This is a genomic window from Yersinia massiliensis CCUG 53443, from assembly GCF_000312485.1.
Lineage (GTDB): Bacteria > Pseudomonadota > Gammaproteobacteria > Enterobacterales > Enterobacteriaceae > Yersinia > Yersinia massiliensis.
Map to the genome: position 1 here is coordinate 57672 of NZ_HE997645.1, position 57671 is coordinate 115342.

The window sequence follows — 57671 nt, forward strand, 5'->3', positions numbered from 1 at the left end:
CTAGCAATATCTGATAATCATCTGAATCGGCCAAAGGGAAGCTCTCAATATCTGAGTAAGAGCCGCTTAAAACGGATAATGCATGTTGATACTTACCCGTATTAACCGCTAGAGCAAGCTGCCCAATGCCAGATTTTTCATCGAAGCGGTAGCTTCTACGTAGCAGACACAAACTATCGCGAACATTAATACTATCTTTAGAGACATCCCCGATAGGGATGATTCCTGTTAACGTACACCCCGTTAAACGGGCTAATTCTTCAGCTCGAGACTCGCTGTAACCCCACTCGGCAAAACGGCAGATATCGCCCAGTACAGCCCCCGCCTCAACCGAAGCCAACTGATCACGATCCCCCAGAAAAATAACCTGTGCTTTTGCAGGCAGAGCGGCAATTAGCCGCGCCATCATGGGCAAATCCACCATTGATGCCTCATCAACCACCAGCACATCAAGGTTTAGCGGGTTACCACGGTGATAACGCAAACGCTGGCTGTTAGGCTGCGCGCCCAACAAGCGATGCAGCGTCGATGCTTGATCCGGAAATAGCTGACGTTCAGCCTCGGTTAATGAGAGTTGCCCAATGGCATGGCCCAATGACTCGGTTAATCGCGCAGCGGCTTTGCCAGTTGGTGCAGCAAGCTGAATGCGTAGACGTTGCCCTTCACTCAGTTGTATCAGCGCGGTCAACAATTTGGCTACCGTCGTTGTTTTCCCTGTACCTGGGCCGCCCGAAATGACGGAAATACGACGGGTAGCCGCAACAGCAGCTGCCACTTTCTGCCAGTCAACATCAGTATCAGCCAAACCAAACAGGCGATCTAACGTCGTTCTTAAGAGTGTTTCGTTTGTCTCTCTAGATTCATGAACCCGTGCCAGCGTACTGTCGCTAGCAATGAACCGAACAACATCCCCTTCGTATTGCCACATACGTTGCAGATACAAACGGCCATTTTGCAAAACTAAGGGGGTTGGCTGTGACCCATCACTGACGGCGAGTGAACTATTAAGCACTTGTGTCCAACGCACTTCATCAGGCGCACCGGCTGCTTGCCAAAGCTCTTGCGATAACGCAGACTGCCGACCACCCAATAATTGGTCGGGTTGTAAATAGCTTAAAGGCAAACAAACATGGCCAGCGCCTGCCTCAGCACTGAGAATGGCAGCAGCCAATTGCAGCATGGGATTATCCCCACCGGCAATCAGGCGTGAGAATTGGACATCCAACGGGCGCAGTAAGTGGTCACGGACAGCCTGATCCAGTAACGCCATCATATTGATATATCCTCATCGGCATTAGCTGAATCATGGTTGATATTGCGGCCACTGAATAAGCCGTCCATTCCCTCAATGAGTGCCCGTTCGGGGCGGCAGCTAAAAATACCGTTACCCGGATATTGCTTATCGACACCCCGCAAGAAGAGATAAATGACGCCACCAAAGTCGCGTTCATAGTCATAATCTGCCAGTCTGTGCCGTAAATAGCGGTGTAACGCCAACGTATAAAGCTGATATTGCAGATCATAGCGATGTTCGGCCATCGCCTGAGCCATCGCCTCTTGGGTATAGGCGCTACCGTCTTCACCTAACCAATTAGATTTGTAATCCAATAGATAATACTTACCCTGCCAGTAGAAGACCAAGTCAATAAACCCTTTAAGCATCCCTCTAACCTGCTGAAAATCCAGTACGGGGCACTGACGAGAAAGTGGGTCATAGCGTTTGATTAAAGTATCTAATTCACGAGCCTGTAACAGTGCGTCGATTGGCAAGTAAAATTGTAATTCTGCTTGCTTGTTCTCAGGTGCTAACCCCGCAAGTGTGACGCCAGTGGCATTAAGAGGGACTTGCACGATGTCGTTTAGCCATTGATAAAGCATGGATGACCATTGCTCACCAAAACCCTGTAGTTGTAATTGTTCAGCTAGCCAGACTGATTCAATGGGCTGACTAAAATCCATAGGCTCGAGTAAGTCATGCAGAAAAGTACCCGGCGCTGCGCCGCGCGGAAAAGCGTGGGGACTTAAATCTGCTGATGCTATTAATGCATGCTCACCAGCAGCATCAGTATCCAATCGAGGCAATAACTCTTGTAATGGTGCATTCAGGAGTGGTGATGCACCACCTTTACTTGAGCCATGCTGCTGTAGGCCGGAATAGCTGGTAACCCGCCAGTTATCCTGCACTTGCCGGGTAAATTGGCGTGCAGCGAGTGTGGGTAAAGCTTCCTGTTGTGGCTGCCAAGCAGTATCACTAACAGCTTGTGCGAGTGAAACTGAGATGTCCCCCCCAGCTAAAGCAGCTAACTCGTCTAATTTGTCGGCCAGATAGTGTGCATCCCCAGCCTGCCCTTGCTGAACTAAGTAACCTAACGCACTGTGGTGAATATCACTTTCACCCTGTTTTTTCCGCCCACCTTTGATAAGCGGTGCAATCCCGACGCTGCAATGATAAACGGCACGAGTCAGTGCCACATAGAGCAACCTTAAATCCTCTGCCAATCGCTCTTCTTCAGCCAGAGCCTGACTTTCTTCGTCAGCATTCAGATCAAGCAGTGCTTCAAAACTATGGCGGTCGTGATACAACACATCCTGCTGCTGGCGAAAATTACCGACAAATGGTAGCCAAACGAGTGGGTACTCTAGCCCTTTCGATTTATGAATGGTAATGACCTGAACTAAATTGCGATCACTTTCCAAACGTAGCTGCTGGTTATCTGACTGGTGATTCGGTTGCGCTATTTGTTGTGCGAGCCAGCGGATTAGTGCGTGCTCACTATCAAGTTTTGACGCGGCCTCTTGCAACAATTCCCCTAGATGCAGTACATCCGTTAAACGACGCTCTCCACCGGGTGTCGCGAGCAAGTTTTCAGCTAAGTGCCGACGAGCCATCATCTCCCGCAGCATCGGTAAAACACCACGGCGCTGCCAATGTTGGCGATAATTATCGAACTCTTCAACCAATGCATCCCAATCGCGCTCATTGTGATTCAATGCATCCAGTATTTTTGCATCCAATCCCAGCAATCCTGTTGCCATAGCACTGCGCAATGTGCGCTCATGCTCCGGGTTCAGAACCGCCTGCAACAACCACAACAAATCTTTAGCTTCAGGGGTATCAAACACACTATCACGGTTGGATAAATAGACCGATGGGATAGCCAGCGCACTGAGCGCATCTCTAACTAATGCTGCCTCAGCACGACTGCGCACTAAAATGGTGATATCTGATGCCTGAACCGGTTTTGGGCCACCGGCTGTCACTAATAGTGCTAAGCCATTCTGCCCTGCGGTTAGCCAATCTCGAATTTGCACCGCACACTGTCGTGCCATCAATTGTTGGTATTCACTAACCCCTACGCCCTCTCCTGGTTGCAACCAAAAAGAGATGGCCGGTTGTTTTTTCCCTTTAATTTCAAAAGATAAACAGCTATTTCTTTCCGCCGCTGCCACCTGTATAAAAGGAATTTGTTCAAATAAGAAAGGCACGTCAACCAAACTAAACAGTCGATTAACTGATTGCACCATAGGGAACGAGGAGCGCCAGTTTGTCTCTAGCGTGTAGTGGGCACTTACTTCAGAACGAGCGCGAATATAGGTAAAGATATCTGCGCCACGGAACGCATAAATAGCCTGCTTAGGGTCACCAATCAGCAATAGCCCGCATTCTTTTCGCCCTCCATGCAGGGTATGAAAAATGCGATATTGTTGCGGGTCGGTATCTTGAAATTCATCAATCATTGCAACGGGATAACGGTTGCGAATAGATTGAGTCAACAACTCACTACCTGGTTGTTGTAATGCGGCATCGAGTTTGCTGAGCAGGTCATCAAACCCCAACTCCGCCCGTTGTCGCTTTTCTTGCTGGACAGAGGTGCGTATTTCACTGATAGCTCGGGCTAAAATCAGATCCCTAAGCGTCAGTGGTTGTTCGAAGATTCGATCTATGGCACTGAATACTGGGTGTTGCGGAACATCACCCTTTTTAGTTTTATCAAATAAGACCGACTGGCGAAATTTCTCCAGTTCTTTGGGTAACTGATAATCACCGGTTTCTTGCTCTGCCCATATACCGACTTTTTCAAGCCAATTGGGCAAATATCGTGTGCTATAGCTACGCTTATCGACCCCTGAACCGCTAATCAAAGCCTCTAGCTCAGAGGCTGCTGCTCGCCATTGCGCTTTGACCGCATCAATTTGCACGACGATTTGTTGGTGCCGACTTAGTATCGTTTCATCATCACTGGGGACTTGTCGAAACGTTGGCGTTTCCCCCTGTAAGTAAGCAGAAAGATCGTTAAGTAATGCCTCTGGCCCACTCCACTCTTGGCTGACCGCACGGGCGACCGCCAAGGGCAGCGGATAGCAGTGTCTGCGCCAAAAGTCGGCGCAAGCTTGTCTGCGTAATGGCAATTCATCCTGTATCAGTGTTTGCTCGAACAAGATGCCGGATTCAAAAGCGTTATTTGCCAGCATTCTTTGGCAAAAGCCGTGGATAGTATAAATGGCAGCTTCATCCATCTGGCGCTCGGCCGCCAATAGTTGCGCAGCGGCTTCACTCAAATCAATGATTTCAGATAATAAAGCGTTATGCATCGGGTTATCACTGACTCCCCGCACGCAAGCGATACGCAACTCATGAATATTGTCGCGAATTCGCCCCCTTAACTCTTCAGTTGCGGCTTCAGTAAAGGTCACCACAAGGATTTCCTCTACCATCAGGGAGCGGCTAAAAGCCGATTCCCCACCTAAGCCGAGTAACAACCTCAGATAAAGCACCCCGATAGTAAATGTCTTACCAGTACCGGCAGAAGCTTCAATGAGCCGCTCGCCATACAGAGGTAGCGTTAGCGGCTCCAACCGCTGGGGAGTCATAGATGTCATGGTGCCAAGACCTTTTGTGGCAAGGTCGCCTGTAAAGCTGAAGTCGTTGGGAACGTAGTCCACCCTTTCAGTACTGCATATCCGCCTGCTGTTTGCCCTTGTCCCTTCACCTGAGAAAGTAACGCCAGACCTTGCGGTTTGGTGACGGCTTGCTGGAAGAAATCAGCCAAAGCGGCATTGTCCAGCAATTTCACTTGAGCAATCATCTTTTCACGGCTATCAAAAGCAAAATTATTGCGATTGAAATCATTACTGTAACGACCAGCTTCTTCATCTAGCGTTTGCGGGCGTTGCTGCAACTGGTTGATTAGCCCTTGCTTATATTGTTCAAAATCAGCCGGTTTCATCTCACGCAGGCGCTTCTCTGCCTGTGGATAGAAGGCCTGATATCGCTGATAGAGGTAATCAGGTTGTTTACTGTTACTTTGCAATAAGAAACCTAACCCCCACTGACGGCCAACCGACATTGGGAAGGCAAAGACCGCATAACCCAGTTGTTCCTCCGTGCGCAGTTGATCGTAGAACCAGGGTTGAACAATTTGGCCCAGTAATGCGCTGCGCGCCATACCATCAATTTCCGAATAACCAGTAGGAACATACACCGCCGCCAGCGCAGCATCAGAGCTACTACCGACCCGTTCCATATTGGCTAATTGCGTTTTATCGACCACGACATCTTCGCCCGTCCACCAAGTTGTCCCCGTCAAACTCATTTGCTTTTTCAGCGACTCTGCCAATGAAGTCACTTGTGGCGCAGTCATATTCCCAACAGCCAATACTTCAATGGCTGATTTTTTGAGTAAGTTATTACGATAGGTCACGATGTCTTGAACACTAATGGTGCTGAGCAGTTCACGCCGCTCGCTACGTTCAGAATAAGGAACATGTGATAGTAATTTGGCTGGCTGAATAGCTAACTCATAGGCTTTGCCTTTTTCGGCAACCTCAAGCTGTTCACGGTACCAAGACTTAGCTTGTGCCAATTGGTCTTCTGTTGGCGTGAAACTGGAATAACCTTCAACCAAAGAAGTTAATAGCTGTGGCATCCTTTGCGTAAAGCCATTAGCGCTGACATACAACCCATTATTTGGCGATGTTGAGAAGCTGATCCCACCAATAGAAGCTTGGTAACTCAGTTCATCAAGTGAAAGCCCTGCCAGATAATCAGTCAGCGCGAATAGGACCTGATGACGAGCAGAGTCCAAGGCATGCTGATTGCGAAAAGCAACTGAGATATCGGCTTTGGGTTCGTCAGCAAAGTACTGGCTTGGCATGTAAAACACCCGTAAGCCTGGTTGTTCAGCGACTTTTTGCGGATGAGTAATATTTTTATCCGCTTTAATTAGCTCAAAGTTGTCCGGAATGTAGGGGTTGAGGGCGGGTAGACTCAGCGAGATATCCCCACCTAGCTGCTTCCACTCTTTTATCTCTTCTGAGCTGATTTTATTGACCTGATAAGGAGCGTCGACAAAATAGGCCACTTTGTTATGAGGTTCATCTGGACTAACGAACCAGATTCTCGCATTTTCTGGCGTCATTTCCGCCAAACGAGCGGCAATGGCTTTAGGATCATAATGATCAGCCAGATAAGGTGCATCAAGGACATGCGCGACAGGGACTCGCAGCATCATATCCACCAGCCACTCGATATAATCCATATCCCGTGTGATTGATGGATAGCGGAAATCAAGATTTAACACATGGGCGATTTCATCAAAATAGCTCTTTTTAATGCCGTCTTTGTGCAGCATATTGATGTAATCAAAGATGGCAGCCACGACAACATCACGTTTGGCTAAACCTTTATCGGTGAGTGATACCGAAATAGAAAACACGCCGCCATTACGGTCGACCATTGGGTCAGCGCCTGCACTGATGGCATCTGCCAGTCCCTGCTTTTGCAGCCAGTCAGATAATGTGTCTTTACTGCGATTTCCGATCAAATAACTAATGTAAGTATCTGTTTTACTACGGAACTCCGCACTATTGTTATCAATGCGAAATTCGACTTTAAGCTGTTTACGTGGTTGGGCCGGAACATAATGAATAATGATGCCGGTTTGGTCAGGCGTGACTGCAGGTACAGTAATCGGCGGCACTTTTGCATCCCGATTTGGGATGCGGCCAAAGGTATCAGCGGCTAGTTTTGCTAATTGTTCCAGGGACTGGTTGCTATACAGTACGCCCACCATCAAATTGGCTGAGTAGTAACGATGATAGAAGCTCAATAACTCGTCATGTAATTTACCATCAGGCTTATCTTTTAGTGTATCTAGGTTACCGCCCGAGAAACGCGCACTTGGATGCGCAGGATTCATCGTTTCAGCATTCACCTGCGCCATACGCATCCCATCACGGGAACGGGCCATCGTCAGTTCAGCATTAACAGCATTACGTTCACGATCTGCATTTATCGGATCGAGTAAGGGCGCTGCGATCGCATCTGCGAGTCGATCAACGGCAGGGGCCAATGCATCATTTTCAATTTCAAGATAATAGGCGGTTCGATAAGATGCGGTACTCGCATTGTGGCTACCACCATGTTTCTTCAGGAACTCAGCAAAACTGCCAGGTTCTGGGAAACGTTTAGAACCCATCAATAGCATGTGCTCCAAATAATGAGCCAGACCTAATTGGTTATTAGGGTCTTCCAATGATCCTACCGGCAACGCGAGCGCTGCCAAGGACTTAGGAGCTTGTGCATCAGAAACGAGTAATACGGTCATACCATTTGGCAACTTTATTGCCTGATATTCGCGTTGGTCATGTTCACTTTTGTGAATAGCTTCTGCCAGAGGCTGCCATGCAGGCTCTGCCGCCCAACTTAATGGTGCTAGCAAACTCAGTAAGAAAAATATGCCAATGATGCGGGCAAACTGTTTATGCATTCCGTTTCTCCCTTAACCCTTTTAATTGCCGCTAAAACACGTATCTAGCTTTCTGATATTCAACATGAACAATTATCTGGCTTAGTTTCGAGCCGTTCTCATGCCTTATTATGGCGGGCAATCGGTAATAAATAACGCTCCGCTTCATGTATTATCATGTCGAGGTGCTGGTTATCCATCGTGCGAATCACTCTTTGCACGTAATAATCGTCAGCTTCACCGCTAACTCGCTGATCACCTTGCCAAACCTGCAAAAGTTTCATCCGTGCTTTCGCCTGTGTTTCGTCGTCCCACAGAATTTGGCCAGACTCACGTTCAAAGCACTGACTTAACCATGCCCAACCACTTTTACTCAGCAGAAGTAAGGGTTCACACATCCCTTGCTGATACCCCATGATAAGTTGTTGTAGATACTGTCGAGCCTCATCAGAACTCAGAGCATCATAGCGCCACGCCGTTCCTTTACGTCCATACATTCGGCTATCACCCTCACCGCCTACGGCGCAATACACCAAATGTTCAATCCACAATAAAAGCCCATCAACTGCCGTCAATGCCGCCGGACGCCAACGGATTAAACCATCCTCTTGTACCTGATGAATCCAGCCTGTGAGGACGGTTTCACCAAATTCAATATTAAGCTCAATACTGTGATTATCTCGCCGTTCAGCGCGGATTTGTTCAGCCAGTGGCACCATTTCTTCTTGCTGACTTTCCCAATAAAGTTCACCGAAAGATCCATAGGGCAGACTGCCAGCCGCTCGAGCACGATTAAATACAGTATTGATATCACTATCATCAATAAGCGCATTCAATAATTGCGTATTAAGCTGATACCGGTTGAGGTTATCTAAGGTAAATGGCTCTTCATCGGGTAGCTCAGTTTCTTCAATCACAAAGTTCACCCCAAGGCGCAGCTGAAAAAAGGCCCTGACAGGATGACGATAGAAACGAATTAATCCCTCCAAGGTTATTTCGGGTAACGCTTCAGGAACTAAGGATTGATTAAACTCTGGGTGAGCCCGCCCTTTAGATTCAGCCGAAGGCAGCCATTCGGCAGCGTAACTTTGCTGTTCACTATTTTGGATAAAGTTTTCTGCCGCGAATGGCATACGCGCATGCAAACAGAGTAAATGCTGAATCACCCGTTTGGCACTGCCATCAGCACTAAGGTGTTCATCTCCAGGTAAATGATAACTCTGTGAAATGTATTCGATTAACTCACTGACTAACACCGAAGGATAACGCTGACTGTTATCTTGAATTGAGCGCCCGATATAGCTGATATAAAGCTGTTGCTGGGCAGAAAGTAGTGCTTCTAAGAACAGGTATCGGTCATCATCACGGCGGCTACGATCGCCACGGCGAACCTGTTTGGCCATCAAATCAAAACCCAGCGGCGGCAGTGTTCGCGGATAAATACCATCGTTCATACCCAATAAGCAAACCACCTTAAATGGAATGGAGCGCATGGGCATCAAGGTACAGAAGTTGATAGGCCCCGCTAGAAAACGCTGACTGATACGCTCATTATCTAAGCGTGAGGCCAGTTCATCCCGCAACAGATTAAGTGGTACCACGTCAGGATATCGAGCTGCAATGCCATAACTGATCACCTTCTGCCATTGCTGCTCTATCAGCACCAAAACGGCTTCGGTCTCATTATCAGCTTCAAAGAAGGTATCCAATAAGTTGCGACACAAGGGTAGCCAGTCGCTAAGTGAGCGAGGTTCACTTAACTGTTGTCGCCATTGGCTCAGTTGCATCAAAATATCAGCTAATTGCCCAGCGAGTTCCGCAGCCAAACCACTTGATTCATCATACGGCAGAACACCTTGCCAATCCCCCGCACTACTGTCCATGGCATAACCCAGCAACATGCGGGTGATACCGAAATGCCAAGTGTGTTGCCCCGTAGCAGGTAAAGAGAGTTCCCGCACATTCTCATCATCTAGCCCCCAACGAATGCCCGATTCCCCAACCCATTGCCGTAAGCGGCGCAGCCCATCTTCAGTTATGCCGAACTTATTGGCTAGTGCGGGGACTTCCAATAGGGCCAAGACTTGTTCAGAGGTAAACCGACTTTGGGGCAGATCAAGTAAGGTGATAAATGCTTGTAATGCCGGATGAGCCTGACTGGCCTTACGGTCAGAAATCGCAAAAGGTAGGTAGCGGTCCCCAATTGCATTACCAAACGTGGCCTGAATATAGGGGGCATAACTATCAATGTCTGCCACCATCACAATGATGTCACGTGGTGTCAGTTCAGGGTTTGTGGCTAACAAACTCAATAGGTTATCTTGTAAAACCTCAACTTCTCTTTGAGGGCTATGGCAAACATGCAGGCTCAATGAGCGATCCGCTAGATCTAAGCACCTTTTTTGGTCGCTACGCGCTAGCGTTTCCGGTGTTGTCCCAATAATGGAGTGGTCTTCTAACTCCAACATATCATGCTGAATACCATGCAAAAGATTGTCTGGATCGATATCGACAAAAGCATGGACCTCTTGGATATCATCCACTTGTGACAGTAGATACATATGATCCCGCCCTAACCGCCCCCATGAAGCCAGTAGCGGATTACTGAGATCCTGCTCACCATCTGCATTGAAAAGTTGTTCGGCCTGCTCAGGATGGCGAAACAGACTTATTTCTGTTGGTTTACCGTCTACGGGTTGGCCTTCCATCGATTCACGATAATGCCGACGTTTACGGCTTTGCAGTTTAGCCAAGAAGGCATAATCCTGAATATCCCCCCAGAAATAGCGGCAAGGATTTGTAAACATCAAATGGATATCAATGTGCTTACCTAGTGCTTGCAGTGCCTGTAAATAGACGGGAGGTAGTGCCGATATACCGCAAATAAATACCCGTTTTGGCAGGCCTGCGGGACAAACCTTTGAGTCGAGGAGTGTACGAATAAAACGCTGATAGAGATTAGCACGGTGCCATTCAGGTTGTTCCAGTTGGCGAGTATAACGAGTTAGCTCAACCCATAACTTGGCTTGCCACTGTTGGGCTTCATCCAAATTATCAATACGCTGATCTCTTTCCCAAGCCTCTAGCCATTCTGGGCGGTAGACTAAATACTGGTCGAAAAGGTCGGCAACACGCGCGGCAAGCTGGTGAATCTTACGTTTGTCGCCATCATCACTTAGATAGCGCTGCATTGACGAAAATTCGGGGTCATCCAGTAAATCCGGTAGCAGCCACATCAGTTTCCATGTCATGGCATCTTTGCTAAAAGCGCTCTCTTTCGGAATATCCGGTAAAACACGGGTAAACATGTCCCAGATAAAGGTGGCAGGCAGCGGAAACTCAATATTGGCTGCAATGCTAAATTGTTGTGCCAGTTGCATCTGCAACCATTGGGCCATCCCAGGGCTTTGAACTAGTACGACTTCTTGCTGGAAAGGATTATCCAACGGTTCTCGTTCTATCAGCGCTGTCGTTAGCGCTTTGAGTAAATCCAGTTGATTAGAATGATAAACCGTGAACATGATGGCTCCCTTAAGACACAATGGATAATACTTATAAATGATTAAACAAATTGATAATCATTTATGAATAAATCCTGAGGTTTAATACTCTAGCTTGATAACGAGTGAGTGCAATAGGTTATCGTTATTATCACGCTTAGCCCCCGCAATTATCGAGATTCAGCTATCACTCATTGAGCAAAACCAACGACTTAGCGCTACTCGCTGATGATATTGTCCCGCAAGAGTAAAATTGAGCTCAGTACACTCCCCATCAATTCTACCGATAGACTGCCGATATATCCCGTTTGATATCGTTCCAGTGATAAGTGACTCATCAAACATTCCGAGCTCAATAGGGTCTATATGCTGATGAAGTAAAGACCAAGCCTGACGCTGTTGCCATAAAGAAGAAAACCCCTGTAAGAGTGATTGATGGTATTGCAACAACCCGAGCAGCGACACAGAGAAAAATAGTGCGGCAATTAAGGCTTCTGGCAGGCTAAATCCTAGTTGCTTTTGGACAATGCCTGGCTTTTTTGCAAGTTGTTGTTGGTGGTGATATCTCAATGAATACAATATTGTGCATCCTTATCTGGGCAAAAATCCAACCAACCATGAGCATCTTTAACTAATTGATAGCCGAGGTTATTTTTGTTCTTCAGTTTGACACGTTGGTACAAGATCAAAGGGGGAGTTGTACCAATGGACTGACTCTCACCTCTAAGAATATAAAATCCCGCCAGTGAGGCTGGTTTGATACAAGCCTTTAAGCCAATTAACTGTTTTTCCTGACAATGCCATGCTGCATTAGTGTGCCTTACCAAAGTGAATAACCAACGCTGACTGATCCCCCAATTCAATGACGATGTTGCCTGATTAAATGCCGACAGGTAACGCTTATCCACAGCGGTAATTTGCTGAATGTTGTCCAATTGGCGATGCAGAGCGGATAACAGCAATAAGCCAAGTGCAAAAAGTACGGCAATAGCCGTTAAAGTACTGGCTCCCCGCAGATCGCTCTGCTTCATAAATTATTGCCACGTATCGTATAAATAAGCTGATGACGGACGGCTGAATGAGCTGTTTTTTGCCCCGCTAATTGCACGGTATATATTTGAGCTGAAGCGTGTTCAGGTAATCTACGTACAGAAAAGTGCGTGATGGTGACCTCTTTTGGGTCAAATATATTTTCCCAACGGCTGCCAGCACAATTACGTTCGCCTCGCTGGGCCTCTAATCCCTTATTACGTAAGCGGTAACCAAAATATTCGGATTCAGTATGCTCCTCCCCCTCCCATCGGCCATTGCGGTTAAGGTCATACGCAACGATCAGACAAGAATCGGGCATTTCGCCTGAATAATTGTGTGTGGTAATCGCGTTCCCCTGACACTCACCATGGCAAAAACCAGCACGCCGTAAATCTTTCTCTAGCACCGCCATAGCCTGACTCAGTATCAACTCCAGATGATAACGCTGTTGTAGCAATGTGATGTGGTGACGCAATGTTGGAAACACTTGAGTCGCGGCAAGCATAATCATGCTGCCAATACTTAATGCCAACATCATTTCGGGCAGCGTAAAACCTGCCATGTATTTTGGCTCACTCTGCACCAAAGTGAGCTCTACAGATTTTCTGATTACTTTTGGCATGGGGAGATACCTGATATTGACTCACCTTCACTGCACAACCTCATTCTGCCTCTACTGGAAATAATCAATCGAATACGTCCTGCGGGGTTACTGAGCATGATATTTCCTGCTTGGGCTGTATTTCTTATCCCGTAGAAACCAATATTTTTATGCAGTGAAAAAGTGATAGCCACATCAGGATGTGGTGGGATAAATGTATCGCCAGCCAACGCTGAGCATGCTGTATTAGGTCGATGCCCCCATCCTAGGCACCCTTGCCCAGTGTGTTGTACCCACAATAATGCCGTGCCATTACTGCGATTGGTTTGCGCTTGTAAAAGCGTTAAGTAGGCCAGTAGCTGACGTGCGCTATCAGCGAGCCTTTCTCTCTGCCGGTAATGGTGCCAACTTTGTGCGCCCCATGTCGCCATCACGCCGACCAAGGCAATAACCACCAACAGCTCAATGAGGCTGATACCCTTTTGTCTTATTAAGTGAATATCCTTGGATAGTTCTACTTCTTTCAATGTCATAGAGGTTTTCATGCCGCGAGTTTACGTCACGAAAATGAGAGGTCTAGTGGCTTATTGTCGAGTCTGGAAACGTTACGCAAAATTCTTTTTGCGGCAGCATGAATGCAAAAGATAGTGCGGCGAAGCTCGCATTTTTATACCGAAGGGAGAGGTAACGGGGAGTTTCTGGTAAGTAAACCGGAGCCATTGCGGCTCCGGTTCAAGGATTAAATCGCTATTGGGGCTTTAATTCCCGGATGCGGATCGTATCCTTCAATTTCAAAATCATCGAAGTGGTAATCAAACAAAGAGTCAGGCTTACGTTTGATGATCAATTTCGGCAACGTCCGTGGCTCGCGGCTCAATTGCAGATGTGTTTGCTCGATGTGATTGCTGTACAAGTGAGTATCACCACCTGTCCAAACAAAATCACCGACATCTAAATCACATTGTTGCGCCATCATGTGTATCAGTAACGCATAACTGGCAATGTTGAATGGCAAGCCGAGGAACACGTCACAAGAACGTTGGTATAACTGGCAAGAAAGCTTACCGTTTGCCACGTAGAACTGGAAGAATGCATGACAAGGTGCCAATGCCATTTGATCGAGTTCACCCACATTCCAAGCAGACACGATGATGCGACGTGAATTAGGGTCCTGCTTAAGCTGTTTTACCACATTGCTAAGTTGGTCAATCTGACGACCATCAGCGGCCCCCCATGCACGCCATTGCTTACCATACACAGGGCCAAGGTCACCGTTCTCATCAGCCCACTCATCCCAAATCGAGACGTTATTTTCCTTCAGATAGGCAATATTGGTATCACCATTGAGGAACCATAACAGCTCATGAATGATCGAGCGCAAATGGCAGCGCTTGGTTGTGACTAGAGGGAAACCGTCTTGTAAATTGAAACGCATCTGATGCCCAAAAATCGACACGGTTCCCGTTCCGGTACGGTCATCTTTAGGGGTGCCTTCTTCCAGCACTTTTTTCATCAAATCCAGATACTGTTTCATGTTACCTCACGAAAGTTGTTGCGCAGGACGGCGATACGCCCAAATCATCATAATGATACCGGCCAGAATCATAGGTACAGACAGGATCTGCCCCATGCTGATCACGCCGTCGAACAAACCAAGCTGAGCATCTGGCTGGCGGAAGCATTCTACGATAATGCGGAACACACCATAGCCAATCAGGAACAGGCCAGAAACACTGCCCATCGGGCGTGGTTTGCGGATAAACAGATTCAGGATGATAAACAACACCACCCCTTCAAGGATCATTTCATATAGCTGTGAGGGATGGCGTGGCAATACACCGTACTGATTGAATATTGCCTGCCATTTCGCCGGATCTGCGGCAACAATCGCGATATCTTCACCACGAGAGGTCGGGAATAACATGGCCCACGGGGTATCGGTCGTGACACGCCCCCATAATTCACCATTGATAAAGTTACCAAGACGACCAGCACCTAAGCCGAAAGGAATCAGAGGCGCCATAAAGTCGGCAACTTGGAAGAAATGGCGCTTGGTGCGGCGGGCGAACCACAACATCACACAGATAACACCAATCAAGCCACCGTGGAATGACATTCCGCCATCCCAGACTTTAAACAGGTAAAGAGGGTTATCGAGAAACAGAGGCAAGTTATAGAACAGAACGTAGCCCACTCGACCACCGACAAACACACCGAGGAATCCAGCATAAAGGAGGTTTTCAACTTCTTCTTTTGTCCAACCACTGCCTGGCTTATTGGCCCGACGAACGGCCAACCACATGGCGAAGACAAAACCCACCAAGTACATCAGGCCATACCAATGAAGGGAAACCGGGCCAACGGAGAAAATGACCGGATCAAATTTCGGAAACGCCAGATAGCTATTGCTCATCTATCACCACGGAATGTCTATTGTTTTTAGGGAGACACGTATTGTTTTTGGGGAAACACGTGTTGTTACCCAGTGAGGACTGCAGGTTGCGCATAATAGCATAGCCCAAGCTGACTCAGGGGCGCACCTGAAGGAAAAGTTGTGTAAACAGCCATATCCTGAAAGGAAGCCACCGCTTAAGCCCCATGTAATGCCGATAGTTAAACGCAGCGATATAGCTAAACGCAGTGATAAAGTATTTTCTTCCACAAATTGAAGCTCATTGTTCCCAAGGTGCTTCAAGTGATGAGTTACTTACCGCCGCGAATCAACCCTCCCAATCCTCTGCGCTCCATAAACGCAGCAGTTAAGTGGCGCACATCCGTCGTCATCTGGGCTGCGAGTACCCGCTCAGCCAGCGCTTGCGCATCAACTAAATCGATATTGCGCAGCAGGTATTTTATGCGCGCTACACTACGGCCATTCATACTGAGATTGCGATAGCCTAGTCCCACCAATAATAACGCGCCCATAGGATCACCCGCCATTTCACCACATAAACTGACCTGTAAACCTGATTGTGTCGCTTGCGTCAAAATGTGGCTGAGCACTTGTAGCACCGAAGGGTGCAAACTGTCATAAAGCGAGGCAACACGGGTATTATTGCGATCTACCGCCAACAAATACTGTGTTAAATCATTAGTGCCAACCGAGATAAAATCGACCCGCGATTTTAGGTAAGGCAGCATAAAAATCATCGCGGGGACTTCAATCATCACACCCAATTTCGGCTGTGGTAATTCGTAGCCAAGCTCTTCTTGAACTTCACGCCCAGCACGGTCAATCAACCGTTTGGCTTCATCAACCTCTTCCAGACTGGTGATCATCGGTAATAAAATCCCCAGATTACCCGTACCAGCATTAGCACGAAGCATTGCTCTGACTTGGATCAGGAAGATCTCTGGCTGATCGAGCGTGATGCGAATACCGCGCCAGCCTAAACAAGGGTTCTCTTCACTGATGGGCATGTAAGGCAGTTGCTTATCAGCACCGATGTCCAAGGTGCGCAATGTGACTGATTTATTAGGATAAAGCTGCAACATACCTTGGTACTGCGCAACTTGTTCCTCTTCCGATGGGAAACCACTTTGCAACATGAACGGAATTTCTGTGCGATACAGGCCCACGCCATCAACCCGCCCACCGAGCAGTTTTTCATGTTCAGGGCTAAGACCTGCGTTCAGCATGACCTGGATCCGCTCGCCACTTTTCAGAGCAGCAGGCCGTTCGACATCATCCTCAGCCAGTTTGCTAAGTTCAATCTCTTCGGTTACTAACCGCTGGTACTCTTTGATCAGCACAGGTTCAGGGTCAACCAGCACTTCACCGCGGTAACCATCAACGATCAATAACCGCTGATTCAACAATGCGGGCTGGATATCGGCTCCCATTACGGTCGGAATACCCATCGCGCGCACGAGAATGGCAGCATGGGAGTTAGCGGCACCGTCACGGACGACAACACCGGCCAAGCGATCTTGCGGCACTTCCGCTAGCAATGTTGCGGTCAGTTCATCGGCCACCAAAACAAACCGCTCAGGCCATTGGCTGGCGCCGGAAGTGCTGTCATCGAGGTGGAATAGCAAGCGCAAACCTAATGCCCGTAAATCACTGGCTCGTTCGCGCATATAGGTATCTTGCAAGCTGGCAAATTGCGCTGCAAATTGTTCAACCACCTGTTTAACAGCCCATTCGGCCACGGAGCCCGCATCAATTTGTGCGAAAAGCTCACGCTTTAGGCGAGCGTCATTTAACAAGTGGGAATAGAGATCGAAAATTGCCGCGCTCTCTTTTTGTGAGCTGGCAGAAAAACGCTTACTGAAACGACGAAACTCAGCCGCAGCTTCTTCCAGCGCTTGAGTCAGACGTTCGCGTTCCTGAACGGTATCGAGGGTTGAGGCTTCATAAACCAGATCAAGTGAAGGCTGGGAGGTATCCTGCCACCCTTCAGCAACCGCCACACCCGGTGCGGCAGCCAGCGCACGAATTCGCGTTTGCCGATATTGGCCGAAAATGGCATTAAGCTGAGATTGAGAAAGAATACCGGCAAGCTGTGTTGCCAGCGTGACCATGAACGACTCTTCGCTCTCATCAAATTGGCGATGCTCACGCTGTTGAACCACCAGCACGCCCAGTAACTGGCGGCGATAGATAATAGGTACCCCAAGAAATGCGCGGAAGCGATCCTCTTTAACTTGCGGAACATATTTAAAGCTGGGGTGACTCTGAGCATCTGCCAAGTTAATCGGCTCGGCCAAACGCCCTACTAGCCCAACGATACCTTCGTCGAAAGCCAGTGTGATGATGCGACCACGGGGCTTTTTCAAGCCCCGAGTCGCCATCAGGTAGTAACAACGGCGGTCATTATCTGCCAGATAAATCGAGCAGACTTCCGTGTCCATCGCAAGACAAGTTTCATTGACCAACAGCTCTAACGCATCCGTTAGGCTGGTTGCCATCGCCACTTTCTCAACTATTTCTCGCAAACGCATCAGCATGATCGGCTTAACTTAACCTCTTTTACGGCGATAAGCAGGTGGCACCCGTGGCGGAGCAACCTCCTGCACAGGCATGACGGTTGGGGCAAACTCTTTCATGACGCGACGATAGACATCACGTTTAAAAGACACCACCTGACGCACCGGATACCAATAACTGACCCACCGCCAGCCATCAAACTCCGGGGTACTACTGCGTTGCATGTTGATATCGGCTTCATTACACATTAACTGTAGCAGAAACCACCGCTGCTTTTGGCCGATGCACACCGGCTTTGTATCCCAACGCACCAAACGTTTGGGTAATTTATAACGTAACCAGTTACGGGTTGAAGCCAGAATTCGAACATCCTTTTTGTTAAGGCCGACCTCTTCAAAAAGTTCGCGATACATCGCCTGCTCTGGTGTTTCTCCGGGGTTGATCCCCCCTTGCGGAAACTGCCAAGAGTGCTGACCGTATCGTCTGGCCCACAACACTTCGCCTTGCCGATTACAAATTACGATACCCACGTTAGGGCGGTAGCCATCATCATCGATCACCGGACTACCTCGATAAACTTAAAACGTAAAGATGCTCTGATTGTTTCACACTAGTAACAGCCGGTAAACCACTGCTTATCAGACAGTAAAACCTGATAACTCTGGGATAACTCACAGATATTAGCAAAGTTATAAACACCCTGAAGGGGCATTACCGTATTTTATTCACTTTTTCTGTGGATATAGGTGTGCAGAACTCTAGGGAAAAGCGGGTACAACTCATTTCCAGCTAATATTACGCTAATAACATCCAAACAAATAAATGATTAAATTCAACAAAATAACAGGTTTCCCACAGGTATTTAAGGTGCCGAAATGTGATCTGTATCCGTTTTGGATCAGGTGCTGGCTAAAGATCCACCAATGCAGTTTTTATCCACAGATAATGCGTCAAAGTTATGCAAAAAAGGATAAAACTCGCAAAAAAGGCGATCGTCAAGGCTGTAAATTGAACCAGTGATCGCGATTTAATGAGGTTATCCAATAAATCTGTGGATAAATAGGTGTAAGATCCTGTTCATTATTACGATTAGCAGGTGTACAAGATAGCCTGAATAAAAGTATTTCAGGCATAAGCGGAAAGAAAAACCCCGTTAAATCATGCTATTATTAACGCCTACCCTATAGGGCAACGATACAAATACTATCACTTTTAATTCAGTTTGTTTTTTAACCGATTTTAACAGGTTGCTACCCATGTCTGTTTATTCACTGCCACCCCCTCCACCTACAGATGAACATCAACTTTTCCAACGCGCTGAAACCTTGTCCGGTTTTACGCTTGGAGAGCTGGCAACACGTGCTCAATGGGATATCCCTGTAGACTTGAAACGTGTGAAAGGATGGGTTGGCATGTTGCTGGAGTACTATCTAGGGGCCAGTGCAGGCAGCAAACCTGAACAAGATTTTGCAGATATTGGGATTGAGCTAAAAACCATCCCCATTAGTGCTCAGGGTAAGCCCTTGGAAACCACTTTTGTGTGTGTCGCACCACTGACAGGTAATAGTGGCATCACTTGGGAAAATAGCCACGTGCGGCATAAATTGGCCCGCGTTCTCTGGGTGCCAGTCGAAGGAGAGCGGCAAATTCCGTTAGCACAACGCAGAGTCGGCGCGCCATTGTTGTGGAGCCCTAATGCCGAAGAGGAAGAATTACTGCGCCGCGACTGGGAAGAATTAATGGACCTTATCGTTTTAGGTAAAGTCGAAACGATCACCGCGCGCCATGGCGAAGTTTTGCAGTTACGTCCCAAGGCCGCCAATAGCCGTGCATTAACGGAAGCCATTGGTGAACAGGGGCAGCCCATCATGACATTACCCCGAGGCTTTTATCTGAAAAAGACCTTCACTGGCCCCATGCTGGCCCGCCATTTTTTGTTATAAAGCATCACCGTAATTGATATTACTTCCCGTCAATTCATTATGGTAATTACGTCGGATATATTCCGATTCATAAATAAAAGCGTATAATTGTGTTTTTGTGTTTCCGTAAGGTGTAAAGGCGCAATGTTTGAGTGGATTGCCGATCCAAATGCCTGGTTGGCGCTGGGCACGTTAACTATCCTTGAGATTGTTCTCGGGATAGACAATATTATTTTCCTTTCTTTGGTGGTCGCAAAATTACCTAAAGCGCAACAAAACAAAGCCCGTCGTATCGGTTTAGCTGGGGCAATGTTAATGCGCTTGGCATTACTGGCTTCGATTGCTTGGGTCATTCGCCTGACGGAGCCACTGTTTAGCATCGCTGGACATGGCGTTTCCATGCGGGACTTGATTCTGCTGTTGGGGGGGTTATTCCTGATCTGGAAGGCCAGCAAAGAAATCCATGAAACCATTGAAGGCAGTGATACTGAACATTCCAGTAACGTTAGCTCATTCTTTGGTGCCATTGTCCAAATCATGCTGCTGGATATCATCTTTAGCTTGGACTCCGTCATCACGGCTGTTGGGCTGTCTGACCATCTGTTTATTATGATGGCTGCGGTGGTGATTTCTGTGGGCGTGATGATGTTTGCCGCTAGGCCGATTGGTGAATTTGTTAATCGCCACCCGTCCGTCAAGATGTTGGCGCTGTCTTTCCTGATTTTAGTTGGCTTCACGCTGATGCTAGAAAGTTTCCAAATTCACATTCCAAAAGGCTACATTTACTTCGCCATGTTCTTCTCAATGGGCGTTGAAACCCTCAATCTCATGCGAGGGAAGAAAAGTAAGCCAGTGGATAAAAAAGCATAATCCTCTTCGGGTGCGTTTCTACGCGCCCGTTTCCCACTTTTTTCTACACTTTCGCCTGACATGCTTTCCCCTGCACTCACGCTTCGTTATAGTCGAATAAGGCGGGTTTGACTAATACCCCAAATTATTGGCGGACAGCAACGCCAAGGACATCGGGTATGGCCTGATAATTTCAGACATTAAGGAAGGTCGGCAATGCAATATCATCGTATCCCCCACACTTCACTCGAAGTCAGCCTACTGGGCTTGGGCACCATGACTTTTGGTGAACAAAACAGTGAAGCCGATGCCCATGCTCAACTGGATTATGCCGTTGCAGCCGGTATTAACTTAATCGACACCGCAGAAATGTATCCGGTTCCTCCGAAGCCAGAAACCCAAGGGTTAACTGAGCAATACATCGGTAACTGGATAAAGGCGCGCGGTAGTCGCGATAAAATCATTTTAGCCAGCAAAGTTTCTGGGCCATCGCGGGGAAGTGATCAACCGATCCGCCCGAATATGGCACTGGATCGCAAAAATATCCGCATTGCGTTGGAAGATAGCCTACGGCGGCTCAATACTGATTATCTCGATATTTATCAATTACATTGGCCGCAGCGGGAGACGAACTGTTTCGGCAAGCTAAATTATCGCTATAGCGAACATACCGCTGTAGTGACCTTGCTTGAGACGCTAGAAGCGCTGAATGAGCAAGTGCGAGCCGGTAAAATCCGCTATATCGGTGTCTCAAATGAAACACCATGGGGCGTCATGCGGTATTTGCAGTTGGCGGAAAAGCATGATTTACCCCGTATCGTTTCAATTCAAAACCCTTACAGCCTGCTTAATCGCAGCTTTGAGGTGGGATTAGCAGAAATCAGCCAGCATGAAGGGATTGAACTACTCGCTTATTCTAGCCTTGCTTTCGGCACCTTGAGCGGCAAATACCTGAATGGGGCCAAGCCCACAGGGGCGCGTAATACCCTATACAGCCGTTTCACTCGTTATACCGGTAAGCAAGCCCAGTTAGCCGTGGCTGAATATGTGGCAGTAGCAAAACATCATGGCCTCGATCCGGCACAGATGGCGCTGGCCTTCGTTCGCCAGCAACCTTTCGTCGCCAGTACGTTGTTGGGTGCCACGACGCTTGAACAGCTAAAGAGTAATATCGATAGCCAAGATGTCGTCTTAAGCCAAGAAGTATTGGATGCATTGGAAGAGATCCATACTCGTTTCACCTTCCCTGCCCCTTAATTTACCCGCGTTCTAATCGCAAAAAGGCCGCAGATTGCGGCCTTTAGTTTAACTAGCACATTACTCCACTGTTTTACGGCGCAGTTGCCGCCACTGCCAACCCCAAAGCAATGCGATGGCTAAGGCGAATATCACGCCAAAGCCTACGCCGACAACGACCACAGGGACACCCAGTTTCACCACGACGGAAAACAGCCCTAGCATCACTAGCATGGCGGTGTTCTCACCTAGGTTCTGCACAGCAATCGCATTACCGGCTCCAACACTCTGTTTGCCCCGCTCTTGTAGTAACGCATTAAGAGGTACGACAAAGAATCCGCCTAAAATCCCGATGATGATCAACAGTAAATAAGCCATTGGCATGCTGTGTTGCAAAGCAAAAATGGCCACAACCACACCGATCAACACGCCCGCAGGCAAGCAGCGTTTCACCGTTTTAAGCGTGACAAAACGCGCAGCAGCCCCCGCCCCCACCACAATCCCTATTGCTACCATCGCATTGAGCAGAGTGGGCGTGGTGTTATCGGTAATACCTAACGCAATAGGCACCCAGAGCACGAGCAGGAAACGTAATGTGACCCCCGCCCCCCAGAAGAGACTGGTTCCTGCCAGAGAGAAACGGGTTTCGCCATCGCGCCATAAAAGTCGGCACGCGCTAAAGAAGCTGCTGGTCATAGCGCGAGGTCGCCATGAGCTACCTGCACGGGCAGCCGCTAAGCGAGGGATAAAGAGATTGGCAACGACGGCAATGGCATACACCAGCGCACAAGCGCCTAAAGCTGCACCTAAATGCCAATCTGCCAGTATTCCACCCGCAACCGAACCGAGTAAGATGGCCGCAATCGTTGAAGCTTCCATCATGCCATTGGCTTTGACCAGTTGCTCACCCGAAGTGAGCTCGCCTAAGATGCCATACTTAGCCGGTGAATAAGCCGCAGCCCCCACGCCCACTAAGCTGTAGCCCAAAAATGGATTAAATCCGAAACAAATCACCAGCGCGCCCGCCAACTTCAAGCCGTTCGCGACCATCATCACCCGTCCTTTTGCGAAGCTATCGGCAAACTGCCCGACAAAAGGAGCCAGAATGATGTACGTCGCCACGAAAGCCATCTGCAAAATAGGCTGGCTCCAGTCGGGATATAACTGCTGTTTGATCAATGCCAAGGTAGCGAAAAGTAATGCATTATCGCCAAATGCGGAGAAAAACTGTGCGCCAAGAACGGCAATCATCCCTCTGGATAATAGAGGCTTATCATCTAGCACTTGCTGACTCATAGACTCATCTCCGGATCTTCTGCCATTTTGCTGAGTGTCACAAAGTCAGGTTTGCCGCTACCGAGCAACGGCAGTGCTTTCACCACTCGGATATCACGTGGAACAGCCAACTCCGGCACACCACTTTCTCGCGCCGTTTTAATCAATTGCTCACGCGTGATTTCGCTGTCGGTGGTAAACAAGACCAAGGCTTCTCCTTTGGCGCTGTCGGTTTTCGCAGCGGCGGCGTGTTGACCGTCTGGCGAGATTTTTATCGCTAGTTGTTCAACGCTCTCCAGTGAAACCATTTCCCCCGCCAATTTAGCAAAACGTTTCATTCGGCCGCGAATAGCGCAGAATCCTTGCTCATCGATGGCGACAATATCACCTGTGTCATACCAACCCATCTCGCGTTCGCCTTGCGCATTTTCAGCAGAGGGTTGTTCCAGCACGCCAGGGTTTTCTACTCGCAGGTAGCCACGCATAATGTTCGGCCCACGTAATTGCAAGCGGCCGCCTTGCTCTATGCCCGGTACCTTAATCAAGCGTGATTCCATTCCCGGTAGAATACGGCCTACCGTATTCACTTTTGCCGCCATCGGCACATTGATGGCCACAACCGGCGCACATTCAGTGACACCATAGCCTTCCAGAATACGGATACCGAACTTATCCTGCCAAATCTGTTTTGTGCTTTCGGCTAACTTTTCAGCCCCAGCCACCACATAGCGCAAGCGAGCAAAATCATAAGGATGGGCGAAGCGGGCATAATTCCCAAGGAAGGTAGAGGTGCCAAACAGTACGGTACAGTTACGGTCATAGACCAGTTCAGGGACGACGCGATAATGCAGTGGGCTTGGGTAAAGAAATACGCGGCTACCGGTCATCAACGGAGTGAACAAGCCAACCGTCAAACCAAACGCATGGAACAATGGCAGTGACGACATAAAGCGGTCGCGTGGCGTAAAGTCAGCAATGGTGCGGATTTGCTCAACGTTCGCCAATAAGCTGGCATGTGAATGAACCACCCCTTTAGGGTGACCTTCTGAACCGGAAGTAAACAAAATCAACGCCTTGTCGTCTGCTTGCTGTGGTAGCATCGCGCGGCGTGGGCAGCACAAGTGGAATAGAATCCAGAGTTTATCTGCGAGTGTCACCGTGTCTTTTAAGTCTTCCAGATAAACCCAATTTGCCTCTGTTACTTGCTCAGGCAGATGAGTGAGTTTGCCTTTTTCCAGAAACTGGCGCGATGTCACGATAGTTTTCAATGAGGCGGCGGTAATCGCACTCTTTAGCCCTTTGGCACCCGAGGTGTAATTCAGCAAGGCGGGTATACGGCCACTCAGTGATGCGCCGAAAATCGCCGCGGCCGTGATAGTCGCGTTTGGTAGCAGCATGCCCACGTGTTCACCCGATGCGGTAAAGCGTTGCAAGATACGGCTGACACCGAGCGTTTTTTTCAGCAGTGTATGGTAGCTATCTTCTTTGAAGGAAACATCTTCGATGCAGGGCTTAAAACGCCCATAACGGGTTTGTGCCGCTAATAGCGCTTCAAATAACGTTTCCCGTGGCACGATAGCCATACGCGCATTCATCATAATGGTATGTAACTGTTCACCTGCCAGTATTCGCCTTTCACGAGCACGCGCCGCTTGCGGCATCGGTAAGCGGGTAGCCGGTAAAACATAAATGCTTATTTTCGGGAACCAACGAACTTTAAATACGTCAGCCAATCGGCCAAAACGGCTAAATTCAGGGCCTTCCAATCGGATAGGAACCACCATTGCACCCGATTTTGCAGCAACAAAGGCGGCGCCATCGTAGATTTTCATCAACGAGCCGGTCACCGTGATACGCCCTTCGGGGAATATCACTACCGGACGTCCCTGTTCAACCATTCGAACCAAGTGTTTAATTGCCATGGGATTGGTGGGATCAAGTGCAACGAAATCCACATAGGGCTTCAGCCAACGCATAAACCAACTTTCCGTCACACTGGTATAAACCGCAAAAACGGGTTTTATCGGCAGAAATAGCGCGAGCAACATACCATCAAGAAAGGAGACATGATTTGGGGTAATCAGCAGTTTTGGGTGTGTGAATTGGTCGGTGATGCCTTCGACAGTCACGCGAAATAGTCGGCGCAGGAGTGCGCGCAGAAAACGAGAAACCATGTCTATCTCTCTATAACCTAATGAATATGATAAAGAGAGAATACTCTATTTGAGGCGAGTTGATCTTTAAGGACTCGCTGAAAAGAGAGGTAGGAATGAACAAATAAAAAAAAACCTACGCATCTGCGTAGGTCGGTGCAAATAAAAAACTGGCTTTTAACACACAGCGTATGTTGATTACTCACCAATTAATACCTCTGGGACAGTCAGGATATCCGTTTGTGAGACGCCACAGCCAGCGAGCAATCGAAACATTTGCGTGCAAAGTGTAACCAGTGGTGAACATTGTCAGCGTAGCGAAAAGGTTTGTAATTCATTGTCGTACAAGCCCTATTCACTCAATGTGACTTCGACCAGGCAACTCATCGCATTCGGCCCTTGAGTCAACCTCGAGGTCCCAATATCCAACGTCAACACATTAGGATTACCTGATTGTTCAACTTGGTGCTGTTTGCCACCAAAACCGAGATCAAACCAAGCACCGGTCGCCATCAATACGACGCCTCGTGTCACTCCATCAGTAATACGCACGCCCGCGAGGCATCTGCCCCGTAAGTTACTGACCTGCACCTGACTGCCCTCGGTAATCTGGCGGCGAGCGGCATCTTGTGGATGCATATAGAGTGTTTCACGGCCAGCGGTTTTATTCCCCTGAGCCAAGGGGGCGGGATCAAGTTGACTGTGCAAACGATCGGCCGGTTGAATTGAGATCAAATGCAGTGGCCACTGCTCGGCCTCGGGAGCACCTAGCCATTCGACTGGCGGCTTCCACTCAGCATGTGGCGCAAAATCGGCATATTGATAACCGGCGATTTTCTCACTGAATAATTCAATCTTGCCACTGGGGGTTTGCAATGGGTGCAACTGCGGATCTTCGCGGAAGCTATCAAAGAACACGAATTCTTTTTCCGGCGCTGGCAAGTCAACATGACCCCGTTGCCAAAATGTCTCAAAATCAGGCCATTCAACCCCATGAGGCTGTTGAGCTACGCCACATTCTTGGTAAATATGTCGAATCCACGCCATTTCATCGCGACCTTCGGTAAAGGCGTCACGATAACCTAGCCGTTCAGCCAGATCGGCGAATATATCAAAGTCGTTGCGGGCTTGATGTTGCGGTGCAATCGCCTGATGCATCGCCAAAACATAGCGATCTCTCGATGACCCACCAATATCATTACGTTCTAGCGAACTGGTGACCGGCAGCACGATATCGGCCATTTTAGCCGCTGGCGTCCACCAGATATCCTGCACAATGACCGTGTCAGGTTTTTGCCACCCTTCCACCAACCGATTGAGCTGTTGATGGTGATGGAATGGATTCCCACCCGCCCAATGCACTAAATGAATATCGGGGTAGGTGTGGGTTTCCCCCTGAAATTGATATGGCTGCCCCGGTTGCAGCAGCATGTCACAAATCCTTGCCACCGGAATGGCCAGCCCAGATGGATTTTTGCCTACCGGCATCATGGGTCCAGAGGTGTCTATACGCGGGTTACCGACCCCATTCATGGAGCCATGCCCAAAGGAGAATCCCCCACCCGGCAACCCGACTTGCCCTAACATCGCCGATAACGCAATTACCATCCAGTAAGGCTGTTCGCCACGATGGGCGCGCTGCACGGAATAGGAGCAGGTCATAAAACTGCGCACACCAATCAGTTGTTGTGCTAATTGAGCGATTCTCGCGGCAGGAATACCGGTTATCTCACTGGCCCACTCTGGCGTTTTAGCCACACCATCATTGATGCCACGGATATAATCCGCTAATTGCTCATAGCCGACACAATGGCTCGCCAGAAAAGATTCATCCTGCGCATCAACGCGTTGAATCTCATAAGCCAGTGCCAGCATCAACGCTACATCAGTATTTGGACGAATAGGTATCCATTCTGCATTCACAAAATCAGGACAATCATCCCGCATCGGACTGATGTTAATGACGGGTGTGCCCTTTTGCGCCAGTTTCTCTAACCACGGTTTCAGGGAATGTTCCGCTGAACCGCCGGAAGAAACTTGAGCGTTCTTCAGTGCCAAACCGCCAAAGGCAATAAACAATTCGCAGTGCTCAACGACACTCGGCCATGACGTTACTCTGCCGGTCAGTGGGGTAAAAGTGCCAATGACATAGGGCAAGAAGAACTGCGCGGATCCCCAACTGTAATTGCCCATTTGGTCAACACCACCACCGCCGCCGAAATAGAAACGCCGAACTAATGAGCGCGCATGATGTAAACGCCCAGCAGAAGACCAGCCGTAAGAACCGGTAAATAGCCCAGAAGGGCCATAGCGATCCCTGACTCGCCGATTTTCTTCTGCGACTAAATCCAGCGCAACATCCCAATCCACCTCGACAAAATCTTCTCGCCCACGCAGTGTACGGTCACTTTTTTCCCGTTGTTGCAGCCATGAGCGACGAATGGCTGGCTTACGAATACGTTTATCGGAATAAACCATCGGCGTGATGGATTCCAACAGTGGCGAAGGGTTTGAATCATCGGCAAAGGGTTCACAACGGATCAACTTGCCATCTTCAACGACAGCAGTATAAGCGCCCCAGTGGGCAAGCTGGGGGTAACGGGTGATGGTCATGGCTATCTCAGGCGATTAAATAGATCATAACCGTAGCATTCATCGAGCCATTAAACCAAAGCACAATTTTGACTAAAGATAATCCTTTGGTACTAAGACAAGTGCCACCGACCGGACACATCAAAAATGCGGAAAGCAACCACGAATATGCCTATTTTTCCTTTCTTGAGTTTTTTCTTACTAAGTTGCGATCATCCCCTCTTGCGGGCAAGACTGTTTTCCGCAAAACTGAGTAATGTAAGCGATTACCCTGAAAATCTCTGGAAGAAAAATGGCCACTATTAAGGATGTTGCCAAGCTGGCGGGTGTTTCCGTCGCGACGGTATCTCGTGTTATCAATAATTCCCCTAAGGCCAGCGAAGCATCACGTATGGCGGTATGTAGCGCCATGGAGCAGTTGCAGTATCACCCCAATGCCAATGCCCGTGCACTGGCCCAGAAATCCACAGAAACTGTCGGCATGATTGTTTCTGATGTGTCCGACCCCTTCTTTGGTTCGATGGTTAAAGCGGTAGAACAAGTGGCTTACGCCACCGGTAATTTTCTGCTCATTGGTAACGGTTACCATGATGAAGAGAAAGAACGCCAAGCCATCGAGCAGTTGATCCGCCACCGCTGTGCTGCGCTAGTGGTACATGCCAAAAAATTATCCGATGAAGAATTGACGTCCTTAATGGAGCAGATCCCCGGCATGGTGCTGATCAATCGTACCCTCCCTGGCTTTGAGAGCCGCTGTGTCGCATTAGATGACCGCTACGGCGCGTGGTTGGCAACCCGACATTTGATTCAGCAAGGGCATAAACGGATAGCCATAATTTGCTCCAATCACCAGATTTCCGATGCCATTGATCGCCTGCAAGGTTATTTGGATGCATTAAAAGAGTTTGATATCGCTGTGGATGACCGCTTAATTTCTTACGGTACGCCGGATGAGATAGGGGGGGAGCAAGCCATGACCGACCTGCTCGGTCGTGGTAAGCACTTCACCGCAGTCACCTGTTATAACGACTCAATGGCCGCTGGCGCGCTATCGGTACTGAGCGATAACAGTATTGAAGTGCCACAAGAGATCTCACTGATCGGTTTTGACGATGTTTTGATCTCGCGCTATTTACGCCCTCGATTGACGACCATTCGCTACCCGGTAGTGGCGATGGCGACACAAGCCGCCGAGTTAGCATTGGCGCTGGCCAACCATACTCCGTTGCCCGAGATCACCAATATGTTTAGCCCGACACTGGTGCGACGCCATTCTGTTGCCAGCCCGCAAGCAGCAACAGATGACTAAGTCGCGCTGATCTAGAGGCTCGAATCGCGCTGTTACATCATTTCTAAGGCAATCAGTTCTTCGATGGTTTGCCGGCGGCGGATCAAACGTGGCTGCCCTTGTTCAAATAGCACTTCGGGCAAGAGCGGTCGGCTGTTGTAGTTAGAGGACATCGACGCGCCATAAGCGCCAGTATCGTGGAACACCAGATAGTCACCGATTCGGGCTGCCGGTAACGCACGAGTTTCTAGCCCGCCTCCCGCTTCCTGAGTGAAAATATCACCTGACTCACAAAGCGGGCCACCGACCACTGTCTCAATCAACGCTTCTGATGCTAATGAACGCCCGTCTGCTGGCAACAATGAAATATGATGGTAGCTACCGTACATCGCTGGGCGCATCAAGTCGTTAAAACCCGCATCCACCAAGACGTAGTGCCGGCTGCCCATCTCTTTCACTGCCCGTACTTGCGCAATGAGCACGCCGGATTCTGCCACCAAAAACCGGCCCGGTTCAATTTCAAGGCTGACGGGATGGCCCAGATGCGCGGCGATACGCTCGCGGGCGTTGTTCCATAAGCCGTAATAATGCTCGGTATCAATCTCGTCACCACCGAACTCATAAGGGATCGACAAACCGCCCCCTGCCGAAATGGCGCTGATATCCTGCCCCAAGCTAATGACCTGCTCGACCATGGCGTCACAGACTTGCTCTAGATGTTGATAGTCAACACCAGAGCCAATATGCATATGAATACCCACTAAGGTTAAGCCGTATTGCGTCACTTTCTCGATAGCTTGTGGTAGGTCTTGATACCAGATGCCATGTTTACTGTTTTCGCCGCCGGTATTGGTTTTCTGGCTGTGACCATGACCAAAACCAGGATTGATACGCAACCAAACTGGGTGACCAGGTGCCTGTTGGCCCAATTGATCCAGCATGTCGATTGATCCTGCATTCACCGGGATGTTTAATTCCGTCACTCGCATTAATGTGGCCTGATCCAACAGATCGGCGGTAAACACGATTTCAGCGGGTTCCAGCCCCGGTTGGAACCCAGCCACTAACGCACGTTCAATCTCACCGAGCGAGACAGAGTCCACCTTGACACCCTGCTCACGCATCAAACGCAGAATATGAATATTCGAACAGGCTTTCTGGGCAAAACGAATTACATCAAAATTCCGTAATTGATTGATACGTTGAGCAATAATATCGCCATCATAGGCCCACACTGGGCAACCAAAACGCTCAGGTAAAGCGATCAGATTTTGGGCAGTAAGCGCCGAAGAAGAGTCGTTAAGTGCGCGTGGCATAGGGTTTTCCTAATAATTTGGTCAATCAATAAGTTGGGCGAAAAGAGCGATTTCGCTGATACCGTATTATTAACAATCACGTTCTTGTTAGGAAAATATCTATTTAGCCTGAGTCTATTCATTTATGATATGGATTAGCTTATTCAGTCGCCTAATCAGGAGCTATGCGATGCCTGCCATCTCTCTACGACAAATCGAAATTTTTCATGGTGTGATGACCACCGGTAACCTGACTGAAGCAGCGGCACTCCTCCAGACATCACAACCGACGGTTAGCCGTGAGTTGGCCCGCTTTGAGCAGTTGGTGCAATTAAAACTCTTTGACCGTGTGCGAGGCCGCCTTTACCCCACCGTGCAAGGCTTGCGGTTATTTGAAGAAGTGCAGCGCTCTTATTACGGCCTTGATCGCATCCGTCAAGCCGCAGAGGGGATTCGCCAATTCCAGCAAGCCCAACTGTCGATTGCCTGCTTGCCCGTATTTTCTCAATCACTCCTTCCTGCGGTGTGCAAACCCTTCATTGAAAGCTATCCGGAAGTGAGTCTGAGTGTGATCCCGCAGGAATCACCGTTATTGGAAGAGTGGCTTTCCGCTCAGCGCCATGACTTAGGGCTGACCGAGAATACCCAAACCCCCGCAGGGACATTACGCCATGCACTGATGACCGTGAACGAAGTCTGCGTCTTGCCCAGCGACCATCCATTGCGGGAAAAATCAGTGCTGACACCACAAGATTTCCAAGGCGAAAATTTTATCAGCCTCTCGGTGACGGACAGTTATCGTCAATTGTTGGATAATCTGTTTGCTGAGCAAGGGATTAACCGCAGGTTGGTACTTGAGACTCATAGTGCCGCATCTGTTTGCGCCATGGTACGAGAAGGGGTAGGAGTCTCAATCGTTAACCCATTGACGGCATTGGATTATATCAATAAAAGTACTGATAACGGCGTCTGTGTACGCCCATTTAGCGTCGAAATACCTTTTACCATCAGTTTGATACAACCGATACATCGACCCTCATCGACTTTGGTAGAGATATTTATCGAGCATCTGAAACAACAAGCAATCACCTTCCAACAACGATTGGCCGCGGTGATTGCTCATCAATAGTCAATTTACACTGACTTAACTAAGCTGCCGTCACCTTACCCGCTCGCGCGCGGGAAAAAGTAAACAGGCACAGCAATAATCCGACAGCCGCGAGTGCAGCCGCCGCCAGCGGAACGGCCGTCAGACCTAGGCCGCTGGCAATGACCACGCCCCCCACCCACGCGCCTAAAGCATTACCGACATTAAACGCAGCGATATTGAGCGTCGAGACTAAATTAGGCGCTTTTTTGCCATAAGTGACCACATTGATTTGCAAAGCGGGTACCGCCGAAAATGCCGCCGCCGACCAGAGGAACAACGTCACTTCTGCGGCGATGAGAGAATAACTCGTCCAACTGAATAGTGCTGAGAACACCGCTATCAGCAGGAAGGTCATGGTTAAACTGACGGATAAACGCCAATCTGCTAAGCGCCCCCCGACAATGTTCCCCAGCGTTAGTCCCAACCCCATCAACAATAATGTCCAACTCACGCCATGCTCGGAAACCTGCGTCACTTCGGTCAAGATAGGCGCAATATAGGTAAAGAGCGCAAACATGGCGGCAGCAAAAATAACCGTCATCAACAGTGAGAGCCAAATGCCACCGCCACGCAACGCCGCTATCTCCTTACGTAACTCAGTCGGAGCCTCTTCCTGAGTGGCGGGTAATTTACGATAAAGCGCGACCAGTGAGATTAAGCCGATGAACGAAACCACCCAGAAGGTTGAGCGCCAACCAAAGGCTTGCCCCAATGCCGTTCCCAACGGCACACCCAGCACATTGGCAAGGGTCAAACCGGTAAACATCAGTGCCACCGCAGAAGCCCGTCGATTGGGTGCCACCAGATTGGACGCCACCACAGCACCAATCCCAAAGAATGCCCCGTGGCACAAGGCGGTAATCACCCTCGCCAACATCAGGAAATCGTAACTGTATGCCAGTGCACACATCAGGTTACCGATAATAAAAATCACCATTAAGAGCAATAGTGTCTTTTTACGCGGCAACTTAGCCGTCAGAACCGCCATAATTGGCGCGCCAATCGCGACCCCTAGTGCATAACCACTGATTAACCAACCGGCGGTTGGAATCGAGATGTGTAAATCACCTGCCACCTGAGGCAATAGCCCCATAATGACAAACTCGGTCGTCCCAATCGCAAAAGCACTCAGTGCTAATGCCAATAGCGCAACAGGCATAATACAAGCTCCCAGTCAGACAATATCTTCCCACCATAGATAGCGGGCAGATCAAATTATTGCCGTCATTATTCATTGACCGGCATGAGGTAGTGAATCGTAGAAGTCGTGAGAAAAGCTGTTCAATTGCTGAATATCGCAGCAGTAATCCGATAAAAATGCATTATTATTTTTTTGGCTCGCTAAATAGCAATAGCATGAGTTGAGGAATAATAACCAGTAATGAACAGGGTGATAAATAGCATGATCATTAAACGTTAGCTATTCCTCTCGGTAACTCAATGAAATAATGATTTTTTCTGACTGATTATTGATGATAAAAATATGTTTTAGAATGTAACTGCACTTCACACTCAAGTTGGCAAAGGATGAGTGGCAAACCATTCCACTAAGAAATCCAACATTGTTCTTAATGTTGCTGGCATTTGCCGACGTGAAGTATAGATGCCGTAAATGCCCATTGCCTGAGGCTGATAATCAGGCAATAACTTTATGAGTTCTCCACGAGCAATATAAGGTGCAACAGAGTAGCTGGGTTGCAACGTGATACCTGCTCCCTCTAACGCACCGCTCAGTAGCACGACGGACTCATTGGCACTTAGATTCCCACCGACGGCAACCGAGGATTTAGCGCCCTGCTGGTCAAAATGCCACAAACTCTTGCCGAAATAGGAATAGGTCAGGCAGTTGTGTACCGCCAGATCATGAGGATCTCTTGGGATTCCCTTGGCGGCTAGATAAGCAGGTGAAGCGCAAACAACGGAATGACAAATCGCGAGTGGCCGAGCGATTAAATTTGGATCGAGCTCATTGGTAATGCGTAGCGCCAAATCAATACGTTCTTCGACTAAATTGACGGTGCGATTATTCATCTGCAAATCAACCGCGACCTGCGGATAGCGACGTAAATAATCGGTAACGGCAACAACCAACGCACTTTGTCCAAGCGATTGAGAGCAACTAATACGTAGTAAACCCCGTAAATCATCGTTTTCCAGCCCAACAGTGGCATTCATATCCTGCGCGAATTCCAACATCCGTCGGCAACGTTCCAGTGTTGCTTCCCCTGCATGAGTCAAACTCAACTTTCGCGTTGTTCGATGCAGCAAACGTACTCCCGCCCATTGCTCCATCTGTGCCAGATAACGGGTCACCATCGCCCGTGACATCTCCAATGCCTCGGCTGCGGCAATCATACTGCCCCGCTCTACAATCGCGACAAAGACTTCAGCGGCGGTGATTCTATCCATTATTAGCTCGATTTACGCAACAAACAATTGCTCATTATCGGGTTTTTCTCTCGATATATGCAATCTATTATCTCTCCCACACCCAGACACTCTCAGGACAAATCACATGTTTAAGAAATCGTTACTACAAATCAGCTTCGCCAGCATGGCTATTTTCGCAGCAGCATCAACCGTTCATGCGGCTACGCCATTGAAAATGGAAGTCTACAATCCCGGTGAAAAAAGTGTTTTCCCCGTGTCATCAGAGATAATCAGCGGTAAAACAGAAGTTGCCTTAATTGATGCTCAGTTTCAGCGTAACGACGCCGAAGCATTGGTGAAGAAAATCCAGCAAAGTGGTAAGAAACTAACCACCATTTATATCAGCCAAGCTGACCCTGACTTTTATTTTGGTTTAGACGTGATCACTAAAGCTTTCCCACAAGCCAAGGTGCTTGCAACACCACAAACCATCGAAGAAATTGAGGCGACTAAAGCAGGTAAATTGGCTTATTGGGGGCCGATTTTGAAAGAAAATGCACCGGCTAAAGTGATTGTCCCACAACCGCTGCAAGGTAAGAGTTTCACTATCGATGGAGAACGTATTGAGGTAGAAGGTTTGGACGGTCCGTCACCTGAAAAAACCTTTGTTTGGATCCCTTCATTAAAAGCGGTTGTTGGCGGGGTCATGGTCTCTGGCAATATCCATTTATGGGTTGCAGACACTCAAACACCTGAGTCACGCCAACATTGGCTGACAACATTGGAAAAAATCAAAGCCTTAAAACCGGTCACGGTCGTTCCGGGTCATTATCTGGATAACGCACCGCAAACATTGGCCTCAGTGACCTTCACTCAAAACTATTTGACCACGTTAAATGCTGAGCTCCCTAAAGCGAAAGATTCCGTTGAACTGATTGCGGCAATGAAAAAGCATTATCCTGAACTGAAAGATGAATCTAGCCTGGAATTGAGTGCCAAAGTTTTGAAAAATGAGATGAAATGGCCACAGTAGTCGCCACTAGAATGAATTAGCACTAAGGTACTGAATTAACGCTAAGGTACTGAATTATCATATCAGTCGATATTATTGAGGACGCCATAATGGCCAACACAAAATTACATTACATCTTCGACCCACTATGCGGTTGGTGTTATGGCGCAGCGCCACTGGTACAGGCTGCGCAAGATATTCCTAACCTAGCGCTAGTACTCCACGCGGGAGGTATGATGTCTGGGCTAAACCGCCGCCAGATTGATAACCAATGGCGCGATTATGTGATGCCTCATGACCAACGGATTGCCGCGTTAACCGGTCAGACATTTGGTGATGCCTATTATAATGATTTACTGAATGATACATCAGCCGTCATGGACTCCACGCCGCCTATTACTGCGATTCTGGCTGCAGAGTCGTTAGGTGGACGCGGAGCCGATATGCTTCATCGTATTCAGCAAGGGCATTATGTGGAAGGCCGCCGTATCTCTGACACATCAGTGCTCGCTGAACTTGCAACTGATATTGGCCTGAACAGCGATGAATTTATTCACTCGTTCAATGCCACTCAGGAGATATCTATCCAGCACATTAACAAAAGCCGCATTTTCCTCGAGAAGATGCGAGGCCATGGCTTCCCGACATTTGTTTTGCAAGATAATCAAGGCAAGCTGACCGTTTTACCTGCCAGCGAGTATTACGGTGATCCATCCGCTTGGACCAAGATGCTGAAAAACAGCATTGCACACTAAAATTGGCCGCGACCTGCTCATCAATTTGTGAGTAGGTCGTTTCATGGCAGGCAAAATCGAGCGACTGATTGATTCAGTTGAAACGTTTGTTTTTGTAATGCTTCTGACGCGCGCGATGATTGCTCTACGAGTTCTGCGTTTAACCTCGTGACCTCATTAATCATCCCCACCTGCGTGGTGATGTTTTCGATACCCTCACTTTGATCGTGTGAAGCCGCCGATATTTCTGCCATCAGATCCGTGACTTTTTTAACTGCGTCGATAATTTCTCGTAAATTATCCCCAGAACGCGCAACGAGGCTAGTACCAGTAGAAATATAGCGAGAAGAGTTATGAATGAGTTGCTTAATATTCAGTGCAGAATGACCACTCTTATTCGCTAGCATGCCAACTTCTCGCGCGACAACAGAAAAGCCTCTCCCATGCTCACCGGCATGCGCCGCTTCAATGGCCGCATTTAATGCCAGAATATTGGTTTGAAAAGCCACGGATTCAATTAACGAGATTATTTCCGTTATTTCCTTTGAACCGGTGGAAATATCAGCCATGGAATTCACCACATTCGACATCATCTCTCCCCCCTGACTGGCGATAGCTTTCGTCTTATTTGCGAGGTCATTTGCTTGGTCTGCACTCATCGAGTTTTGTTTTACGCGGGCATTGAGTTGCTGCATGCTTTGCGTCGTAGCCGCAAGCGAATGTGTCTGCGATTGTGTTTGTTCTGAAATACGGTGGCTATCAGCGGCAATTTGATTAATTCCAGCAAGGATAACTTCTGCGCCGCCACGAACCTGACTAACAAGCGCAACAAGTCCTTGCTGCATTTGGCATATGCTAGCGGCTATCTGGCTAACTTCTCGACTGGTCAATGTGCTTTGCTTAATAGGGTGTGATAAGTCGCCGGCAGCAATAATATTGATATGCGAAATAAGGTTATTTAGAGGGCGGATAATCCAGCGGGTAACACCGAGCCAAACAGAAAAAGCAAGAATAAGTAATATGGCCAGAGCCATGATAATAGCCTGTTTGGCCGATAACAACGAAGATAAAAGCTGAGAATCCATTACCGTCCGTTTATTCTCGCTTTCCTGTAAATAGTGATAATACTTCTCGGTGAAATCACTCTGGAATCCCTGAATAGGCACTTCAAAAAAAACGTCGATGTTATTGTTCTTTGATAAACCTTGCCCAATCTCGTTTAACCCTTGATACAACTGCTGATAACTCTCTTTCAACGCAATAAACTCAGGGCGTTCATCATGGGTTGAAAGTCGTAATAAATGTCGATAATTTTCTTCCGATTGCTGGAGGGATTGTAGTGCTTCACTCAAAAGGCTATGCCAACTCCCTTCTGATCCGGTTTCTTTATCAACCATATAGTAGATTCCTGCCCGATTGAGCTTATCACTGGCAATCAATAGCTCCATTCGCGCGCGATCCATTAATGTTTCTTGTTGGTGGTTATAATGAGTACGTTCCACATTAACGTTCGTGGTATCCAAAATATGAGATAAAAAACCGATAGAAAATAATTGTAATAAAGAAAAAAGAGTAATCACTAATATCAGGCCAGATAAAATGCCAAATCTACCGCTAGTCCTCAGCCCCAAATGCTTAACATTTGAAACCAATCCAATAACAAAAGACTTGATGCTATAGAACATTATTTCCACACTTGACAATGGTTGATTAGCAAGATATTACCCATGAAATATGACAAAAAAATTTCAATTAATCTCGCCACTATCATTTAGATAATCAATTACGCCAAATTTCAGTATATTAATAAAAACATAAAATCATGTTTCAACACGAGTCAATAAACGCAAGCTATTGACTGGGTGCCCTTGAGATTGCTCAATAAAAATAGTGTCCTTATTTAGCCGATAGATTGTAGGATGACTTATCGTGAATGGCGTGTTAAGAAAATCGCTCAAACTATGATCATTATCATCCACCATTGACACAGACAATATTCTCCCCGCCAAAACATTATTATCAATATCCATAACATCAAAAACAATATTACGCCTCGCTTTTACATAATGATTTTTATCATAAACTTCGACGGACGAATTAACCTCTCTATTCATAATACTGATTCGTGAATTGACATGATAACCACCTTCCATATTGTCAAGGTGACTATTCATTTCCCAATACCCTTCAATACTTCTCATAGGATGTAGGTAAGAGAAAATTCGCCCAGAGAGATACCCTAGGCTGGCCGCGAAGATAAACCAGAAAACCACTGGTATTATTATTTCTTTTCGCATATCAACTCTCCCTCATTATATTCACAAGCGATATACTCACCATCACTTCTCTTTTTTAAAAAAATGTAAGGTTTCTTATTGAATTTCAACAAGAAATCATTATCAATTTTCGTATCTAAGCCGACTAATATAGGCAAACTACTTATATCATTAATTTTTATTTGATGATGTATTGCAGTTAAACTGAATGAAGTAATAAAACAAACAACTAAAAATAGCACTACACTTGTTTTATAAAAATTATTAATACCTTTTGGCATTAAAATGATGAATTCAGATACAACATTTCTAGTTAATTCACCTTCACTCAATATCAAATTTTGTGACGAATCGGGTAAAGTGAAAATAGGCTGGGTACTAATACAGTACCCTTTTTTGGGGATTGTCATGACTAACTCATGACCTTTATCATCAAGTGCATGCCGTAAATTACTAATGGTCTTGTCAGTGTGTTGTCAGTCACATAACTATCACCCCATATTTCCCTCTCAAGGTCTTCTCGGGAAAGCGTTGAAGGGTAATGATGGCACAATAAACTCAATACCTCAGACTCTTTATTTCTCATTTTAACGACCACACCTCCTTTATTAAGGATTCTCTTGTCTGGTGTAAACTTAATGTTCCCAATGGTTATTTCACCCATTCATTTACCTTAATGTGATCACTGATGAAGGTAACAGAGATAACATTAATTCACCGTCATTCACAAACATTAGATAAGCTAAAAATAGAAGTTTTTAACGAAAAATGACAGTGCCAATGAGAGGAAAAAGAGATAAGGAGGAATGCTATTGTAATATTCACATTATTAATAAAAAAATACTTCACTAACTTTTAGAATCCACATCACAAAACACAAACATCTCAACATGTATTATAGAGTATCAAAAAAGTAAAATCACAAGTACATTCAGACAACCAGAAACAAATAAGTCATACCGGCCAACGAAATACAGGGGCCAAATGCGATATACTTAACCTTCTTTTGTAATATATTATATAGAACGATATAAACCAAAAGACCAAATAAGGCTGAAAGTAAAACCAATAAAGGAATGGCCGTTATGCCAAACCATGCGCCTAACGTGGCCATTAACTTAAAATCTCCTCGTCCCATCCCCTCAACACCCTTAAAGCACTTAAATAGCCAATAAGGGAACCACAGAAAAAGATAACCCGCTATTGCGCCTATCACAGCAGAAGATAAAACAGAGAAACCCTCATTAATATTGAATATCAAACCACACCATAATAATGGCAAGGTAATAGAGTCAGGTAAAATATAATACTCAATGTCAATAAACGATAAAACAATAAGTGCCCAAATTAAAAATAGGCTAGCGATAATGATGTGTGTATCTTCAATGTGATAGACAATTGCCAACGTTAAAACTGTTGACATTAACTCTACTATTAAATACCGATTATTTATTTTTTGTTGACAACATTGGCTCTGCCCTCGCAAGTACAACCAACTCAATATAGGGATATTATACTTAGCGGGTAAAGGACAATAACAAGCTGGACAGAATGATCTAGGGGAAAGGAGAGTGACTTTGCCTTTAAAAACTCCACCTTCCCCATACCTTGTTGTGTCTTTTGATAAGCTATCTGCCATCATGATTGGCAATCGATAGATGATAACATTCAAAAAACCGCCTATGCATGCCCCAACAAAAATGGAAAATAGCAAACACCCTGATTTATATAAATCCATTATAATTTTACAAATTCCTTTTAGATAAAACATTCTTATTTATTGTGATAATCAGAAAGAACCCATCATCACAAATGAAAATGTTAATTATTAAAATATGGTAGGGTGCTGTTTTATCCTTTTGAAAACAATAGCACCCGCACCGCTCATTTATCATTTACATGGCATAGATAATGGCGCTTACACATATATTCCATTAATAACCAAGAAACCTATCACTCATTTTATTTGAATCCATCATTTTCAACATACCCGAATCTAACCTAAGCCCATATCTGTTAATCGTTTTAATGATACCGTCAGGTATACCCGCACTTTTCAAATGCACTCTAAACTTATGTATGAGCTGATGATAGTTATTGTCCGATATGCTCTTATGGTTCTCATACCATACGACTTTTATGATATCTTGCTTTCGATTAACATCATTAAACAAGCACATAACCAATCTCTTTTGTTTTTCATTAATATCCACAGTTAATCTTTTCGTATGGAAGTGAATTTTGTTCATACAGCAATCTAGTGATATCTCTTTCTCATAATCAATCACCCCTTTCCCATTGATATCGATGAATTTACTACCAGAAACAACAGAGACTGTATCAACATACATAGATAAACCCTCAAACATATTCACTCAGTTAATAACGACCAATCACGCATCAAGCATGACAACGTAAGAAGTGATTATCATTACGTTAACTTAATAAAAAAAACAAATTAAATTATATATTTTGATTATATTTAATATCAAAATACCATCTATGAGAATTTGATATATATGCACAAATACTCATTTAAAAAACCAATATAACGATAAATTGTGAACTAGCCATTAATTTGTTGAATGAGTTATTTTAAATAATTATCCCACATCAATAAAAGTTCCCATGGTTAGTCAAATTTAAAATTCAGTTCATTCGCTCATTAAGGAATGATGTAATCACCGAAGTTAAAATACAATAATGATAGAGAATTTCAAGGAAAATATATTTTAATAATGCTAATAAAACTCTATGTTAAAAAATAACGACTATTATGTTTTTACAATCACTCATAAATAACATTAACGTTCATATGAATTATATAGTCCTATGAAAATTAAATCTGACTCAATGTGGCACAAATTTTTTCACTAAATCCACTACTGTTAGTTTAATTTTTATTCAAAAAAGCACGAATGTAAACTCTAGCCAAGTATAAACAAGCCATAAATAAGATGTAGCGATATATAAATTAATATTAACCTAGGACGAAATGATAAATGTTCCCATTGACTAAGTATTTGGATGAGTAGAAAGCCACTGAAAATGTCACAGAATGGTAAATCTTACACCTTTTAATTGAGATCTTTATGGTGCGCTGTCATCCATTGGGCTAACGAATCAAGCGTTGGCTGTAAAGTTTTACCCAGTGGCGTGATCTCATATTCAACCCGAGGCGGGACTTGTGCATAGACTTTTCGATTCACTAAGCCACGTTTCTCAAAAGCGCGTAATTGGCGGGTGAGTTCTTTTTGCGTAATCGGCGCAATTGCACGCTGTAGATCGCCAAAACGGATAGGTGCAGCAGTCACTATTAAGCGATAGAGAATAGGAATCGCCCACTTTCCGGCAATCAGTTCGACAAATTGCACCATCGGGCATTTATCTTCCGTGCTTTCATACTCGGATGCTGATTTATTTTTTGCCGCTAATAGCAGAGAGGTCGTCATTAGGTTCCTGTTACACGCTTAGTATCCAATTGGTACCTACTATACATTAGATACTTTTGCATTAAAAATGGCCTGACATCACCAAAAATGAAAAGGCGCAGAATGAATCGATTACGTCATAAATATGCATTAATTACAGGCGGCACCAGCGGCATTGGGTTAGAAACGGCTCGACAATTTCTAGCTGAAGGCGCGACAGTCGCCATTACCGGTAGAAATACGACTGCGTTGCAAGCCGCCTATTTGGAACTTGGAGAGCGTGTTCTGCTGATCAAGAGTGATGCCAGTAATATCTCGGATCAACATCAGTTAGCCGCACACCTAACAGAAGTCTGGCCTCAGTTGGATATCGTCTATATCAACGCTGGTGATGTTACTCACCATCCAATAGAAAAGTGGGATGAAACTAGTTTTGAACGAGTCCTTTCTACTAATCTGAAAGGCCCTTTTTTCTTGCTGCAATCATTATTACCCCTGCTGGCAAATCCTTCATCCATCATTCTTTGCGGTTCTGCCAGTGCCCATATTGGCTTACCTCAAAGTAGTGTTTATGCCGCCAGCAAAGCTGGGCTACTGTCTCTCGCTCGAACATTATCGGGTGAATGGGCAGAAAGAGGGATTCGAGTTAATGGTCTAAGCCCCGGCCCGACACAAACACCTGCGCTGCAAAAGCTGGGGTTATCGGGTGACGAACAAGACAAACTGACCGAGCAAATACGTCAACTCGTGCCAATCAAGCGCATGGGAACACCCACTGAACTTGCTCATGCGGCAGTTTTTCTTGCCTCAGATGAGTCTCGATTTGTCGTCGGAACAGAATTACGAGTCGATGGCGGTGTGACTAGCCTTTAAATCACAACACTGATGATGAAGATGGCGATATCGCTCATCTTACCCATCGGCTAACAGCCAGAACGGGTTGGCAACAGGAGCACCAACCCGTATCCGGTCACATCAACAAGTTTGCAAAAAACGATCAAGCTGTCTGCGCAACTGCTCGTTTTCCTTTTTTAGTTGCTCAACTCGCTCGAGCAACGTTAAGGTCATCGCGACGCCAGACCAGTCTAGATCCAACTCATGCTGTAGTCGTTGAGCACGTTTTAGATTGCTTAATGCTTTAGCATCAAATATCCAGACGCTGTCGGTAGACTCCAACGGGACAATAACGCCTAACTCGACAACCTCGACCAATTCATCCTGCATAATACCCGTTGACTGGCATAACTCAGTCACAGTGAAGGTGATTTCTATTTCAGCCATAATCGTTACTCCCACCCAGTCCGAGGATTAAACGCCGCTTGCTCTGACAGTTGTTGCCACAGCGCCCGTGCTTTCTCATCGGGTTTTGGTGGCATCACCACCTTGAGGATTGCATACAAATCGCCGGTTGATTTTTTGCTCGCCAAACCTTTACCTTTGATACGCAATCGCTGACCACTTTGACTCCCCGCAGGGATTGTTAAGGTGATTTTACCTGTCAAGGTTGGCATCTCAACGCTAGCCCCTAATGCCGCTTCCCACGGCGCTAATGGCACGACAATTTGTAAATCCTGGCCATCCACATCAAATACTGGATGAGGTGCGAGACGAATAATCAGGTATAAATCGCCATTGGCTCCACCAGCAAAGCCAGGTGCGCCCTGCCCTTTAAGGCGGATACGCTCACCATCACTCACACCGGCAGGAATCTTCACTTTCAGGGTTTTAGTGGTGTCAGCGCCAGGAAAACCCGAAGCATCGACGGTCGGTATTTTGTAGGAAATTGAGCGTGTCTGCTCTGCTAACGTTTCTTCTAAAAAGAGGGGTAATTCCATCTCAAGATCTTGCCCCCGTACCCCATGAGAGGTGCGATGAGAAGAGTGATGAGCTGAAGCCCCACGGTTGGCAAAAAATGACTCGAAGAAATCAGAGAAGTCACCGCCACCCGCACTGCTGTGCCACTGTTGTCCACCTGAATGATAACCTGCTTGTTGCTGAGCAAACCGAGGATCGTCGCGATGCAGTCGTAGCTCGTCATATTCTGCGCGCCGTTCGGCGTCTTTCAATACTTCATATGCCTCAGCGACTTCTTTAAACTGACTTTCGGCATCAGGTTCATCGCTGACGTCAGGATGGTATTTACGCGCCAGCTTACGATAAGCCGTTTTAATCTCTTTCAAGGAGGCCGTAGGCTCTAGGCCCATCACGGCATAATAATCTTTAAATTCCATGCGGTAATATCCTTAAATTCAATGTGCTATAAGTTATCCCCATTCGACTTATATAAAACCTGCTTGAGCATTTTTCAACCTCTGGCAACCTAAAATGAAACAAATCTAAACTATAGCGCCAATGGCCTATCCTTGGGCTTTATATTGCAATTCAGGCCATTGCCATCATCAATTTCATTAATCATATAACTGACCTGATGGCTTATTTGCGGTGGATATCGCCCTTTTATGATTGATTTGCTTTACCGAAGAACGAGCCACTAATCGCCCCTGCAATAAAATATTGCTAAAGGGGGCATCAGGACGTAACAAGCGCCGCTGTAATAACTGAATGGCCTCCGCCCCCAACTCATCTCGCGGCACATGTACTGCGGTTAACGGAACATCATGAATCTCGGCCAGATTAAAACCGTCCATGCTCATCACCGACATGCTATCTGGCACACTTATCTTTAATTTATTCAGCGCATTCACTGCCCCAACCGCCATATAGTCCCCCCCGGCTAAAATGGCCGTCGGCCACAGACTTTTATCTTCGCGGGTAGTCATAAAGTCCATGATTGCCTGCTCTGCTTCCTCCGCGCCAAAACCATGTGTCGTGATCAGATGTTGGTTATCATCAAAATTCATGTTGTGGCTGGCAAATGCTTCTTTAATACCGACTAATCGCAGTTCCATCGTATTGCGGCGCAAACATTGCAAGGTCAAAATTTTCCGATGCCCCTGCTGTATCAGATAGTTGGCAGAAAACTCACCGATCATCTGATGGTCAGGAGAGACGCCATCTAATGACATTTCTTTATCGCGACAATTCACCAGTACCGTCGGCTTATGTACGCCAGCCGCCAATGCGTGGATATGAGGATCATCAATACCAATGATGATGGCAGCTTCAGTTTGTGGATGAGTCATTTTCTCTAAAAACAGTGAAATATCACTCTGTGTTTCTGATAATCCACAATAACGAATCATGACTTCATATTGGGTCACCGCCTCGGTAATCCCTTGAATGACTTTGTAGTAAAAAATATCGGTACGTACATCAAATGCTCGATGAGGGGCGAACACCATAATATTATTCAGCATTAACCGCCCGCTGGATAAATTCTGCAAAATTCCCTGAGTTTGCGCATAAGCCATGACTCGCTGTTTTGCTTTGGCACTGGTATTTGCTTTCCCCGCTAAAACTCTAGAAACCGTGCTAATTGAAAGGCCCGTCTGATTGGCTATTTCTTGTATTTTTAGCTTTCCATTCATTTTGTGATCTCTCTCAAATTAGCAAATGAAAAAATTTTCATGGCTGCTCGATACCTTATTCAGTGCCCCACTTAATAGGAATGCCGAAATAATATTCAGCTTATGAAAATTCTTTCAAAAAAACGCATATTAAAGCCAATTTAAGCTAGTTACTTTGTTTTGGTAAACCAATTTTAAAAACTTATCAGTCCGGTTTTTTTGATGAAAAATAAAAATACGATAAAAATCAAATGAGTATATTTTATTGGCCGATTTAGTGTGAACAAAATCACATTAAAACTCAGCGAAATCTTAATAACCGAAAAATGGATCATACCAAAATAATTTGTTAGCTCGGTGATTGACGACCAGCTAACACCAGGAGGCTTGGATGAGTGTTGAGATTAATCAATCCGCTAACGTTAGCGGGCGGCGGAAAATAAAGTCATTGCGATGGTGGATGCTGGCACTATTTCTACTTGGGGTCACCGTTAACTATATTACGCGTAACTCACTGGGTATTCTCGCTCCCGAGTTAAAAACCAGTTTGAATATGACCACTGAGCAATATTCTTGGATAGTGGCATCTTTCCAATTGGCTTATACCGTTTTCCAGCCGCTTTGTGGTTGGTTAATTGACGTCATCGGTTTAAAAATGGGATTCCTGATCTGCGCCAGTGTTTGGGCGGTGGTTTGTATGATGCATGCAGGGGCAGGAACTTGGTTCCAATTGGCTGTGTTGCGTTTCTTTATGGGCAGTGCCGAAGCTGCCGCAACCCCCGCCAACGCCAAAGCAATTTCTGATTGGTTCCCGAAAAAAGAGCGCCCGATCGCTGCTGGTTGGGCAGGTGTCGGTTTCTCTATCGGTGCGATGTTAGCCCCGCCCATTATTGTATTGGCCCATGTGGCGTTTGGTTGGCAAGGCGCATTCTTGTTCTCCGGTGCCTTAGCCATGATTTGGGTACTGCTATGGTGGCGTTTTTACCATTCACCGGATACCCATCCCAATCTAAGTAAAGAAGAATTTGAACTGATTCATCAGGACAATGAACCTGTGCTGCCACGGCTGCCATTCTTTAAATCATTGGCCATCTTGAGTAAAAATAAGAAATTTTACGGGATCGCGATCCCTGCCTTTTTGGCTGAACCGGCTTGGGCGGTGTTTAGCTTCTGGGTCCCCCTTTATCTTGCAACCGAGCGTGGTATGGATCTGAAACAGATCGCCATGTTCGCTTGGCTCCCCTTCTTGGCCGCAGACATCGGAAGTGTCGCCAGTGGCTACTTAACGAAACTCTATCAAAAGTGGTTCGGTTGCAGCCGCGTAAACTCAGTCGTTGCCAGCTCGGTAACGGGCGCATTTATGATGATCTCACTGGCCTTCGTTGCCATCACTAAAGACCCCTATCTGGCCATTGCACTGATCTCCATTGGTGGCTTTGGGCATCAGGTTATTTCCTGCATGTTGAGCGCATTAGTGGTTGAATCTTTTGATAAAAACCAAGTCGCCACCGTTAATGGCCTGCGAGGTTCTTCTGCTTGGATTGCAAGTTTCCTGTTTACCCTACTCATTGGCGCAGTGTCCGACACCATCGGCTTTAATCCGTTGTTTATCGCCATGGGCTTCTTCGATTTGATTGGTGCCGTGTTCCTAATTGCGCTGTTTGCTGAACGCCGCAATAAAGCTCAACCCGCAATCTGATCCTATCTCCTAATGATGTCTGCAACAGTGCCTCTGCACTGTTACCAAAAAAAGATGAGCTGTGATGAAAACATTAAAAAACTGGCAGTTACTAAATGAATTCCCGGACCGCTTGGAGCTACGGGTTGATGACCGTCATATATTTTGCCTGTATGTGTTAGAGCAGAATCTTTGCCGCGTACTGATTAAACGCAATGGCGAATTGGCACTAAATCGGACATGGAGTATAGCCCCGCAGGGTGATGTTCCATTATCAGGGCGCGACCGATTGAGCCTCGAGGGTTTCTCTGTCCCCGGCTATCAATTGGAACGCCATGAACACTATTTGCGGGTGACCACTGAATGTCTAAGGGTCACGATTCACCAACCGTTGCATCTGGAATGGGAATATAAAAATCCGCAGAATGAATGGCAGCCACTGGCCGCCGACCGTCCCACCAGCGCTTATTTACTCAGCCCTCAGGGAGAAGCGATTGCTCACTATCAGCGCCGTTATCCCAATGAGCAATATTATGGGCTAGGTGAGAAAGCCGGTGATTTGAACCGCGCCGGTCGCCGCTTTGAGATGCGCAATTTAGATGCGATGGGGTATAACGCCGCCAGTACTGACCCACTCTACAAGCATATCCCCTTTACCATTACCCGCCGCGATGACGTCAGTTTTGGTCTGTTTTATGACAACCTCAGCAGTTGTTGGTTAGATTTAGGTAACGAAATCGACAATTACCATCTGGCTTATCGTCGCTATCAGGCTGAAGCTGGTGATCTTGATTACTACCTGTTCCTTGGCCCGAAAGTGCTCGATGTCACTAAAGCCTTTGTGCGGCTAACCGGTAAAACCCAGTTTGGGCCGAAATGGAGTCTCGGCTACAGCGGTTCCACCATGCACTACACTGATGCCCCTGATGCACAGGTGCAATTGCAGAAATTCATAGCGCTATGCCAGCAACACGATATTCCCTGCGATTCTTTCCAGCTGTCATCCGGCTACACCTCCATCAAAAACAAGCGTTATGTCTTTAACTGGAATTACGACAAAGTCCCGCAACCCAAAGTCATGAGTCAGGCGTTCCTGCAAGCGGGTATCAAGTTGGCCGCCAATATCAAGCCTTGTCTATTGCAAGATCACCCTAAATATCAGCAAGTGGCCGAGCGTGGGTTGTTTATCCGTGATGGTGAAACGGGGTTACCTGAACGTTCTTCATTCTGGGATGACGAAGGCTCTCACCTTGACTTTACCAACCCTGCAACCGTGGATTGGTGGAAGGAGAATGTCACCAAGCAGCTATTGGAAATGGGGATTGGCTCCACTTGGAATGACAATAACGAATACGAAGTGTGGGATGGCGAAGCTCAATGTCATGGGTTTGGCGAATCAATCGCTATCAAACATATCAGGCCGGTAATGCCTTTACTGATGATGCGTGCTTCCATGGAAGCTCAACAAGCATTCGCGCCGGATATACGCCCCTATTTGATATCACGTTCAGGCTGCGCCGGTATGCAGCGCTATGCCCAAACGTGGAGCGGTGACAACCGTACCAGTTGGCAGACACTGCGTTATAACATCCGTATGGGGCTAGGAATGAGTCTGTCCGGTTTGTATAACTTGGGTCATGACGTCGGGGGCTTTTCTGGCGATAAACCAGAAGCAGAATTATTTATTCGCTGGGTACAAAACGGCGTGATGCATCCACGTTTTACCATCCACTCATGGAATGACGACAACACGGTAAACGAGCCTTGGATGTACCCTTCAGCAACACCGATGATTCGCGATGCCATGGTGCTACGTTATCGATTATTACCGTATTTCTATACGTTGCAATGGCAAGCGACTCATGATGATGAACCGATGTTACGCCCAACATTCCTCGATCATGAGCACGATAGCGGCACGTTTAAGGAAAATGACGACTTTATGTTAGGTCGTGATTTGCTCGTTGCCAGTGTCGTAGAAGCTAATCAACGCCAGCGTTCGGTCTATCTGCCGGACAACAATGTGGGTTGGTATTGCTTCCATGCAGGGCAATGGTATAGCGGTGGGCAGACAGTCACACTAGATGCACCACTGGAGCGGTTACCATTATTAGTTCGAGCCGGTGCGGCGCTGCCATTATCACAGCGTATCGCCTTTGTGAACGCTCAACTGGACAATCAACGCGAGTTAGCACTCTATCCAACCAAAGGTGCGGGGCAATCCTGCGGCATGCTATTTGAAGATGACGGTGAGAGCCACCGCTGGCAACAAGGCCATGCATTATGGCTGAACTGGCAAGTGACCACGGATAATCACCGTATTGATATTACTTTTAGCCGCACGGGGAGTTATCAACCCACATGGCAAGAATTGACGGTTAATCTCCCCGCCGGTGAACAACGTAAATTGTTTATCAATGGGGTGGAAAACCATACTTTGACGTTAAACCAACTGAAATAATGCGGTGAAATAACAACAGTCCGCGGGTTCTGTCACAGAGCCCGCGTTTACATCTCCCTCAGTTTGTCTGACTAACGCAGCAATTTTAATGCACCAGTCAATGAGCGCACCCACTTCTCTGGACCCACCAATCCCAAACCATCCAAAGACTCATCGGCCAGCGAACGCTGAGCAAACGCGACTTCATAATCCTGAAAGCTGTGCATCGAACGAGCAAAAGTAGGAAACGGTACGATCGCCCGCTCGTGGGTCGCTGCCAGTGCTTTGAGCAGGACATCTCTCATCTGTGCTGCGTTCGCTTGCAATATTGGCACCGGCAATTTAGAACTCACATCAATCTCATTCCCCACGGCATCAGACAACGCCGTGCCCGCCAACTGGGGGAATTTAGCCGCTAACCCCATCCCTACCGCACTGGTGGTATTAGCGATTAAGCCAACAGGAAGGTCAGGATTAACGATAATTGCGACCCGTATTTTTTCTGCCACATCAGTCCCCTTTTGCGAATGAATCTGTGCCAAAGATCATATCTTTCCGGTGCGGGTAAGTGCTTTCTTTTATTGGCTTCATTCCGCTAATATTGGTAGACCATACCCATACTTAATAATATTCAGGTAGAAAATGTCATCTTCATCTATTACATCGGCAGATATAAAAATATTAAAGCAATTGCAACGTGCTGGCCGCATGACCAATCAAGAGTTAGCCGATAAAGTGGGCATGGCGACATCTCCTTGCTGGCGACGTATGAAGCAACTTGAAGAAAGCGGGGTGATTACCGGTTATCAGGCGAATATCGATCGGCGTAAAATTGGTTTGGGGATTTTGGCTTTTATCCGAGTGAAAATTGACAGCCACAGTGAAGAAGAAGCCAAACTCTTTGAAACCCAAGTTGGGGCGTTAAAACCCGTGATAGCCTGCTATGCCGTTGCCGGAGATGCCGATTTTTTACTGCAAGTCGTCGCACAAGATCTCGACAGTTTTTCCACCTTTGCCATGTCGGTGATCCGCCGGTTACCGGGTATTAAAGAGATGCAAACAACCTTTGTACTACGTGAAGTGAAACCCTTTGATCACTTGCCTCTGCCGTAAATATTGGCCAAGACTTTGATTATTGCTTATGCCGCCAGCACTCTATTTCGTCCCGAGGCTTTAGCACGGTAGAGAGCCTCATCCATACGTTTGAACAAACTGTCGGTGTCTTCGCCTATCTGATGTTGCGCGACACCGAGACTGACCGTGAGTTGCGGCAGGTTTGGCTGGCATATCATCTGAATTGTTTCTCTTATAGACTCAGCCACTTGTAATGCCCCTCCAAATTGGTTAACGGCAGAAGAATCGCAAATTCCTCACCTCCCCAACGGAATACACTATCGCTTTCGCGAATAATGGACTCGAGGGTTCTGACCAGCAAAATCAATACCTCATCCCCTTTGTGATGTCCAAGTTGATCATTAATGGACTTGAAATGGTCGACATCCAATAAAATCAAACTGAAATGGTGCCCGTAACGCTGGCTTTGGGCGTGAGCTTGCTCAACCAAGGGGAAAAACTGGCGACGATTACCGAGATCCGTCAAAGGATCCCGCAAAGCGGCATGTTCCAATGCTTGTTCTAGACGTTTTTGTTCGGTGATGTCATGAATGATGCATAGCATCAACCGTATGCCATCTAACTCGACTGGACCAGCATAAGTCTGGACGTGGCGAATATTACCATCAGCTAATTTATGAATGAAGTTGAGTGGCTTATGCCCACCAGGAAGTTTTGCGACTTCATTCATGACAGGTAAAACATCCCTTCCCATGGTGTTAATTTCCCAAGTGTGCTTCATGCACATTTCATCTCGTGAATAACCATAAAAACGGATTGCAGCCTGATTAGCATCCACGATTTGCCCTTCTTTCGAGGGGTCAATCAGTAGCATGGGGGCGGTATTGGTATTGAAAAATTGCTCATAAAAACCCATCTCATCGCGGCGATAAGATGTCGAGCAGGGTTGCCCTACATGAGGCTGAGTGAGGACTTTATCTGAAATATAAAGCCCTTCAAACACAATAACATCACCGTAAGGCTCTAGCTGAGTGAGGGACAGCCGACAGCTCAAAGGGAAAGCATTTCCCTCGCGCTCAATTGTCCAGATCTCGACAATCTGATCATCACCCACTAAAGCGGGCAGATAAGCATCCAACTGTTGCTGTGCATGGGCAGAAAATCGCCCATTACGCATCAGTGGTAATTGGCAGTCACCTGCTATTTTTCGGGCTTCCTTGTTAGCAAAAAGCAGTTCTTGATTTTTGGGGGTCACAACCCAAATCGGCGTACTCAAGATATTTAATGCATCTAAGTGAGCAGTCAACATAGGAATACCGATAGATAATTGGCATATGTACAGAATACAGTTAATTGCATCGAATTCACTACATTTTGATTTATAGCCAAATGAGTAGCCTGCGAAATTAACAGTCCTTCATCGAGCTTATAGAGGTTCCTTTCTCACAAAATCATCTGCGCCGCTCGGCATTTATAAATCTCAGCTAATTTCTTTTTGGTTTTCTTCTTTCATCATTCTCAGCTATCTAGATGAAATTGCGTGTATCGAGCCATACCGGAATAGGCAAAGTACTAAAAACACCTACCCCAAACGGGCAAACCACCACTTTCTTACCTAAACTTTGGATCAGCAATTAAAACCTAACTTTAGGCTTTTCAATAGAACTTACTGCTGAAAACTCATCTCATATTACCTTTAAACGACTGATTGACAATGTTTTTTCATCTCACGCAAGGGGTTAGATCATGTCATTTGTTACCACTACAGATAACGTTAGTATCTTCTATAAAGATTGGGGCCCGAAAGACGCGCAGCCGGTGTTCTTCCACCATGGTTGGCCGCTAAGCGCCGATGATTGGGATGCGCAAATGCTGTTTTTCCTATTAGAAGGTTTTCGCGTCATCGCCTCTGACCGCCGTGGTCATGGTCGCTCAAGCCAAGTCAGCGATGGACACGACATGGACCATTACGCTGCGGACGTCTCTGCTGTCGTCGAACATCTGGATCTCAAGAATGTGGTGCATATCGGACACTCTACCGGCGGGGGACAAGTTGCTCGGTATGTTGCGAAATATGGCCAGCCTCAGGGCCGTGTGGCGAAAGCGGTATTGATCAGTTCAGTACCTCCTTTGATGCTAAAAACGGCAAGTAACCCTAACGGTACGCCCATTGAGGTTTTTAACCAGTTTCGTCGAGGCATAGCCGTGAATCGGGCGCAATTCTATCTCGATATCCCCTCAGGTCCGTTCTACGGTTTTAACCGCTCAGGAGCAGAGACCTCGCAAGGGACGATTCAGAACTGGTGGCGTCAGAGCATGACGGGTAGTGCAAAAGCGCAGTATGACGGGATCAAGGCCTTATCTGAAACAGATCAAACAGAGGATTTAAAAGCATTCACCGTGCCAACGCTGATTCTACAAGGTGATGACGATCAGGTGGTTCCCTATAAGAACGCGGCCCTTTTGCAGGACAAGCTGATTAAAGAGAGTACCCTCAAGATTTATCCTGGCTATCCACACGGGATGCATACCACACACGCGGATGTGATAAACAAAGACATTTTGGCGTTTATTCGCCGCTAAATGCACTCATCGACCAACTAAAGGTCTGCACCTATTGACCTCCTTAAGACAACAGAAAAAACCACTTGGGTGGCATTTGTCACCCACCTTCACTTTCTAGGTCACACTTTTCTGCCAATTCAGCCAAACACCAACCGAACAAAAAGACTGATTTCAAAGACACAATTTGGCAGTCCATTCTCTACACCGTCTGACAAAATTGTCAGAGAACCGTCAGTCTGATGTCAGGTTGTCTTCGCTAGAATCACGTCTAAGACTAACCACCGCTGATTGAAGGAATGAAACAGTGAGAATGATAAAAGTACTTAGCGGATTTCTGGCGATGATTGTCATGGGTTTTATGGGACAGGCTGCTTTCGCATCAGATAATTCATCTGCGCAGTCTCGCACACTGATTATCTATTTTTCACAGCCAGAGGAAATGAAACCTGATGCCGTGGACGGTTTTTCTGGAGCCAGTGTATTACAAAAAAATACCCCAGAGACCGGCAGCACTCAGTTTGTTGCGCAGTTGATTCAGAAACAGACTAACGGCGATCTGTTTCGCATTGAAACCGCCACCCTCTACCCTCGCCAGCATGATGCACTGTTACGCGTTGCCGAAAAGGAGCAGCAAACTAACGCCAGACCCTCGCTAAAAACGCCGCTCCCCAACCTGAGCGATTACGACACCATTTACGTCGGTTATCCCATCTGGTGGTACACCATGCCAATGGTGATATATGGCCTTTTTGAGCAAAATGACTTTGCCGGTAAAACGGTCATTCCCTTTACCACCCATGGTGGCAGCCGGTTAGCCGACTCCCTGCAAGAAATTGCCCGCATGCAGCCACAGGCCAAATTAGTTACTCGGGCGCTCGCTATCTCGCGCAACGATATTTCAGATCCTGACGTCCCCACACAAGTTGAGCAATGGGTGAAACAAGTCCAGCCCCAACGTTAATCCATCGACATGAAGAAAATTTATATTTTCCAAGTCATGCAAGATGCGCTGATGACGTTACTTCTGCTGATACTGATGGGGTTTCACTTGCACGGTGAAATCGTGCATGAATGGGCAGGTATTCTCTTTACGCTGCTCATTATTTTGCATTTATACCTTAATAGGCATAGCTTGTGGTTACTATCGCCTAAGCTTCCTTTAACGATGAGGAGAGTTAGCAGAGTCATTAATGCAGTGACATTCGTTGTCATCCTAACGGCTATTATCTCTGGCATGATGCTGTCCCGACATATCCTTCTGGATCTGCCGTTCCATAACCCGGCGATCTGGGTTAGAAAAGTGCACATGACATCGGTCCACTGGGGAATGATCATTCTGGCGCTACATATTGGGTTGCACTGGAAAATGCTGGCAACGTTTTCCTGTCAGGTCTTGAAAATCACCAGCAACTCACACTTTGCAAATGTCATTATGCCGGTTTTTTTTTCGATAATTGCACTTCTGGGGTTGTACGGGTTGCTGAATCAGGACTATCTCAACTATTTGTTGATGAAGGTTGATTTCTCCTTTTTCGACTACGACGAGTCCGCCCTTCTTTTTTATTTACGCTACCTCTCCATTATTGTTTTATTTTCATTAATCACACGGTTTTTGCTTTGGTATTTTATTTTTAGAAAATACAAAGCCGTGCCACCGCAATAGAGGTTTACTTTCCCGTGCGCGTATTCATCGACCTGCGCCCAATTTCTTGACGCGCAATTGCTATAGAAAGGCTCGTTTATGGTATGAGCCGACCGTCAGCCCCTCAAAATTAATGAATATAACTAATAAGCCCTAGCTCATTACCCCATCTAATAGAATAAATCACTTTGCATTATAATTTTCTTGGTTAATAGCTTAAGGATAACGTCATGCAAACTGTAAAACTGAACAACGGGATGGAAATGCCCCTGCTGGGCTTTGGCGTATTTCAGATGACGGATACTGCCGAATGCGAGAAAGCCGTAATCGATGCGATTGAAACGGGGTATCGCCTGATTGATACCGCTGCGTCTTATCAGAATGAAACTCAGGTCGGGAATGCACTGAAACAGAGCGGTATCGCCCGCAACGAGCTCTTTGTTACGACCAAGCTGTGGCTCCAGGATACCCATTACGAAGGCGCTAAAGCCCAGTTCGAACGCTCTCTGAATCGGCTGCAACTTGATTACGTTGACCTGTACCTAATTCACCAGCCTTACGGTGATGTCCATGGAGCTTGGCGTGCCATGGAAGAATTACAACAGGCAGGCAAAATTCGCGCCATTGGGGTGAGCAACTTCCATCCTGACAGATTGGCCGATCTTATTGCCTTCAATAAAGTTGCCCCTGCGGTTAACCAGATTGAAGTTAACCCCTTCAACCAGCAACTGCATGCCGTTCCGTGGATGCAAAGCCACGGTATTCAGCCGGAAGCCTGGGCACCGTTTGCTGAAGGTAAAAATGGTCTGTTCCAGCATCCCATATTAACGGCGATGGGTCAGAAGTACGGCAAAAGCGTGGGTCAGGTTGTTCTACGGTGGATCTTCCAGCGTGGCATCGTTTCGCTGGCTAAATCAGTGCGAAAAGAACGTATGGAAGAGAACATCAACATTCTCGATTTTGAACTCAGTTCTGAAGATATGCTGCAGATTACCGCACTTGATACCGCAACCAGCGCATTCTTCTCTCACCGCGATCCCGCGATGGTTGAGTGGCTGACTGGCCGCAAACTTGACGTTTAACACCTTTGTACATCAGCGGTATCAGTTGGTATCGCTGATTTCTATTCCGAGAAACGCAGTGCATCGATCATCGGCGCTGAAGCGGGTGGATCCCAGCATCATAAAGCACAATAATCATCGTGATACTGTTCAATCAAAATCTGGAATAAACCCCTCTTTTCGCAAAGCATGAATGACACCACGTATCAGATCTGATTTCGAAAAACCGGCGGTATAAATTCTCGATCCCACTTCAACTGGTTGTAAAAGGCCACGATCAACTAACTTACCAATCTGATAGGTAATTTGAGCCGACTTCAATCCCGGCAAAACCCCTTTTAAATCGCTGGCTTTTACCGTCCCTTGGCTAATCGTCCGCTTAAGAATTTTATATTCCGTCTCATTGATTACCCCACGCCCTTTGGAATACTCGAGCGCGGGATAAAGAATTTTTGAGTTTAAAAAGTGATAATTCGAGAGCTTATCGACTTTCTTTAACTCCGCCGATATACCGGTAAGAACATATAGGCACCATTGCTCTAGCCCCTCAACAGCACCCGTATCCGCTTCGGCCAGCATCGAGTAATAGCGCTCACGATCATTACAAAAAACCGCTGTTGGGTTTAACACCCGCCCACTGGTTTTCACATTAAAACCGTACTTAATCAGCAAAGAATAAGTCAGTAGGCGAACCGTTCTACCATTGCCATTACCAAATGGATGAATCCAGCCAAAACGGTGATGTGCGAGAGCCACTTTCATCAGATCATATTTTGGCGCGTCTGCGCGATTCATAAACTCGACCAATTCCTGCATATAAGTCGGAACATGGATGAATTCAGGCGGCAAATGAGTTGATTGAGCAATGCTCACCCCGTGACTACGATAGGCACCCGGTGTTTTATCCCCTTCCCGCTCAAGCCCATTTACCGTCATGGCATGCAGTTCTCGGACAAAATACTCCGTGATATCTCCACCAGCATGCAGATGCTCGTCAATAAAGTTCATGGCATGTTCAATGTTACCAATCTCTTTCAATTGATCCGTGGAGTCCTCAGCCCCTTCAACTTTACTTTCAACGTAATCGGCTAACGTTGTATGGTTACCTTCGATTCTTGCTGATCCCAAGCTTTCTAGCATATGAAAAATACTTTTTAGCTGGGCAAATAACAGAGGATGCACGGCGGTTTCAATGCGCAGGTGTCTCAGTAACTCAAGCTCGGTCAACGCATCAACCAGTGGCGAGTCGAAGCTAGGGTTTAACAGTGCTAAATCATAGTGATTAAAGTTAGGCATATAATTAGATTATCTCAAATTTTAAATATAATTATCTTAAAAATAGATTAAAAAACACTTTATAGCCAATATGTTAACATATTATTATTTGTAGATTATCTCAAAATCAACTTTATGATTATCTCAAAAATCCGCAGCAATACATCTCATTAGATATCACTACTTACCAAACTAAGATCAGTACTCTCCCCCTATGACTACCACGCCACTGATACCACTCTCAGTGATAGCGTCAGAGGTCCCCACTATTATTAGCAGATTTCAATAGACGGACGCGTATATAGGAATGACTCAATTAGCTTGAGAAAGACGGAATTACTGGGTTTGATGTACTTCGGGAGATGCTACGAGACGTTAGATTGGAGCGGGTGAAGGGAATCGAACCCTCGTATAGAGCTTGGGAAGCTCTCGTTCTACCATTGAACTACACCCGCATCGATGTGCGGCTTGCATTATAACCGGTTCTTTGACGTGGGCAAGCGAAGATACTGTCTAAGCGCCGGTATTTTAAGCGATTAGATAAATAAATTGAGATGCTGCTGTTTTGAGACAACCATGACGTTCAGTAAAAAGGGCGCCGTAGCGCCCTAATACTCATTGTTGTACCACTAACCAATGTCGCTTACTTAACTGGGCGCATGGCTGGGAACAAGATAACGTCGCGGATGGTATGGCTGTTGGTGAACAGCATCACCATACGGTCGATACCAATCCCTAGGCCAGCAGTCGGTGGCAAGCCATGTTCCAATGCGGTGACGTAATCTTCATCGAAGAACATTGCTTCATCATCGCCTGCTTCTTTGGCGCTAACTTGATCAGCGAAACGCTGCGCTTGGTCTTCGGCATCATTGAGCTCAGAGAAGCCGTTACCAATCTCACGGCCACCGATGAAGAATTCGAAGCGGTCAGTGATAAATGGATTGTCATCATTACGACGTGCCAACGGGGAGACTTCTGCTGGGTATTCGGTGATGAAGGTTGGCTGAATCAAATGACTCTCTGCTGTCTCTTCGAAGATCTCGCATTGAACGCGGCCCAAGCCCCAGCTTTTCTC

46 protein-coding genes, 1 tRNA gene and 1 pseudogene (2 of these 48 cut by a window edge) are annotated in these 57671 nt (G+C 46.8%); 15 read left to right on the forward strand and 33 right to left on the reverse strand.

Annotation, left to right across the window (positions count from 1 at the left end; all coding sequences use genetic code 11):
* From recD to rppH, 12 genes are all read right to left on the reverse strand, one after another.
* Positions 1-1273 carry the 5' portion of an exodeoxyribonuclease V subunit alpha gene (gene recD / locus BN68_RS12870; RefSeq protein ID WP_019211564.1) on the reverse strand. 614 nt of this gene lie to the left of the window's left edge, so only the first 1273 of its 1887 coding nucleotides appear in the window; it begins with the start codon at positions 1271-1273; its stop codon lies off the left edge, out of view.
* Positions 1270-4881: an exodeoxyribonuclease V subunit beta gene (recB, locus tag BN68_RS12875; protein ID WP_019211565.1), complete on the reverse strand. Its 3612-nt coding sequence runs from the start codon at positions 4879-4881 to the stop codon at positions 1270-1272. Before recB ends, recD begins: the two co-directional genes overlap by 4 nt.
* Complete coding sequence (ptrA, locus tag BN68_RS12880) at positions 4878-7769, reverse strand: pitrilysin (protein ID WP_019211566.1); 2892 nt, start codon at positions 7767-7769, stop codon at positions 4878-4880. Before ptrA ends, recB begins: the two co-directional genes overlap by 4 nt.
* 98 nt (positions 7770-7867) lie before the next feature.
* Entirely contained in the window at positions 7868-11269 is a 3402-nt protein-coding gene (gene recC / locus BN68_RS12885) for an exodeoxyribonuclease V subunit gamma (protein WP_019211567.1), read from the reverse strand.
* A gap of 159 nt (positions 11270-11428) precedes the next feature.
* Positions 11429-11818: a prepilin-type N-terminal cleavage/methylation domain-containing protein gene (locus BN68_RS12890; protein WP_231294040.1), complete on the reverse strand. Its 390-nt coding sequence runs from the start codon at positions 11816-11818 to the stop codon at positions 11429-11431.
* Positions 11815-12279, reverse strand: coding sequence for a YgdB family protein (locus BN68_RS12895; RefSeq protein ID WP_019211569.1), 465 nt, complete (start codon positions 12277-12279; stop codon positions 11815-11817). Before BN68_RS12895 ends, BN68_RS12890 begins: the two co-directional genes overlap by 4 nt.
* Positions 12276-12902, reverse strand: coding sequence for a prepilin peptidase-dependent protein (locus BN68_RS12900; RefSeq protein WP_019211570.1), 627 nt, complete (start codon positions 12900-12902; stop codon positions 12276-12278). Before BN68_RS12900 ends, BN68_RS12895 begins: the two co-directional genes overlap by 4 nt.
* Positions 12890-13426: a prepilin peptidase-dependent protein gene (locus BN68_RS12905; RefSeq protein WP_019211571.1), complete on the reverse strand. Its 537-nt coding sequence runs from the start codon at positions 13424-13426 to the stop codon at positions 12890-12892. The genes BN68_RS12900 and BN68_RS12905 overlap by 13 nt, the downstream gene beginning before the upstream one ends.
* A 194-nt stretch (positions 13427-13620) precedes the next feature.
* Positions 13621-14415 carry a thymidylate synthase gene (gene thyA, locus BN68_RS23935; RefSeq protein ID WP_019211572.1) on the reverse strand — a complete coding sequence of 265 codons (795 nt, stop codon included), beginning with the start codon at positions 14413-14415 and terminating at the stop codon, positions 13621-13623.
* Positions 14416-14421: 6 nt separating this feature from the next.
* On the reverse strand, positions 14422-15294 hold the full coding sequence (gene lgt, locus BN68_RS23940; RefSeq protein ID WP_019211573.1) for a prolipoprotein diacylglyceryl transferase: 873 nt from the start codon (positions 15292-15294) through the stop codon (positions 14422-14424).
* Positions 15295-15584: 290 nt separating this feature from the next.
* On the reverse strand, positions 15585-17831 hold the full coding sequence (gene ptsP / locus BN68_RS12920; protein WP_019211574.1) for a phosphoenolpyruvate--protein phosphotransferase: 2247 nt from the start codon (positions 17829-17831) through the stop codon (positions 15585-15587).
* Between the two features lie 12 nt (positions 17832-17843).
* The gene (rppH, locus tag BN68_RS12925) at positions 17844-18371 is read right to left on the reverse strand and encodes an RNA pyrophosphohydrolase (protein WP_019211575.1); all 528 of its coding nucleotides are present in this window, start codon (positions 18369-18371) and stop codon (positions 17844-17846) included.
* Between the two features lie 696 nt (positions 18372-19067).
* Here rppH and mutH point away from each other — a divergent pair.
* The 3 genes from mutH to BN68_RS12940 all read left to right on the forward strand — a co-directional run bounded on the left by mutH (position 19068) and on the right by BN68_RS12940 (position 21839).
* A complete protein-coding gene (gene mutH / locus BN68_RS12930) occupies positions 19068-19754 on the forward strand; it encodes a DNA mismatch repair endonuclease MutH (protein WP_019211576.1) in 687 nt (228 codons plus the stop codon).
* Between the two features lie 123 nt (positions 19755-19877).
* The gene (locus BN68_RS12935) at positions 19878-20603 is read left to right on the forward strand and encodes a TerC family protein (RefSeq protein ID WP_019211577.1); all 726 of its coding nucleotides are present in this window, start codon (positions 19878-19880) and stop codon (positions 20601-20603) included.
* Between the two features lie 195 nt (positions 20604-20798).
* Entirely contained in the window at positions 20799-21839 is a 1041-nt protein-coding gene (locus BN68_RS12940; RefSeq protein WP_019211578.1) for an NADP(H)-dependent aldo-keto reductase, read from the forward strand.
* 60 nt (positions 21840-21899) lie between these two features.
* Here the strand turns inward: BN68_RS12940 and lplT are convergent, their stop codons facing one another.
* From lplT to BN68_RS12955, 3 genes are all read right to left on the reverse strand, one after another.
* A complete protein-coding gene (gene lplT / locus BN68_RS12945; protein ID WP_019211579.1) occupies positions 21900-23114 on the reverse strand; it encodes a lysophospholipid transporter LplT in 1215 nt (404 codons plus the stop codon).
* Positions 23111-25267, reverse strand: coding sequence for a bifunctional acyl-ACP--phospholipid O-acyltransferase/long-chain-fatty-acid--ACP ligase (aas, locus tag BN68_RS12950; RefSeq protein ID WP_019211580.1), 2157 nt, complete (start codon positions 25265-25267; stop codon positions 23111-23113). The genes lplT and aas overlap by 4 nt, the downstream gene beginning before the upstream one ends.
* Positions 25268-25597: 330 nt before the next feature.
* Positions 25598-27859, reverse strand: a complete 2262-nt coding sequence (locus BN68_RS12955) for a molybdopterin guanine dinucleotide-containing S/N-oxide reductase (protein WP_019211581.1) — start codon at positions 27857-27859, stop codon at positions 25598-25600.
* 271 nt (positions 27860-28130) lie between these two features.
* On the opposite strand from BN68_RS12955, the gene galR reads away from it, so the two are divergent.
* The gene (gene galR, locus BN68_RS12960; RefSeq protein ID WP_019211582.1) at positions 28131-29147 is read left to right on the forward strand and encodes an HTH-type transcriptional regulator GalR; all 1017 of its coding nucleotides are present in this window, start codon (positions 28131-28133) and stop codon (positions 29145-29147) included.
* Between the two features lie 32 nt (positions 29148-29179).
* Here galR and lysA read toward each other — a convergent pair whose 3' ends face one another.
* Positions 29180-30442 carry a diaminopimelate decarboxylase gene (lysA, locus tag BN68_RS12965; protein WP_019211583.1) on the reverse strand — a complete coding sequence of 421 codons (1263 nt, stop codon included), beginning with the start codon at positions 30440-30442 and terminating at the stop codon, positions 29180-29182.
* A gap of 169 nt (positions 30443-30611) precedes the next feature.
* Here lysA and BN68_RS12970 point away from each other — a divergent pair, with 169 nt between their 5' ends.
* On the forward strand, positions 30612-31550 hold the full coding sequence (locus tag BN68_RS12970; protein WP_019211584.1) for a LysR family transcriptional regulator: 939 nt from the start codon (positions 30612-30614) through the stop codon (positions 31548-31550).
* Positions 31551-31569: 19 nt separating this feature from the next.
* Here BN68_RS12970 and BN68_RS12975 read toward each other — a convergent pair whose 3' ends face one another.
* Positions 31570-32730, reverse strand: a complete 1161-nt coding sequence (locus BN68_RS12975; RefSeq protein ID WP_019211585.1) for an MFS transporter — start codon at positions 32728-32730, stop codon at positions 31570-31572.
* Between the two features lie 353 nt (positions 32731-33083).
* Positions 33084-33980, reverse strand: coding sequence for a LysR family transcriptional regulator (locus BN68_RS12980; protein ID WP_019211586.1), 897 nt, complete (start codon positions 33978-33980; stop codon positions 33084-33086).
* 106 nt (positions 33981-34086) lie between these two features.
* Here BN68_RS12980 and BN68_RS12985 point away from each other — a divergent pair, with 106 nt between their 5' ends.
* Both BN68_RS12985 and BN68_RS12990 read left to right on the forward strand, forming a co-directional pair.
* A complete protein-coding gene (locus BN68_RS12985) occupies positions 34087-34974 on the forward strand; it encodes an MBL fold metallo-hydrolase (RefSeq protein WP_019211587.1) in 888 nt (295 codons plus the stop codon).
* Positions 34975-35063: 89 nt separating this feature from the next.
* Complete coding sequence (locus tag BN68_RS12990) at positions 35064-35708, forward strand: DsbA family protein (protein ID WP_019211588.1); 645 nt, start codon at positions 35064-35066, stop codon at positions 35706-35708.
* Between the two features lie 41 nt (positions 35709-35749).
* Here the strand turns inward: BN68_RS12990 and BN68_RS12995 are convergent, their stop codons facing one another.
* The 7 genes from BN68_RS12995 to BN68_RS13020 all read right to left on the reverse strand — a co-directional run bounded on the left by BN68_RS12995 (position 35750) and on the right by BN68_RS13020 (position 41415).
* The gene (locus tag BN68_RS12995; RefSeq protein WP_019211589.1) at positions 35750-37372 is read right to left on the reverse strand and encodes a methyl-accepting chemotaxis protein; all 1623 of its coding nucleotides are present in this window, start codon (positions 37370-37372) and stop codon (positions 35750-35752) included.
* Between the two features lie 135 nt (positions 37373-37507).
* Complete coding sequence (locus BN68_RS13000) at positions 37508-37984, reverse strand: hypothetical protein (RefSeq protein ID WP_019211590.1); 477 nt, start codon at positions 37982-37984, stop codon at positions 37508-37510.
* The gene (locus tag BN68_RS24495; protein ID WP_331271566.1) at positions 37969-38373 is read right to left on the reverse strand and encodes a hypothetical protein; all 405 of its coding nucleotides are present in this window, start codon (positions 38371-38373) and stop codon (positions 37969-37971) included. The genes BN68_RS13000 and BN68_RS24495 overlap by 16 nt, the downstream gene beginning before the upstream one ends.
* 2 nt (positions 38374-38375) lie before the next feature.
* A complete protein-coding gene (locus BN68_RS24500; RefSeq protein ID WP_315851244.1) occupies positions 38376-38627 on the reverse strand; it encodes a winged helix-turn-helix domain-containing protein in 252 nt (83 codons plus the stop codon).
* 267 nt (positions 38628-38894) lie between these two features.
* Complete coding sequence (locus BN68_RS13010; RefSeq protein ID WP_081578835.1) at positions 38895-39704, reverse strand: prepilin peptidase; 810 nt, start codon at positions 39702-39704, stop codon at positions 38895-38897.
* A gap of 193 nt (positions 39705-39897) precedes the next feature.
* The gene (locus BN68_RS13015) at positions 39898-40314 is read right to left on the reverse strand and encodes a winged helix-turn-helix domain-containing protein (RefSeq protein ID WP_042806778.1); all 417 of its coding nucleotides are present in this window, start codon (positions 40312-40314) and stop codon (positions 39898-39900) included.
* Positions 40315-41040: 726 nt separating this feature from the next.
* Positions 41041-41415, reverse strand: coding sequence for a winged helix-turn-helix transcriptional regulator (locus BN68_RS13020; protein ID WP_019211593.1), 375 nt, complete (start codon positions 41413-41415; stop codon positions 41041-41043).
* 102 nt (positions 41416-41517) lie between these two features.
* On the opposite strand from BN68_RS13020, the gene BN68_RS13025 reads away from it, so the two are divergent.
* Complete coding sequence (locus tag BN68_RS13025) at positions 41518-42267, forward strand: SDR family oxidoreductase (protein ID WP_019211594.1); 750 nt, start codon at positions 41518-41520, stop codon at positions 42265-42267.
* Positions 42268-42369: 102 nt separating this feature from the next.
* Here the strand turns inward: BN68_RS13025 and cbpM are convergent, their stop codons facing one another.
* The 3 genes from cbpM to BN68_RS13040 form a co-directional block, all read right to left on the reverse strand.
* Positions 42370-42675, reverse strand: a complete 306-nt coding sequence (cbpM, locus tag BN68_RS13030; protein WP_019211595.1) for a chaperone modulator CbpM — start codon at positions 42673-42675, stop codon at positions 42370-42372.
* A 5-nt stretch (positions 42676-42680) separates the two neighbouring features.
* Positions 42681-43625 carry a curved DNA-binding protein gene (cbpA, locus tag BN68_RS13035; RefSeq protein ID WP_019211596.1) on the reverse strand — a complete coding sequence of 315 codons (945 nt, stop codon included), beginning with the start codon at positions 43623-43625 and terminating at the stop codon, positions 42681-42683.
* Positions 43626-43802: 177 nt separating this feature from the next.
* Positions 43803-44882, reverse strand: a complete 1080-nt coding sequence (locus tag BN68_RS13040; RefSeq protein ID WP_019211597.1) for a LacI family DNA-binding transcriptional regulator — start codon at positions 44880-44882, stop codon at positions 43803-43805.
* Between the two features lie 370 nt (positions 44883-45252).
* Between BN68_RS13040 and BN68_RS13045 the strand changes: the two genes are divergently transcribed.
* Together BN68_RS13045 and BN68_RS13050 are read left to right on the forward strand one after the other, a co-directional pair.
* The gene (locus BN68_RS13045; RefSeq protein WP_019211598.1) at positions 45253-46560 is read left to right on the forward strand and encodes an MFS transporter; all 1308 of its coding nucleotides are present in this window, start codon (positions 45253-45255) and stop codon (positions 46558-46560) included.
* A gap of 64 nt (positions 46561-46624) precedes the next feature.
* Positions 46625-49000, forward strand: coding sequence for a glycoside hydrolase family 31 protein (locus BN68_RS13050; RefSeq protein WP_019211599.1), 2376 nt, complete (start codon positions 46625-46627; stop codon positions 48998-49000).
* A 71-nt stretch (positions 49001-49071) separates the two neighbouring features.
* Here BN68_RS13050 and BN68_RS13055 read toward each other — a convergent pair whose 3' ends face one another.
* Positions 49072-49488, reverse strand: coding sequence for a DUF2000 domain-containing protein (locus tag BN68_RS13055; protein ID WP_019211600.1), 417 nt, complete (start codon positions 49486-49488; stop codon positions 49072-49074).
* A gap of 133 nt (positions 49489-49621) precedes the next feature.
* Between BN68_RS13055 and BN68_RS13060 the strand changes: the two genes are divergently transcribed.
* The gene (locus tag BN68_RS13060; protein WP_019211601.1) at positions 49622-50092 is read left to right on the forward strand and encodes an Lrp/AsnC family transcriptional regulator; all 471 of its coding nucleotides are present in this window, start codon (positions 49622-49624) and stop codon (positions 50090-50092) included.
* Positions 50093-50118: 26 nt separating this feature from the next.
* On the opposite strand, the pseudogene BN68_RS13065 reads toward BN68_RS13060, so the two are convergent.
* A pseudogene (locus tag BN68_RS13065) lies at positions 50119-51362 on the reverse strand (sensor domain-containing diguanylate cyclase).
* A 437-nt stretch (positions 51363-51799) separates the two neighbouring features.
* Here BN68_RS13065 and BN68_RS13070 point away from each other — a divergent pair.
* The 4 genes from BN68_RS13070 (at position 51800) to BN68_RS13085 (ending at position 55342) form a co-directional block, all read left to right on the forward strand.
* Positions 51800-52636 (forward strand): alpha/beta fold hydrolase, encoded by an 837-nt coding sequence (locus tag BN68_RS13070; RefSeq protein WP_019211602.1) that lies wholly within the window; start codon positions 51800-51802, stop codon positions 52634-52636.
* Between the two features lie 292 nt (positions 52637-52928).
* Positions 52929-53579, forward strand: a complete 651-nt coding sequence (locus BN68_RS13075; protein ID WP_019211603.1) for a flavodoxin — start codon at positions 52929-52931, stop codon at positions 53577-53579.
* Positions 53580-53588: 9 nt separating this feature from the next.
* Entirely contained in the window at positions 53589-54281 is a 693-nt protein-coding gene (locus BN68_RS13080) for a DUF4405 domain-containing protein (protein ID WP_019211604.1), read from the forward strand.
* A 209-nt stretch (positions 54282-54490) separates the two neighbouring features.
* Entirely contained in the window at positions 54491-55342 is an 852-nt protein-coding gene (locus BN68_RS13085; protein WP_019211605.1) for an aldo/keto reductase, read from the forward strand.
* Between the two features lie 129 nt (positions 55343-55471).
* Here the strand turns inward: BN68_RS13085 and BN68_RS13090 are convergent, their stop codons facing one another.
* From BN68_RS13090 to lysS, 3 genes are all read right to left on the reverse strand, one after another.
* Positions 55472-56617, reverse strand: coding sequence for a Fic family protein (locus BN68_RS13090; protein WP_019211606.1), 1146 nt, complete (start codon positions 56615-56617; stop codon positions 55472-55474).
* Positions 56618-56977: 360 nt separating this feature from the next.
* Positions 56978-57051 (reverse strand) — tRNA-Gly (locus BN68_RS13095).
* A gap of 188 nt (positions 57052-57239) precedes the next feature.
* Positions 57240-57671, reverse strand: partial view of a lysine--tRNA ligase gene (gene lysS / locus BN68_RS13100; protein ID WP_019211607.1) — the end only. It continues 1086 nt past the right edge of the window; only the last 432 of its 1518 coding nucleotides appear in the window; the start codon falls outside the window, past its right edge; it ends in the stop codon at positions 57240-57242.

What these genes read in the sequence shown, in the direction of transcription:
- recB (WP_019211565.1), bottom strand. Translation starts at nt 4,881, where the DNA reads ATGACATCTATGACTCCCCAGCGGTTGGAGCCGCTAACGCTACCTCTG.
- ptrA (WP_019211566.1), bottom strand. Translation starts at nt 7,769, where the DNA reads ATGCATAAACAGTTTGCCCGCATCATTGGCATATTTTTCTTACTGAGT.
- recC (WP_019211567.1), bottom strand. Translation starts at nt 11,269, where the DNA reads ATGTTCACGGTTTATCATTCTAATCAACTGGATTTACTCAAAGCGCTA.
- BN68_RS12895 (WP_019211569.1), bottom strand. Translation starts at nt 12,279, where the DNA reads ATGAAGCAGAGCGATCTGCGGGGAGCCAGTACTTTAACGGCTATTGCC.
- BN68_RS12900 (WP_019211570.1), bottom strand. Translation starts at nt 12,902, where the DNA reads ATGCCAAAAGTAATCAGAAAATCTGTAGAGCTCACTTTGGTGCAGAGT.
- BN68_RS12905 (WP_019211571.1), bottom strand. Translation starts at nt 13,426, where the DNA reads ATGAAAACCTCTATGACATTGAAAGAAGTAGAACTATCCAAGGATATT.
- thyA (WP_019211572.1), bottom strand. Translation starts at nt 14,415, where the DNA reads ATGAAACAGTATCTGGATTTGATGAAAAAAGTGCTGGAAGAAGGCACC.
- lgt (WP_019211573.1), bottom strand. Translation starts at nt 15,294, where the DNA reads ATGAGCAATAGCTATCTGGCGTTTCCGAAATTTGATCCGGTCATTTTC.
- ptsP (WP_019211574.1), bottom strand. Translation starts at nt 17,831, where the DNA reads ATGCTGATGCGTTTGCGAGAAATAGTTGAGAAAGTGGCGATGGCAACC.
- mutH (WP_019211576.1), top strand. Translation starts at nt 19,068, where the DNA reads ATGTCTGTTTATTCACTGCCACCCCCTCCACCTACAGATGAACATCAA.
- BN68_RS12935 (WP_019211577.1), top strand. Translation starts at nt 19,878, where the DNA reads ATGTTTGAGTGGATTGCCGATCCAAATGCCTGGTTGGCGCTGGGCACG.
- BN68_RS12940 (WP_019211578.1), top strand. Translation starts at nt 20,799, where the DNA reads ATGCAATATCATCGTATCCCCCACACTTCACTCGAAGTCAGCCTACTG.
- lplT (WP_019211579.1), bottom strand. Translation starts at nt 23,114, where the DNA reads ATGAGTCAGCAAGTGCTAGATGATAAGCCTCTATTATCCAGAGGGATG.
- aas (WP_019211580.1), bottom strand. Translation starts at nt 25,267, where the DNA reads ATGGTTTCTCGTTTTCTGCGCGCACTCCTGCGCCGACTATTTCGCGTG.
- BN68_RS12955 (WP_019211581.1), bottom strand. Translation starts at nt 27,859, where the DNA reads ATGACCATCACCCGTTACCCCCAGCTTGCCCACTGGGGCGCTTATACT.
- galR (WP_019211582.1), top strand. Translation starts at nt 28,131, where the DNA reads ATGGCCACTATTAAGGATGTTGCCAAGCTGGCGGGTGTTTCCGTCGCG.
- lysA (WP_019211583.1), bottom strand. Translation starts at nt 30,442, where the DNA reads ATGCCACGCGCACTTAACGACTCTTCTTCGGCGCTTACTGCCCAAAAT.
- BN68_RS12970 (WP_019211584.1), top strand. Translation starts at nt 30,612, where the DNA reads ATGCCTGCCATCTCTCTACGACAAATCGAAATTTTTCATGGTGTGATG.
- BN68_RS12975 (WP_019211585.1), bottom strand. Translation starts at nt 32,730, where the DNA reads ATGCCTGTTGCGCTATTGGCATTAGCACTGAGTGCTTTTGCGATTGGG.
- BN68_RS12980 (WP_019211586.1), bottom strand. Translation starts at nt 33,980, where the DNA reads ATGGATAGAATCACCGCCGCTGAAGTCTTTGTCGCGATTGTAGAGCGG.
- BN68_RS12985 (WP_019211587.1), top strand. Translation starts at nt 34,087, where the DNA reads ATGTTTAAGAAATCGTTACTACAAATCAGCTTCGCCAGCATGGCTATT.
- BN68_RS12990 (WP_019211588.1), top strand. Translation starts at nt 35,064, where the DNA reads ATGGCCAACACAAAATTACATTACATCTTCGACCCACTATGCGGTTGG.
- BN68_RS12995 (WP_019211589.1), bottom strand. Translation starts at nt 37,372, where the DNA reads ATGTTCTATAGCATCAAGTCTTTTGTTATTGGATTGGTTTCAAATGTT.
- BN68_RS13000 (WP_019211590.1), bottom strand. Translation starts at nt 37,984, where the DNA reads ATGCGAAAAGAAATAATAATACCAGTGGTTTTCTGGTTTATCTTCGCG.
- BN68_RS24495 (WP_331271566.1), bottom strand. Translation starts at nt 38,373, where the DNA reads ATGACAATCCCCAAAAAAGGGTACTGTATTAGTACCCAGCCTATTTTC.
- BN68_RS24500 (WP_315851244.1), bottom strand. Translation starts at nt 38,627, where the DNA reads ATGGGTGAAATAACCATTGGGAACATTAAGTTTACACCAGACAAGAGA.
- BN68_RS13015 (WP_042806778.1), bottom strand. Translation starts at nt 40,314, where the DNA reads ATGTATGTTGATACAGTCTCTGTTGTTTCTGGTAGTAAATTCATCGAT.
- BN68_RS13020 (WP_019211593.1), bottom strand. Translation starts at nt 41,415, where the DNA reads ATGACGACCTCTCTGCTATTAGCGGCAAAAAATAAATCAGCATCCGAG.
- BN68_RS13025 (WP_019211594.1), top strand. Translation starts at nt 41,518, where the DNA reads ATGAATCGATTACGTCATAAATATGCATTAATTACAGGCGGCACCAGC.
- cbpM (WP_019211595.1), bottom strand. Translation starts at nt 42,675, where the DNA reads ATGGCTGAAATAGAAATCACCTTCACTGTGACTGAGTTATGCCAGTCA.
- cbpA (WP_019211596.1), bottom strand. Translation starts at nt 43,625, where the DNA reads ATGGAATTTAAAGATTATTATGCCGTGATGGGCCTAGAGCCTACGGCC.
- BN68_RS13040 (WP_019211597.1), bottom strand. Translation starts at nt 44,882, where the DNA reads ATGAATGGAAAGCTAAAAATACAAGAAATAGCCAATCAGACGGGCCTT.
- BN68_RS13045 (WP_019211598.1), top strand. Translation starts at nt 45,253, where the DNA reads ATGAGTGTTGAGATTAATCAATCCGCTAACGTTAGCGGGCGGCGGAAA.
- BN68_RS13050 (WP_019211599.1), top strand. Translation starts at nt 46,625, where the DNA reads ATGAAAACATTAAAAAACTGGCAGTTACTAAATGAATTCCCGGACCGC.
- BN68_RS13060 (WP_019211601.1), top strand. Translation starts at nt 49,622, where the DNA reads ATGTCATCTTCATCTATTACATCGGCAGATATAAAAATATTAAAGCAA.
- BN68_RS13070 (WP_019211602.1), top strand. Translation starts at nt 51,800, where the DNA reads ATGTCATTTGTTACCACTACAGATAACGTTAGTATCTTCTATAAAGAT.
- BN68_RS13075 (WP_019211603.1), top strand. Translation starts at nt 52,929, where the DNA reads ATGATAAAAGTACTTAGCGGATTTCTGGCGATGATTGTCATGGGTTTT.
- BN68_RS13080 (WP_019211604.1), top strand. Translation starts at nt 53,589, where the DNA reads ATGAAGAAAATTTATATTTTCCAAGTCATGCAAGATGCGCTGATGACG.
- BN68_RS13085 (WP_019211605.1), top strand. Translation starts at nt 54,491, where the DNA reads ATGCAAACTGTAAAACTGAACAACGGGATGGAAATGCCCCTGCTGGGC.
- BN68_RS13090 (WP_019211606.1), bottom strand. Translation starts at nt 56,617, where the DNA reads ATGCCTAACTTTAATCACTATGATTTAGCACTGTTAAACCCTAGCTTC.